Below are 57671 nucleotides of genomic sequence, written 5' to 3'. Positions count from 1 at the left end.
CGCTTATCGCGGGAAGGGCATTTTGAGATTATCTTTGAAAGAATTTTTTTTAACCTTTGTGGTGTTCTTTATCGTCGTTTTTACGATTTCGGCGGAAACCGTTCTTTTGCAAGAAGGCGGGAGTTATCGCGGTAAGGTAATCACTCAAAATCAAAAAACGATTACGATTCAAACCAGAGAAGGGAAGCGGGTTATTCCCAAAAGGGAAGTTTTAAAAGTCATTTATAAAGATGTCAACGAGGCGGAGGAAGAAAATATCCGTAATCTCGAAATCCAAAAGTTGGAAGAAGAAAAACTTTCAAAACAAAAGGATCACGAGTTGAAAAAACGGCAGATGGAAGAAGAGCGTCTTAGAAAGGAAAGAGAAGCGATGGAGAAAAATCTTCCGCCTCCGCCTCCCCTTCCTCCCAAAGAACCAGAGGTTTCCCGGGCTGGGGCGCTTGCAAGATCTGCGGTACTTCCAGGTTGGGGGCAATGGGCGAGTGGAAGAAAATTTGCGGCGATTTTCTACCCTACTCTCTTTTTAGCGGCAGGTTATGCGGTTTATGAGAACAATCGCAAGTATGTAGTCACCAAAAGAGAATATGAAAATTATGGAAACCCATATACGAAGAGTTCACTCGTAATGGCCGCGTTAGGAATATCAAATCCGGATTTACCTCCGGTGATTTCCGATCCGGTTACTCTTCATATTTACAATCAGAATTTTAGCCCTTATCAGGACAAAAGGGAAGCCGTAGATAAGGCCTATAAAAATCTTCAGACTAGTATTGGGTTGTTGGCCGGAGTTTATCTGATTAACTTGGTGGATGCTTTCCTTTTCGGAGGTCAAATTTCCTCCAAGGTCGGAATCTCGAACGGGGCGACCAAAGGGTTGATTTTCGATTACAATCCAATGGCGAATTCAGGAATCTCTACTTCCGCGGCGACTCTTGAGTCCAAATACACGTTTGGATACCGGTATCAATTCTAGAAGCCGGTGAATACGCAACCGCCGGACCATATTGTTGTCGGAACGGGTTTTACAGGGCTTCTTTATGCTACCCTTGCCGTCTTAAAGGGAGAGTCTGTTCTTCTTTATGAAAAACGGGACCGTTCCGGGGGATTAATCGGGTCCGTTCCGACTCCTTTCGGGCTCGTGGAAACTGCGGCAAACGGAATATTAAATTCCTATCAGCTTGAAGAACTCGCTTCCGCACTCAACTTGGATATTCTATCCACAAGAAAGAACTCGAAAAAAAGATTTATCTGGAAGGACGGAATTCCAAAAAGAATTCCATTGTCCTTTTTAGAACTCTTACGCCTATTATACGGAGTTTTGACGGTACCTGCCGGGATTCGACGGGAGGAATCCGTTTATCAATGGGGAGTTCGTGTTCTGGGAAAGGGTACCGTGGAAAGTTTACTGGAACCGGGCTTTGCAGGAGTATATGCAGGAAATTTAAAAGACATGTCAGCCGAGCTTGTGTTGGGGAGATGGATTTCTTCGGAGGAATCTCTGTTGAAAAATATTCGAGCGGCGATTCAAAAGAAAAAAACGGAACAGAAAATACCGAAACAGAGAAGAGGGACCGTAAGTTTTCGAGGCGGCTTGGGGGAATTCCTAAACGTAATGGAAGCGAAAATCACATCGTCTCCGAATTCCAGGATATTATACTCGGAAGAATCCCCCACCTTAAACTCGCTTAGAAAAAAATATCCGAAGGCAAAAATCGTCCTCGCCTGCGGTTTAGAATCTTCTCTAAGATTATTGTCCTCTAGTTTTCCCGTTTTCAAAAGATACGAAAAAATTTGCAAAACTCTTGGAATTGTGACGGTCACTCGATTCGGCAATCAGCCGTTACTTGGTAAAAAAACTGGATTTGGAATTCTTTTTCCTCCGGATTCAGGCATACGGGCCCTGGGAGTTTTGCTGAATTCCTCCATCTTTCCGGGAAGGGTTTCCAAAGGGCATTATTCCGAGACATTTATTTTCGGAGGGGCCTTCGACGTAGACGTTGTGAGACTTAAAGAAAACGAAATCGTATCCATCTTGGAAGAAGATCGGAAAAAGATTGCAGTCCAAAACGACGAGCCTATCAATCACTACGTTACGATCTGGAAATCCGCACTTCCCGTGTACGACGCCGCACTTCTTGAATTCAACAAAGAGCTGGATCGCGGTTTGCCGCAGGGGGTTTTTGTGGAAGGAAATTTTCGATACGGGATCGGTCTAAGTTCGATTTTAGAAAGGATTTGGAATATTATGCGAAATGGAAAGGAATTTTCGCTTAGAAATTGATCGGACATTCTCCCGATTTTAGATTCGGAAAGTGCCCTCCTAACTTTTTACAGATACATTCGTTCTTTGAGGATTGAATGGATTCCAATCCGATTTTTGCCATTGCTTCGATGAATTTCGGATAAATTCCGGGAGCCGGGATTCGATGATACTCTGCAATTCCGTTATTATAGGCGATTTTTTTGAGTTGTTCTCCAATCTCTTCTAAGGTTTCCAAGTGATCGCTTACGAAACTGATCGGATATACTGCGACTCTTTTGACTCCGTTCTTTCCTAATTGCTCGAGCATCGTAATCGTATTTGGCTCCGTCCATTTCGAAGGCCCTACCCTACTTTGAAAGGACGTATGACATTTTCCTCGAAATCCTTTTTCATAAAGAAGTCGTTTTAAATTTTCGACGTTGGAATTGATTTCTTCCCTGTATCGGTCTCCTTTTTCGATCAAACGGATCGGTATACCGTGAGCGCTGAAGATCAAGTCGATCGTTTCCCAATTCGACACACCTTGAAAAGAATCGGAGTGTAAAAAATCTTTCCGGTTCAGTCTGTTTTGAAAAAAGTCCAAAATAAGATCCCGAATCGATTCTAAATAGACTTGTGAAGAATGAAATGGTGCGACCCAACCTTCGTAACTTACGGGACAGAATTTTGTCGTTTGTTCCACGAGTTTAGCCGTGCTTAAAACGGTGGATCTGGAGAAGTGTGGATATAAAGGAAGTAGAATATTTTGTTTTGTAGGAACGAGAAAATCTCGGTTTAGTTTTCTAATATCGGGATAGCCGCAGGTCATCGTGATGTTGCCTTCCCATTTTTCTCCCGTAATTTTTTCGAGGGCTTTTGCGATTGCGTTCGCCTGTTTAGAAGTTTCTGAAACAAGAGGGGAACCACCTCCAAAGCCCATTGATTTGTAGGTTTGAGCGACTTTTGGGGCCCTTTTTTTTGCGACCCATTTTCCTAGAGGCTTTCTGATCCATTCAGGAAGAGGAAGATCGAAAACAAGAGGGTCTTCAAAAAGGTCGATCAGAAATTTTTCGATTTCCGATGTATCCCGCGGACCGCCTAGATTGATTAATAAGATTCTGTTTTTCAGAAGAATATACCTTTAATAGAATTTCATAGTTCAGATTAACAAAACTACTTCAATCAACCGTTTCTATGAAATAGAAACCGATAGAAAATTAATTTTTTGGACAACTCTAATATAAAAATCCCGTTAGGGATAACTCTACGTTCCATTCTTTTAGATTCATATAATTCTTATAATGACCTAAATATTGAGAGAGAATGTCGTTGTTATTTAATCCGCCTTTTGTCGAAAAATGACCGTCTCCAAAAAGTCTGTGTTCGTTGAGTTTTAGAAACGTTAGATAATTACCGAAAATTCTTCCCACTCCTAAGTTGAAATCGATTCCGAAACCGGAAAGATCTCCGATAAAGTTAAGAGATCTTTGATAATGGAAGTCTCGAAAGTGCCCCGTCCAGAAAATGCCGGACAATGAGGTTTCGAAAAGCCATTCTTTGTTTGAGTATCTATAACCGAGACCTAACGGAAATTCGTAGGTCGAATACGAAAGACTTAGACCCAAACCGATTCTGTTCAAAAAAACAGGGTTTGAGTCAAAAAATTGAAATACGTCGTAGAGAACATATTTCATAAACGTATACTGAAAGCCACCTGTGAGATACATTCCTTTGCCTTCTTTTCGAAAGTCCGAATCACTATCTCCAAAGTATCTTCTCAAAATGAGAGATTGCCTGTTTTGTATCATCGATAGCCGGCCTTTCCCGTCTGCAAAGTTGCGGGATCCGATAAACGTGTAAGGAGTATCATAGTATGAAAGTTCTCTGGTTGATATTTTGGTTCCTCTTTCGACCGTGGGATCGCCTAGGAAAAAATCCTCGTCTCTTCCCTCTCCCGCATTTACATAACGTCCGGTGGTTTTTAGGTTTAGATCGGCCTCCCATTTTTGCCAGCGAAGAGTGAATCCGAGTCCACCATAATTAAAATCCCTTGCGTATGTGATTCTTGACCCTCCTCGTAGGCCTGAAAGATTCGGGTATTTGGTGCCAGTTTCAAAAATATTATCCCCGCCGTTTCGTCCCGCGAGTATCGTAAAGGAGGACTGTTGGAGCAGTTTTTTAAAAAATGTCTCCTCTGTTGCAGCCTGTTTTTCTTTTTCCTGAAATGACTTCGGCGATTCTTCAGGGATTGGGAGAGAGGCCTGTGCGTAGATCGAACCGATCTGTAAAAGGGGAGTGATAAAAATTAAGGAAATCTTGAGTATATGTTTTTGTATTTTCATGAACTTACTTTTGTTTTTTAGTTGGGACCGAGGCTTTCGGGGTGCAATCGTTTCACCCCGAATAGTACTAAGAAATCAAGACAGATTAACCGCCCTACCCTCCCTACGCAATTCAGTTTTTAACGTTGCGAAATCGATGGGACATAGTATTGATTTGACAATGTGATTGTGTTTGTGCGATCCTGGCCCCGAGACTTTTTTTCATGAGTTCCAAAACTCTAACAACCCGGCAGATTTTAGAGGAGTTCGAAATTTTCTCCGAGGAAGAATTTTTGTCCAAGGTAAGGGAATGGAAGATTCCGGCTTCAGGGAAAGGAAAATTCGAACGTGAAGTAATAGAAAAATATTTTCAAAAAAACGATAAACACGTTTATGATTCCGCGATTATCGCCGTTTCCAATCAAAAGGGCGGAGAAGGTAAAACCACCGTTTCCGTTTGTTTGGCCGAAGCTCTTTCTAAATCGGCTCCTGTGCTTCTTGTGGATTGGGACGCACAAGCGAACATCACTCAGCTGTTTTTCGGCTCTGTGGAAAGATCGGTTTTTCATTCCCTGGGTTACAGGGGCGAAGAGCCTATACCTGCAAAAGACCTATTGGTTCAACTCGCGCCGGGTTTGGATCTTTTGCCTTCTTCCATTCATCTCGCAAACTTTACGACTCCGTATGAAAGGGACGACTTCGAACTTTTAAAAGATGCACTTAAGCCGATTCGCTCCACGTATAAATATATCATCATCGATTGTCCTCCGTCCCTTGGATTGATTTTAGAGAACGCATTGATTGCGGCCGATCACGTTCTGATTCCGATTCAGACTCGTGCTTTTAGCGTTCAAGGTTTGAAGGATCTGCACTCCACGATTCTAAAAATAAAAAAGAAAGCGAATCCGTCTCTCAATCTTTTGGGGGCCGTTCTCAATCAATACGAAGACGCCCGCGCACTCGCGGGATTGGCGGATGCAATCCGAAAATATTTCGAAGTTTTCGATACCGTTGTTTACAGGAGAGAATCGATTCCCCAGGCCCAAGCCAAGAAAAAACTCTTGGGGGAATACGATAGCAAGGTTATGCAGATGTTTTCTTCTTTGGCGGATGAATTGATGGAGAGGATTTCAAATGGCTAAACGTTCGGATTTTGCAGGTATGGACCTTCTTACTGCCTTCGGAGAAAAAGAATCCTCAAGCTCGGAAATACAAGTTTCGGATATAGTTCCAAATCCATCTCAACCACGCGTGTTTGGAAAAGAGGAAGTTTCCGATCTCGTAGAATCCATGAAACGTTTAGGTTTGATCGAACCTATCGTAGTAAGGAAACAGGGAAAAAAATATCAGATTGTGGCGGGAGAAAGAAGGTTTCAAGCGGCTAAGGTTCTCAAGTGGAATACGATTACGGCAATCGAAACTTCCGCATCGGAAGATAGATGTTTTGAAATGGCACTTGCCGAAAATGAGAAACGTAAAAGCCTGAATCCTTGGGAAGTCGGCCGTGCAATTCAGTTTTTAAGAAAAGAAAAAAGAAAAACCGCCGAAGAGGTTTCCAAGGTTTTAGGTTTTACCGAAAGATACGTGAAGCAGCTGAGTTCGATTGCGAGGCTTGATCAAAAGTCGGTGCAGGATTTGATTCGATCCGGGAAGGATCCTTCCGTAAAAAACCTGGAAGCACTTTTAAAACAAAAAGAAGGCAGGGGGGGTGAAATGATTTCATCCCGAAAATCGATTCCGACGAAAATGACCATTCAGTTAGTGGGACTTACTTTGCAGCAGAGAGAAAAATTCCTAAGGGAACTTTCTTCTCTGAAAAAAAAATATGGAATTAAAAACTGATACGGCTTTTAAACGGAAAAAATATATGAAATTCGTTGTTATAGCAGGTCCACATCGTAAGGTTTCTCAGTCAGCCAAGGTCGCAAATTGGATGGGAAATCGTCTTGAGATGTTTGGTCATCAGACTTGGATTCTCGATCTCGGTAAACATAGGCTTCCGATATGGGACGATACTTTTTGGGACGGGGGAGATGATTGGGATCGGATTTGGGGACCGATCGAATCCGAACTTAAAAGTGCCGACGCTTTTATTTTTGTAACGCCGGAATATTCCGGAATGGCTTCTCCTGGTTTGAAAAATTTTCTTCTTTATTGTAATTCGACTTTACTCGGCCATAAGCCGGTTTTAATAAGCGCCGTTTCCGCTAGCAGAGGTGGCGCGTATCCGATCGCCGAACTTAGAATGAGCAGTTATAAGAACACGAAACTTTGTTATATTCCGGAGCATATCATAGTTCGGGACGTAGAACACGTTCTAAACGCTCCTGAGTCCGTCAGTAAAGAAGATTCTTATATCCGAAATCGGATCGACTTCGCCCTTAAGATTCTCGTGAGTTACGGAGAGGCCTTGAAAACCGTTCGTGATTCCGGTGTGACGGTTAAAAAAGAATTCTTAAACGGGATGTGAGGCGGGTTGATAAGGGTACATTTGGTGTTTGTCCTTTGTAAACCGTTTCTTGTCAAATTAGAGGAATAGTCAGACAAAAATCAGAGTTGAATCCGCTACTTATCGTAACTAATCTGCAAGTTGAGTTGGAATCATAAGGATCAAAAACTGGTATTAGAGTTGCCCAAAAAATTAATTTTCTATCTGTTTTATGGAAACGGTTGATTGAAGTGGTTTTGTTAACCTGAATTATGGAATTTTTTAAGTGTTCCAGCAGACTGGAACTTATTACTTGCAAAAGGTATGATTTTCTGATAGAAAAACCACCGGAGTTTTTCCGCTCTTCGCTCTCGCTTTGTGATCTGTAGAGGGCAATGCGACTTTAGCTTTCCGCTCAAAATGCGGGTGGGTGTCTGTTTCACGGAATAGATCTAAGTCATTATAGGGTTGACTATAATAGAGAGCATTATACTTCAAGTTCAGAAGCGATCGATCTGCTACCGGCTTTCTTGACTCCGTCGATTCAAGAATATCATATTTGGAGCGGACTTATGTTCAAGAATTATACTAATCTGACGTGAATTCGACATGCCAAATGCAAAAACGATTGTAGTGGAAATTCCGAAGGAATTGGAACATTATACTGAGATCCTGAGTGGGCAGCATTTTAGTTGAGAAGCTCAGACGAAATGCTTTTACGAAAGCGTTTCAGGTTGTAAGCCATTTTAATTATGAAGTTTTTGGGCGATTCGCCAAGATTTTCTTATATCGAATGATCCGCCCTAAAACTGTCTTCTGTAGGAGCCGGCATTACCTGCGACGTTGTGATCAGTTCTCTGAATGTGGAAGCTCCGGCGGTTTATTACGAACTTATCGAATGTAAGTAAAACCGATTTTCATAATTTTTTGGGACAGGTTCTTAGTTTTTAAAATCGAATGTGTTGAAAAATATAACGTATCAATTTCGATAAAAATAACCAAATCAAAAGGGGGATCGCGATATTAATAAATCCGACAATTAAAATAAGAGGCCAGGCGAAATTTGTCCCCCAATAAAAAGGGTCCCAGGCGTGCATCCAATGGATGAGTATTGGATGGAGTAAAAAAATTCCCATGCTGTTTTCCCCAACAAAGGCAAAAACGGAAATAAATCGTTTATGTCTCTTTTGTTTCTGAGAACCTTCCGCCCAAAGAAAAAGAAAAACAAACATCGCGAGTGGATAAAAGATGAGGTGATTAGAAGAATCGAATTTCCAGAGATATCCTACGATGCCTAAGACGACTAAATACAGAAAAATTCCACATAAGAGGATTGTTTTGAAAGAGTAGGGGAACGAAGCGGATTTAATTTCTTCGGCAAGTCGTAAAAAACTTTTTGGTTCTTTAAACCATTGTTCAGCTAACAATCCGAAGGTGAAGAAAAAAAGAAAACCCGTCGGTAGGATGGGTTCGATCGATTTTAAGAAGGGAGTTTCAAAGTAACGGAAAATATGGTTCGATAAAAAATTCAGGATAAGAGCCGAGAAAAAAAAGATTAAGGTTACTTTTTTGGAGTCGGACTTAAGTAGGATTCGTTTGAGGAAAGGAAACATAAGATATAAGGAAACTAAGAGAGGAACGAAATAATAGGGAGCGCACCAGGATCCGAAAAGAATTCCGTTTAAATATTCAGTTATACTAGGAAGGCTCTGTAGTTTTATGCAGGCGGCCAAAAAACTGACACCCAGATATGGAATCAAAAGGGAAAAGATCTTAGGCTTCCAATAATCAGTCCAGTTCGTGAACTTTAAAAAAATTCCGGAAGAAAGAACGAAAGCCGGAACTCCGAATCGGAATAAATTCGAAAGAGCCAGTGTCAGTGCGGAAGCGTTTTCTCTCGGACCAAAATACTGGTAATACGAATTCACGTGGATGAAAACGATTCCGGTGATGGCGAGTCCTCGAATGAAATCCACAGATTTGCTTCTGATTCCCGAAGTTTCTTTTTTTGGGTAGGAAAGAAGGATTTGAGAAGGTGTGTCGGAAAGAGTACAGACCAGAATTAGTATACAAAGTCCGAATATATCTATTATTAATGAAAGGTTTGAAATCATAAAAAGAATATGCTTTTTCGGTAGTGGAATTAGTATTCATTTGTCTATAGATGATTTTTTGATAAAGAAAGAAATCTTTTTAGGTCGGTTTAATAAATGAATAAAATGGAGATCCCTGCCGGAGGAATCGTTTTTAAAGAAGGCGAGATGAATAACGCGATGTATGTGATTCTTTCCGGTTCTGTAGAAGTTTTTTTTACGCGAAAAAATATCGTCCAGCGTCTTGCCGTGATGAATAAAGGAGATTTTTTTGGAGAAATGGCGTTGTTTCGTGCAAGGCCGAGGACTGCGACCGCAAAAGCGATTTTGGATTGCCAGCTTGCAGTCATCGAGAGTAAACAACAGCTTGAGAAGTTCCTAATCAAAAATCCGGATTTTTCCGCCAAAATGGTTCGAATACTTGCCGATCGTTTGGCAAACACCGATGAGCTTTTCGGCTCGACACTGGAAGAATTTTGCGAGTAAGTGCGTAAGATTTTAAAGATGCCATCTTCGTTTATTGTTTCTTCTATTTCTGTAAAATGTAAAATGGAATGATCGCATAAAGTGATTGAAAAATCGGAAATATAAGCAAGAGGAGCGAAAATGAAAGGTGAAGGTGGGTTTGAAATAAATTGGATTTTTCTTGAAATTAATGTTTGAAGTAAGTTATAATTTGCATTCAATTGTTTCGTATGAAAAATGTACTTATCACCGGTGCAAGTTCGGGTATTGGAAAAGAATTAGCAAGGCTTTATGCGGAGGCGGGAGCCAACGTAGCGTTGACTGCAAGAAGAAAGGATTCTCTTAAAAAAATTGCCGACGAACTGAAATCTTCCGGTGCAAAAGGTAAAATTTTATTTGCTTCTTTGGACGTTTCCGACACGGATCAGAATTTTAAAGTCATTCCCAAGTTGGCAAAGGAGCTTGGAGGTTTGGATTTGATCGTTTTAAATGCCGGGATCTCAACCACTGCTTCGTTCGGAGGCAGAAGTTTTGAAGCCGATCGTGCGGTGATTGAAACTAATTTGATCGGAGCGATGGCAGGTGTAGAGGCGGCCTTGCCTATTTTTCAAAAACAAAAATCGGGACAAATCGCTGCGATTTCTTCGGTAGCTTCTTTTAGAGGTCTTCCCGGTTCTGCAAGTTATTCTTCCTCGAAAGCGGGACTTTCCACCTATATGGAAGCTCTTCGAGGAGAAGTGCGACGATATGGGGTTTCGGTAACGGTGATTCATCCCGGATTTATAGATACTCCAATCAACAATCAAATGAAATCTCGTCCGTTTGTAGTTCCGGTGGAAAAAGGCGCTCGGAAAATATATAAAAGAATTGAAAACAAAGTTTTATCAGCTACAGTTCCTTGGTTCCCATGGGTTTTCCTTGGTTATTTTATGAAACGAATTCCCGAGTTTTTATGGTCGAAGATCGGTCTGAAATAGAATTACCTTTTGAAAAACAAAACCGAAAAGGGAAACAGTCGATTCGGGTTTTGTTTGTTTGCCTCGGAAATATTTGTAGATCTCCTGCAGCGGAAGGAGCCTTTCTGGATTTGATCCAGAAAAGAAATTTGGAATCTTCCTTTTTCGTGGATTCGTGCGGAACGTCCAGGTATCATATCGGGGAACTTCCGGATCCCAGGACTAGGCAAGCCGCACGTAAAAGAGGGATCGAACTTACCCACAAGGCGAGGCAATTTCGAAAAGAAGATTTTAGGGATTTCGATTACATCCTTACGATGGATAAGTCGAATCAGAAAGATGTTTTGTATCTTGCTTCTTCGGACGAAGAAAGGAAAAAGGTGCAATTGTTTCGGTTTTTTCAAAAAGATTCCAAAAAAGACTTCGAAGTTCCCGACCCATATTATGGTACTTTAAAAGACTTTGACGAAGTGCAAAATATCGTCTCTGAGGCAGCGGAAGACTTTCTTGATTTTCTTCTCTCTAAAAAACTGGATTTAAAAACTTAATCTGGGAGGAAATTCCTCACAAATGAGTGAAACCAGGAAAAGAAAAATAGTCGTCGTCGGCGCAGGGTTTGGGGGTTTACAAGTCATTAAAAAACTTTCCCAAAATAACAATCTCGATATCACGGTGATCGATAAAAAGAATCATCATCTATTTCAACCCCTTCTTTATCAGGTCGCGACCGCGGTTTTAAGTCCTGCGGATATTGCGATTCCAATCCGTTCTTTAGTAGGGGAGAGGTTGAATGTGACTGTGGTTTTAGGAGAGGCAACCAAAGTCGATCTTGCGACAAAAACAGTTTATTATCAAAATACTTCAACAAATTATGATTATCTAATTTTGTCGGCTGGGGCTAAGTCTAGTTATTTCGGAAACGATCACTGGGAGAAATATACGATCGGTCTGAAAAATCTAAAGGACGCTTTGAGGATCCGTCATAAACTTTTAATTTCCTTCGAAAAAGCCGAACTTTCGGGAGACCCTGAGGTTGTTAAAGCTCTCTTGAATTACGTAATCATCGGTGGAGGACCGACCGGGGTAGAATTGGCAGGTTCCATCGCAGAACTTTCCCATCAGATCATTCGGGACGAATTTCATACGATCGATCCTGCCTTGTCCAAAATTACTTTAATCGAGGCCGCTCCTAGATTACTTACGACCTTCGACCCTTCTTTGGGGGAATTTACTAAAAAACGGTTGGAGAGTAGGGGAGTGGAAGTTTTGACCGGAACCCGAGTCATTGATATCAACGAGCGCGGGGTTCAGCTCGAAGAAAAGATGATTACAACCCAGACTGTGATCTGGGCTGCGGGAGTTCAGGCTAATACGATCGCATCCACGTTAGGCGTAACCTTGGATCGAGGCGGTAGGGTTATCGTGGATGAGTTCTGTAACATAGAAGGTCATCCGGAGGTTTTTGTGATTGGCGACATCGCCAATTATTCCAAAGGTCTGGAGCATCCTTTACCCGGGGTTTCTCCCGTTGCGATGCAACAAGGCCGTTATGTCGCTGCGCTTATTCAGGGGGACTTGAAGAACAAAAAGCGTAAATCTTTTCGTTACGTTGATAAAGGGTCTATGGCTACGATTGGTAGAACGGACGCGGTGGCGCAAATGGGAGTTCTGAGAATGAGAGGTCTATTCGGTTGGTTTGCCTGGCTTTTCGTTCATTTGTTCTATCAAGTTGGGTTTAAAAATAAGGTGACGATTCTCATCACATGGGTTTGGTCTTATATCGCTTTTCGCGCGGAGGCGAGGGTGATTCAGGACGAGATCAGCGCGGACAACGGTTGAATATGAGCCTTGCGGGCACCGTTTCAAATTTTACTACATCTCAATCGAAACGGAAAATGAAAGGTTGTCAATTTTCAGTTTCACGCCGACTAAAACTTTCGGACAATAGAATCAAATTTTCTAATATTCTTTGCACGGGAAAAAGATTGTTAACCGATCAATTTGAGTTCCGTTATTTTTGCGATCTTGGAGAATATTTTATCTTCGGTGATAAGATGGCCGTTCAATTCCAGAGCACATTGGCAGATGTGTGCGTCTGCGATCGAAACGGGCAGACCTTTGGAATAAAGTTTGGATCGTAGTAGTCCCGTTTTAAACCAGGATTCGATTTCATTTCCGCAGAGAGGTAAATCTTTGAAAAAATCCTTCATCAGAAATTGGTCCGATTTGGAACGAATTCCGCTTAGAAGTTCCGCGGCAACGATCGGAGAAAGATACGCTCTTCCTTCTTTGATGGCGTCGTCTATGGTTTCATTTCCGACTTTGAAGTAACTGATAAAACTGGAAGTATCAATGACGAGCGCGCTCACGGCTCGTATCCAGATCGATTTTGATTTTTCCTTTGAGTTTTTGGGCTTTGTCGTAAGCTCTGCTTCTTTTGAGTAGTTCAAGCCCCATCACGATCGTTTCGGTAATACCCTTTCCCGTGACGAGTCTGGCTTCTCTTAAGAGATTTTCGGGAAGATTTGCTGTGATCCGTTTGTCGTGCGTTTGAGCGATCATACTTAGATCTGTATCGGGATACAGACGAATGTCAATTAAAATCAAGTTTATAAAAATCGAAATGTTTGATAAACCAATCCTTTCCGTGATTTTTGTTTTTTTCGATACAGGAAAGGGGGAAGTGTGCTATGTGGAAGGATGCAACGGAATGTTTTCTTTCCCTTGAAAAAATTCTTGAATCCCTCTTTCTTATGTCGAGAATGCTCTGTAACATGAATCCTTCGTTCTGGACAGGCAAAACCGTCGTAGTGACCGGAGGTTCTTCCGGTATTGGAGAAGCCGTCCTCGGCGCTCTTTCTCGTATCCGTTGTAATCTTCTCAATCTTTCCAGAACCCAGCCTGAACTTTTAAAACGAAAAAGTAGCCTTCCTGCAAATCTGATTCATATTCCGACCGACTTGAGTTCGGAAAAGGAAATCGATAAGGCAGTCAAAAAAATTTCCAAGGACTATCGGGGTATAGACGTTCTTTTTGCAAATGCGGGAGTGACTACACATTCCCGTTTTGACGGAACGAGAATCGAAACCTTTCGCAGGACGTTCGATATCAATTTTTTCGGTCCTATCTATCTTATCCAAAGATTGCTTCCGCAGATTAAACTAGCCAGAGGTTCCGTGGTCGCGACCTCCACCGTGAGCGGTCTTTATGGAATTCCGGGAAGAAGCGCGTATTCTTCCTCTAAGTCCGCACTTCACGCAGCTTTGGAGGCGGCAAGAATAGAACTTTCGGAAGAAGGGTTGTCGTTTATCATTTTTTGCCCTCCTTATACAAAGACGAAACTTCGAACATCCGGTTTGGACGGAGACGGTAACGTTTTGAAAGAAGATCACTATTCCAGTAAGAGGATCAAATCTCCACAAGAGGTTGCGTCTAAGATGATCGATTCGGTGGAGGATCCAGAATCGAGACTGGTCATCATGGATAGTTCCGGATTCTTTTTGAAATGGTTGCGTAATATTGCTCCTGCTTTTTTGGAGCGAACTTTATTCAAAAAACTTTATAAAGATTTTCACTAAAAGGAAAGCATGGAAACTAGAAGCGTTGTAAAAGAATTTCAGTTCGACTATCCTCTGATGAGAGTTTGGAATGCGGTCACCGTAAACGAAGAACTGGTCCATTGGCTTGCGGATAAGGTCACTGGCCGTCCTAAGGAAGGCGCTAACTTTGCTTGGACGTGGAAGCTCGGTATGGAAGGGGATCTAACGACGAACGGAATTTATAAAAAGATAATTCCTTTGAAAGAGTTAGTATTGCTTTGGCAAGATCATCCTGCGGGTAATATTGAGTTGAAATTGGAATTTCATTCTTTGAGCGAGAATTCTTCCAAGTTGGTTGTAACGAATTCGGGCTATCCTGTAAGCGAGAAGTATGACGTGTGGGTCGAAGCCGCTTCGGAAGGATGGGACGAAGAAGGAAAACATTTGAAAGATTATCTTAAAAAATCTTGAACGTGTAAGGCCTCTAAAAAAAGATGGTAAAATGAACCTATAGGAAAAGGTGATTTTTACCTGTGCAACTACCTGAATTAGAGACTTACTTTCAAACCCTCACAGACCTCACCGATACGATAGCCGTCGTTAATTCTCCTTACGAATCGGACTTCGACCATGATATCGGACAGTTAGAACAATATTTCACAGACATCGCTTCCAGACCTTGGGAAGTTTCGAAGAGGGATTACTTCAATCTTTTTTCCAGTCACTTTACGTTTCATACGAAGATTGTGGAAGAAATCATTTTTGAAGCAAGGCGAGTTCTAATGCCTGAAAGAAGAGTCTATGTTAAACGTTTAGTCGCTTATCATAAACACGCGGAAGAATGGTTTGCGGAGTTACAAAGAAAGCGCAAACAGTTCTCTCAAAAAGACATGGTAATAGCCTGATTTCATTTGACAATCTTCTACTTCTCAAAGAACCTGAGTCGGTGTTTTTACCGACTCTTTCTTTTCTTATCACAAATTTCGAAAATCAAATTCTCTCTTATACGAACATCCAAAGTTTTCATGTCGTTTTTTGTCTCTGTAGGAATTCCCACAACGAATGACTTTTGATCTGCGGAAATACGGTTTTATAATGGAGAAAATTCTCCCGAGTCTTTTTTTCCGATCATTCTTTAGAAAACAAGATGCCGAGATATTGCGAACGGTTTTTCCCAAATGTAGATGGGATCGATTGTTTTTGAAGAAGATTTTCGTACGAGCGACGGCTCAAACGCTTGTGATGATTTAGATATGTTAAAAGTGTTGTATTCGGTGAGATGTTTTTGTGATGTGAGAATTTCTAGATGATTGCGTTTTTTTGTAAAACATATTCTTTTCTCTCGCTGAAATGTGGGAACTCCTCATTTTTGGAAAAGACTCGTTCGGTGCGGGAGTTCGCACAGTTCTTGTATATCGGAAGAAGTCGGAATTTATATTTAAACGATTCGTATAAGATCCCGTCGAGCGCCCATAGAAGCGAGATTTTAGTTTCCAGTTTGATCTTTCTGATAAAGCAGAAAACTAAAGTCGCGTTTGCTCCTTAAGGGTCGCTCTGCGGGTTTTGGGACGTGCCGTAAATTGAAATTTTAATTGAGTATTGGGAGAATTTCTTGAAGTCCAAACCATTTCTTTGGTATCCCGTCCTTCTCTTTTTGGCGATATTTCTATTCGATAAAATTTTCTTTTTGGATAAAGTCAGGGATTACGTAAAACAGGAATTTACTTATATCTACTATGATGTAAAAAAGGAACTTCTTCGGGAGATTGTTTCCAAATACGGTGGGGAATATTCCAAAAACCCCGAAAAAAAGAAAAAGCTTATGATCCTTATGGGATCTTCTCGGATGCTCTACTTTCAAAACTCGGATCTTCAGGCCTTTTATCCGGATTGGGATATTTATAATCTTTCTTCCGCGGTGACGACTCCCGCCTATTATCTTTATTTTTTAGAGGGACTTGCAAACGGCGGGGTGAATCCCGACTTGATCGTAATCGAGAGCGATCCGTTCCAATTCAATAAAAACAGTACTACATTCAAAAAATCAAATTTGGCGAACAGCTTCGATCCGATCTTTATTTTGAAATATGCTTGGACTTTGGGAAAAGAGAACGTGAATTATTACTTTGCGAATTTTCTTTTCGGTGTAAGTTACAACAAACCTTATATTGGAAATGTAATCAAACGTTTGAAGAACGAGAATTTCGAGATCGGCGAATTGCTTAAAACGATGACGATCGCCACTTTGAAAACCGACAAGGGGAATGCCATTTCTCCTGCGGGAGCTTATGTGGAGAAGGATTTCGGCAAAATTCAAGAATCCGCCCATAAAACGGTCGGTTGGATTTATCCTTCTTACGCTCCTTCGCCGATGCAGTATGAGTTTTATCAAAAAATTCTAAACTTACTTCTGGAAAAAAAATGGAGAGCCTTGTTCGTAAAACCAAGCGCTTCGGCTCCGATGGAAAAGGTTTTGAACGAGCTGAATGTTCTTGAGCCCTGGTTCCGAATCGTAAAACCGATGCACGAAAAATCGGGTATTCCTTTGTTGGATATGAGTAAGGATCCTTACTATGCTTGCAATACTTATGCGGATAGCGGTCATATTTCCTTGGATTGTTATCGTCCCTTCATTCGATTCATCCTACTTCACTACTATCTGGATCGAAAGTAAGTCAAAAGCACTTCTATAATGGATTTTTCATAGGACGATCGTTTCGAAAACGGTGATTTCGTCTAGAAATTCGATTTTAGAATCCGCATCTTAGATTTTATAGATGTGCCTTTGATGTAATTCATCTCAAAAAAAATCAAGCGTCTACCTGCTTGATGTCAAACTGCATTTTTTGCTTCGATCAATAAATTGATAAACTTTTTAAAAAATCTTCTAGGATTGATTCTGCGTTTTTGCGAATTATATCAAAACGTTATGATCGAACGTGTAAGCTCACATCTGGTTGTGATTTCGGAATTTCTTGACTTTTAAATTCGGCCTCTTAACGTTTGTGGGAAGTTTGTCAACTTTCAAGGAATAATTATGAAACAACTTTGTTTAGCTCTTATCACGACTGCGGCCGTTTCTTGTTCTACGATTCCAGGCGTGGAAAATAAAGGAAAGGATCAGGAAATTCAAATTTTACCTCCTAATATCCGTGTGGAAAAATATAAGGAAACCTTCAATATGAAAGCCGAAGGTCCCGTAGTTACGGATTGTAGTGGTAAACCCTGTACTCCGGAACAACTAGATGGATTGAAGCCGGATCAGATTAAAAAATTCAAAAAGAACGGGGTCTGGAAGGAATATCAGGAGAAAGAGGACTCTTCCACGAAAAAGAAAGTTAGCATTCTCATTAGAACGGGAGAATACAAGGACGATAAAAGGGAAGGTTCTTGGAAAACTCTTTACGAAACGGGAGAAGTTCTACGTGACACTCCTTATGTGGCTGGTGTGAAAGAAGGTGAAGAAAAGAAATTTAAAAGAGATGGAACTCAGACTGAAAGTACTAGTTACAAAGCGGATAAGAAAAATGGACCTTATTGGAAAAAAAACAATCAAGGTTTAATGGACGAGGAAGGTTCTTATAAGGACGATCAAAAGGACGGCCTTTGGACCGAGTACTACGCGGAGCCTGGACAAAACGGAGCTAAGAAAAAAATTTCCAATTATTCCAACGGGCAGAAACAGGGCGCTGAAACTTCCTATCACAAAGACGGGAGTACGGTTCAGAGCGAAGGCTCTTACAAGGATGATCTGAAAACCGGAACCTGGAAGACCTATTACGACAATGGCGCCATCCAAATGGAAGGCGGTTATAAACCGAAGTTGGAGCCGGGAACTGAAAAGGAAAAAGATCCAAAAGAGAAAAAAGCGCTCCGTTCCGGTTATTGGAAAGAATATTATAAAAATGGAAATATCTTTGCCGAAGGTCAGAGAGAACATACTCGCAAGGGAGTTTGGAAGTTCAACTGGAGCAACGGGAATCCCGCTTATAAGGGCGAGATGATGAACGAGTTCATGATGTCTTCCGCAGAAGCATATAACAAAGAAGGACAGTTGATCGGAAAAGGCAAACTTCAGTTTTCGATTATGAATATAGACGAGGCCACGAACGAACTTAAGGCGAGTTATAAACCTGATATTCCTTTCACGTTTTACAAAAACGGTAAAAAACATTTCGAAATTTTGAGCGAATCGAAAGCGATAGAATACGACGACAACGGTTCTAAAATCGGAGAAGGTGCGATCATGGTGGGTACGAATCGAAAGAACGGTTGTTGGACGACCGCTTCCGGTAAAATGTTTTACATAAATGGAAACGAAAACAAAAGAATGGGAGAAATGGAAAGTCCTCCTTGTAAGTAACGTGAGGTCAATGCAATGTAGATGCGAAAGGGATTATTATGTTACGATCCATAGCGAGCGGCGTTTTAGTTTCAGCGCCGTCCAGCCTTTGCAAGCGAAGGCTGGATTCGTCCAAACTTTCTTACAGCGTGTCCCCAAACCCCAGTTTACTTTGTTAGAAAGATCAAGCTGCAAGGTTCTGTCCCAGTTTTGGGACAGAACCTTATATTGAATTTACGTTAAATTGTTCAGGAAAAACAAACGTAGATTTTAGGAATTAGGGATCGAAGTTCAGGACTTTACACTGTAAGGATCTCGAAAATACTTTATTTTTGTTTAAAATGTCGATTCCGAACATTCTAGAATATTTTTGAGATAACTTATCATTCCTAAAATCTTGAATGTTATTTCCATTAGATGACCTCTATAAATATAAAATCCGAAAATCGAGGTCTTAAATCGAATTTTTATATAAGAACCCGTCGAGCGCCCATAGAAGCGAGACGTTGAGTTTCTTCGAGCGCCCATAGAAGCGAGACGCTTTTAGTTACCAGCTTAATCCTTCTAATAAAGCAGAAAACTAAAGTGCGTCACTCTTCTAAGGATTCCTCTTCCGCAGGTTTTGAGACGCGCTGTAAGTCGTCGTTTTAGAGGTAGTCAATTCGTTTTGTAAAGAAGTCTCTATCATTGAAAGCCGATCGATTTATGAGACAGGAATATATTCAAATTATTTGATATATTGGAAATTTTATTTTCGTCGGGAATGTTTCTGTGGTATTAGGTCTTCATTTTCCGGTTTTTATTTTCGAAGTAAGTCTTTTTTCAAATCCGCCGATAATATTGTATGAGCATTGAAAATTCTTCCCGATCTTTTTGGAGACGGGATCTGACGATTTTTATTCCCACGGCGATTTTGTTTTTTATTCTCGGTTTTTTTCTGAGAACGTGCGGCTCGAATATCCAAAGAACTGCAAAAGTGACTTATAGTGGATCTTTTACACAAGGTGTTCTTATTTCGATCGATTCAAAAGTTCTCAAGATCACGGATCAGGAAATTCCGACGGATCTGGTTGAAAAGATAGAATTTTTACCGGAAGAAAAATCTTCCGACTCCACCGAGCTTTCCGCAAACGATAAACTTTTCGTGGGAACATACCAGTTGAATGTAGGTCCTCACAAAGGTACTCTTCAATTTTTCGGCGGAAAAAATGGAAAGCTCTACGGAGTTTTAAGATTTTCGAATTGGGGAAAAGGAAAGCCGGAATTTCTCAGTGGAGTTTTCACGAAAGGGAACCAAATCCAATTCGTCCGGTCTTGCGCCGGCATAAAGTGTTCGGAGATCGGGAGTAACGTTCCGTTTTCTCAAAAATACACAGGCGTTTTAGAAGGTCGCTCCATCAGCGGAACATACCGAGGTAATAATAGTTCCGGAAATTGGGATGCAAAGCGGTGACTTTGTAGAAAGAGATAAAGTGTGTTCCGACAAATACACGAAAGGAATATCTTTTTAATTTGTAAGAATCCCCTTGGCTTCAAGAACGGTACTGCCTGTTTTTGTCCGTAAAAACCGGGAAGGTTTGCGTCCAACATAGAATTGCTAAAGTATAATAATTCAAGTCCGGGTAAGATGGGCAGTATTTTAGAAGCATACTGTAAGTGCCCGAGTATCGAGAAACTTCTCGTCGCCTTTTTTAGAAAGGTTTTGTTCCATTGTAGTTTACATTTTCTACAATCACAAATTTTTTTGGGTTTTGTTCTCCTATTTCCACAAACGATTGAGATCGTCTACTTTAACTACTCGGGATGCATGAACGTCGCGCTGTAATGGACTTATTTAGGGTTAAAATGTTTGATCTTCTTCAAAAAAATCAGTCATTCCGGACTAAGCGTAATTTTATGAGTACTTCTGCATCTTTACAAAATCCCCCGTTGATTTTGGATATCTTTTATGCGTAAATCGCTAGAGTTTATTTTAAATCCTGGTTGAGCAGCGCCAATAGAAGCGAGACGCTTTCGTTTCCTTCGTGGTCGACAGAGCGATTCGCAAGTTGGATTGAAATAGTAAGGATCAAAAAACGTACATTTTTTCAAGTGTTCCGACAATAACTAGTCTTTTTACTTGCAAAAAGTATGATTTTATGATAAAGAAAAATCTCCCGAGTCTTTCCACCACCTCGCTTTTCGACCCTTAGGGAGCAATACGGCTGAGTTTCCCCTCCACCCAAAGAAACTCAATGTGTCCTCTGAAGAACTCAATGCAGAGTTTTCCTATGGGTTGCTCTGCAGGGTGGGGCCGTGTCTGTTTCACGGAGGATTGTCGGGAGAGATCCAAACTCAGAACTATCTTACGTCCAAGAATCAGATCGGCGTGAACTCAGGCGTCTCGCTTTTATTGGCGCCCGACGGGATTTGGGACGCGCGGTAAACTACCTAAGGGACGCAATTTGTGGGAACTTATAGATTTTTGTGAAAGGTTCACGATGATATTTCTACAGAAGTTTTGGGACAAGTTCTAATGATTCCAAACTCTTTTAGAAATGAAGGTCAAATCCAATCAATAAGGTCTTCTTGTCCGATCGGTCTGAATTCGCTTGAAGCGGATCGTGGGTTGTCGAATTCTTACCCTATGGAAAAAGATCCACTTTCCGCAGAAGACGTCGAGTTTGCCAGAATCAAGTTGGAAACTCTTAAAAAAGAATTGGAAAAAGAAATTACCGGGCAAAACGAAGTTATCCGAAACGTTATAGTCTGTCTCATCTGTCAAGGTCATGTCCTTTTAGAGGGAATGCCCGGACTTGCAAAAACATTACTCGCAAGGTCACTTGCAAGGACATTGGATTTGGATTTTAAAAGAATTCAGTTTACTCCCGATCTTTTACCGGCGGATCTTGTCGGAACAGTCGTATTCAATCCAAAAACCACCGAGTTTGAAACCAGAAAGGGTCCGGTATTCACCGGAGTTCTTCTTGCAGACGAGATCAATAGGGCGCCCGCAAAGGTTCAATCCGCTCTTCTCGAAAGTATGGAGGAAAAGACGATCACGATCGGGGACAAAACGTACAAACTCGATAAGCCGTTTTTAGTAATCGCGACCCAGAATCCGATCGATCAGGACGGGACTTATCCCTTGCCGGAAGCGCAGATGGATCGATTTTTCATGAAGGTTAACGTCCATTATCCTACCCTGGAAGAGGAAGTTTCCATTTTGGATCAACACGGTAAACTGGGTACCACGAACGGAAAGATCAAAAAAGTGATCACTTCCGCGGAAATTCTACGGTTGTCCTCTATGCTCGACGAAGTGTTCATTGAGGAAAAAATCAAGTCCTACATCGTTCGATTGGTTCGGAATACGAGACCGGAAGAACGAACCATTCCGGAATTGATCCCGTATATCCGTCATGGGGCTTCTCCGAGAGCCTCCTTAAGTATATTAAAAAGTTCTAAAGCAAATGCGCTTCTAGACGGAAGAACATACGTGATTCCGGAGGATGTGAAGGTTTCGCTTTTGGAAATTTTAAGGCATAGGATCCTTCTCACGTTTGAGGCGATTTCGGAAGAATTGGATGTGGAATCTCTGATCCGGACTGTTGTGGAGGCGACTCCGGTTCCTTAATTTTTATGATCCGTAAAGAATTTTTATCGGTTCTTTCGAGTCTTGAATTGGGGCGTAAATCCCGATCATTTAAGGAAAAAGTCGGGAGTGCGGAAAGTGCCAAACGGGGAAGAGGGCTCGATTTTAAAGACGTCCGACTCTATAGTTTCGGAGACGACACTCGACTGATTGATTGGAACGTGACCTCTCGTTTCGGAGAATTGTATGTACGGGAGTTTTACGAAGAAAAAGAAAGACAGGCGATTTTATTCTATGATATATCTTCCTCGATGGAGTGGGGTACGGGGGAATGTTCCCGAGCTGAAAATGCATTCCAGGTTCTTGCTCTCATTTCCTTGCTTTATGTACAAAAAGGGAATCGGGTCAAAATCGTTCTTTATTGTGACAAGGTGGAATGGGAAACCGATTTTTTAAAATCTCGCGATGAATTGCTGCCGGTGTTGCGCAAAATTTCGGATAAAAAACTAGTCCCAAAAAGATCGAAACCGTTGTTCCCTTTTCAATATCTGAAAAATCGGGTCCATAGACATGTGGAGGTCTTTTTATTAAGCGACTTTATCGGAATTGATAACTTGAAGAAATACTCCGGTTTAAAAAAACATTATTCTTTACACGCGATTCGATTCAGAGATCCCCTAGAAATAAATCCACCTAAATCTTTATTATCCTTTTTTTATACACGCGATCCGGAGGAATCCAGCGGAGGACTGTTCGGTAGGAGTCTTTCTCCCGAATTCGAATTGAAATCCTTACGTTCCTTTTTTCAGTCTTCTTTGCTGGACCTGACCGAACACGAGTTGAAAACCAAGGATTTGATACGGTACTTTTCGAAATGAAAAAAAGTATTCAAATTATTATATATTCTTGGATTATAATATTGTGCGCGGATTTAAACGCGAAAACGGTTGAATTCCTTGCCCCGGAAAAAGCGCTGATCGCCGAAAAAATCCGGTACGAATTAAAATGGGATGCCGGAGAAATCAAAGACATCCAATTTCCGGAGACAAAACTTCATTTTTTGGAAGATTCTCCGGATATCCCTTGGTTCGAAATTTTGTATTCCGAAAGGAAAAAAAACTCTCTCACAGTGGACTTCGTTTTTTATGTTACGGGGGAATATCCGGTTCCGATTTCTTGGACGGATATAAATGGTAAAAAGGAATTTTCCGGAAAACGAGTTCTGATCGAATCCTCGATTCCCGATTCGGATACGGGGCCTGCTGATATTATTCCCCCCTTGACGTTTTCGGGCCCATATCTTGGAAATTTATTCACGTTTTTTATTCTTGTCGTGTTATTACTCGTTTTCGGAATTTATATTTATCGTATCTATACCCGCAAAAGTTCACCTATAGACGCGATCATTCAATCGGAGCCGATTCCGGAAAAAATGGAAGTCTATGAAATTCGATTGAACGAACTTTTGAAACAGTCGCCGGTCCCTGCGCGTGATTTTGCTCGGTTATTATCCGGTTATATCCGTGAAAAATCCGCGAGCCTTTCCGGAAAAAAAACTTCCGCTTTTACCGAGGCGGAACTCTTTCGTTTTTTGTACGATCAGTTTCCATTCGAAGAGCAAGAACTTCAGTTTTGGAGGTCGTATTTAACCGAAAAAAAATTTAGACCCGAAAATACGTTCTTATCTAAGGAAGAGGCGAAAAAAAAGTTTCTACACTGGCGAGGGGTTTGGGATAAGAAATGAGTTTTGAATATCCTTATGCGTTTCTCCTTTGGATTCCGGTTTGGGTTTGGGCGTTTGTATATTACAAAAACAAAATGTACTTAAGGAAAATGGAGGTTCGATTTCCCGGTAGAAGAGAAGGAGCACTTTCCAAGTTCGAGGATTTCGGAAAATTCTTGCCTCTACTTCGCCCGATCGCGATCAGTTTGGTGGTTGTTGCTCTTGCCGGACCCGGTAAAAAAACGACTTTTCTTCCCGATGAAAAGAAAGGAGTCGACGTCATGATCGCTTTGGATGTTTCGGGTTCCATGTCCCGAAGTCGAGATTTTCTTCCGGAGACAAGGCTCGGCGTTTCCAAAAAGTTACTTCGAAAATTTATCGATAAAAGAAAAAACGATCGTTTAGGACTGGTCGTTTTTGCGGGTGCGGCGTATTTACAAGCTCCTCTTACGGGCGATCGGGAATCCCTGAACGAAATTTTAGGAACGATCGAAGAGGAGACCGTAGCGGAGCAAGGGACTGCGATCGGAGACGCGATCATACTTTCCACATATCGATTGAGAGCTTCTCAGGCTCGCTCTAAAGTGATCGTGCTCATCACGGATGGAGTTTCCAATACTGGTAAAATCGATCCTGTAACTGCGACGGATCTTGCAGAACATATCGGCGTAAAAATCTATTCTGTTGGAATCGGAAAAGAAGACGGTTCTTACGAAATCAATTTTGAGATTCTGCGGGAGCTTTCTGCAAGTACGGGCGGTAAATTTTTTCGGGCGGAAGATCCGGAAGAAATGAAAGCGGTTCTTACTTCGATCGATTCTCTTGAAAAAGACCCATTGCAAGCTCCTCCTCGGGAAATCCGGGAAACCGAGTATGAGATTTGGCTTTACCGAGCCCTTTCCGTTTTACTTTTGGATCTGATGCTACGGGCTTTTTTTCTTAGGTATTACGTATGAATTACGAGTTTTCGGCTTATCTAAAAAGTTTATTTTTCACTCTCATATTCGTATGGATTATATATTCTATATTTAGAATATTCCTGATTTATAAAATAAAAGAATGGAGGGTTTCTTATCCCGGTTTGGAGAGGACTTCCTCTTTCCCCGATACTCGTTTTGTGTTTGTAAGAATTCTGTTGATTTTTGCGACCTTGGTATGTTTCTTTTTCAGCGGTCTGAAAACGGAAACCAGGGACGAAAAAAAGGAGGAATCTTTCAAAGGAGTCGATATACTCTTTCTCGTGGACGTAAGCCTTTCCATGCAAGCAATCGATAGTCCTCCTACCCGATTAGCAAGATTCAAAGAAGTTTTATTGCGTATGTTGCCTGCTCTTTCCGGAAACCGCTTCGGGATGATCGTCTTTGCCGGGAGTCCGTTTTTATACTGCCCGATGACTTCGGACGTTTCCGCCTTTTCGGACTACGTGCGCGGTTTGGATGTGGACATGGTCGGAGACCGGGGGACGGATTTGGATGGGGCGTTTTCGAAAGCGGATGCATTGCTTGGATCCGAAAAAGTTTTTCGGAATCGAATTTTGATTCTGGTGACGGACGGAGAGGATCAAAACGATCCCGATCCCGTTTCTTTTCCGGCCAGTTTTCAAGTGTGGGCGGCCGGGACGGAGGCGGGAGGTCCGATCGTTTATAACGACGAAAATTCCGGTTTAAAAGGTTTTCTTTTGAAGGATGGAACTTTGACGCCGGACTTAAGCTCTCCCGGAATCATACATTCTAAAATGAATCAAACCTTTTTACGTAAACTTGCCGATAAAAACGGAGGGATATTTTATTCCTTGGATTCGGATCCACCGGACGTAACGTCTTTTCAAAGGAAAATTCTTTCTTTGGAAGAGAATCTGTATTCTAGAAGCAAGAATTTGGAACGTGCAGAAGGTTCCGGTAAATTTTTGTTTATGGCGATTTTTTTTCTGTTATTGGATTGGATTTTTGTGGAATTTTTCCTGTTTTCTAAACGGAAATCGGAAGTTGGAATATGAAACGGATTCGTATATTAGAATATTTAATGATTCTGATTTGTTTTCTTTTTGTCGACTCTTTGCTCGCGATCGAATTGGATCCGGGAGGAAATCGGATTTCCGAAGGGCTGGAATACTACAATCAGGGGGAATATCTCGACTCTTTGAAGATGTATCAGGAAGCGGAGTCTTATTTCCCGGAGGATTCCAGGTTGGAATTCAATCGTGGTGCGGCGGAATTCAAATCGGGTAACATAGATAAGGCGATCCGTCATTTCGAAAAAGCCGCTAATTCTACCTCTTCTTCTCCCGAAGTTCAGTGGAAGTCCAGATTCAATTTAGGAAACGGTTATATGCATACGGGGGACCGTAAAAAGGCGGCGGAAGAATTCATCAAAGCCTTGAAGCTGAAGCCCGATTTAAAAGAGGCGAGAAAAAATTTAGAATACCTCCGTAAAATGCCGCCTCAGAATTCTCCGGATTCTAATTCCCAGAGCCGACCTAATAACTCGAAAGATTTTTCCTCTCAGAACCGATCTCAAAATCGTAAGGATAACTTGAAAGGTGGGAATTCACCGCTCGAAAAAGGTCAAAAGGAAGGATCTGCGGGTAGTCGTCTCACCGAAGAGGAAACGAAAAGGATTTTGGATTCTTTGGATCTGAATAAGGTCCGTAGAAAGAGCGGGAAAAACAAGGATAGAGAGGTTTTTTGGTGAAGAGATTCTGGGTTTTGCCTTTTTTGTTTTGGGTCGGATCTCTTGCGGCGGAAGAAACAAAATTCTACGTTACGCGAAACACATTTCATCTTGGAGAGGAATCCTATGCGGTTTTCGAAATGGACATGGACTCTAGGGCTTCGATTCCTCAGAATTCTTTTTCTAACGGAGATATTTCCGTCTTTTATGCGGGTTCGGAAGAGAACACTACGATCATCAACTTTCAAGTTTTTAGAAAAAGACTTTTAAAATTCAGGATCAAGGCTTCGAGACAAGGGGTTTTTACACTTCCCCCTGTGAGTATAGAGGTGAATGGTAAAAAGTTCGTTTCCGATCCTCTTCAGATTCAAGTGCTCGAAAGATCTAAAACTGTAAGGAGGGGAGGTTCTTTTTTCGATCGTTTCTTTCGGTTTGAAGAAGAGGATTTGTCTGAAAACGCGGATTTAAAAGTGATCTTTCAAACGAGTAAAAAAGAAGCCTGGATCGGAGAGCCGATCATCGGTTATTTTACATTGTATTATCGGGACGTACGTAAACCTTACTTTGATCGAAATCCAGCCGATTCGATTCAATTTCCGTATTTCCGGAGTGAGGTCCTTTCCGGTGTCGCCGTAAAAGTTCCCGATCAAGTTTTGTATGAAGGAAATATCTACGACATCGCAGTATATAACAAAGAAATCTATTCTTTGATTCCTCTCCGCGCCGGAGAATTTCATCTAGGTAAGACCACGTTTTCTTTGGAAGGTCAACTTCAATCTTACTTTGATATGAAAACCGTTACCACGACACCGAGTCGGATTCGTGTGAAGGAACTACCGAAATTTGAAGGGAATTTCAGCGGAGGTGTCGGAGAATTCAAAGCTCGCGTAAAAATTGAAAACGACCTGAATACGATCAAAACGGGAGATACACTGTATCTGAGTGTTGTCATCGAAGGAGAAGGTAATCTTTCCTCGGTCACGGAACCTCTTGCTGCTTGCAAAGAAGAAAAGAATTGCTCTTCTGAATTCACGTTGTATGACACGTCGAAGTCTTGGAAATTTACCGAATTGAAAACCGGCGGTTACGGTTTTTATTCCGTGGCTCGTTTTGAATACGGAATTCCGATGGAAACGGTCGGAGTCTGGAGACAAGAACCGATGGATTTCGTTTATTTCAATCCGGATTCCGGAAGTTACAAAACGATTTCTCTTCAGATTCCGTCGGTAAACGTCGCTCAGGCGAAAAAGGAATTTAAAGGTGCGGAATCTTCAAGTTCGAACTCCGAAGAGGGGAAAATCCGGATTTTGTTTTTTGCTTTCGGATTTTTATCGGTTGTGATTGTCGCAATTTGGTTTTATGTTCAAAAATTGGATTCAACTTTTTTCATATCGCTCCCGATTCTTTTCCCGGTCTTCGGGGTTCCCATTTTAAAAGAACTTGACTTACAAATGGGATCTAAAAGAGGCTTTGTATTAAGACAGTTTCTGCTTTCTAAGGGGATTTCCGAGACGGATGTTTCCTTTCTTATGGAAATCTTCGGAGTCGGGCCCGGTTGTTCGGAATTTGCACTTCGGTTGAATCTCAAGGACAAAAGGACACTGCTTCGTATTGCAAATCGTATTTTAAAACATATAAAGGAGAAAGATTTATGAGCGAAGAAATCAAAGGAAGAATTTCCGTGGAGACGGAAAATATTTTTCCGATTATTAAAAAATGGCTTTATTCCGAAAAAGATATTTTTATCCGAGAACTGGTATCCAACTCAAGCGACGCGATCACTAAGTTAAAAAAAATAGCGTTCTCCGAGGAATTCGAAGGAGGTACCGATTATAGAATCGATCTTGAATTTGATCAGGAAAAAAGGATTCTCACGATTGAAGACAACGGAATCGGAATGAGTTCCGAAGAGGTTCAAAAATATATCAATCAAATCGCGTTTTCCAGCGCGGAAGAGTTCGTAAAAAAGTTTCAAGGAGAAGGGGCTAAACCTGAAATCATCGGACATTTCGGGCTCGGTTTTTATTCCTGTTTTATGGTTTCTACAAAGGTAGTTGTAGAAACCAAGTCGTATAAAAAAGGTTCTACCGGAGTAATTTGGGAAAGCGAATCCGGGACCGAATTCTCTTTGCGTTCTTCGGATAAAACCGCAAGAGGCACTAAAATTACCCTTTATCTCGACGGAGATTCCGGAGAATACCTGGATCAATGGAAACTCAAGGAATTAGTTCGTAAATACTGCGATTTTTTACCCGTTCCGATTTACGTTAAAAACGAGCAAGCCAACAAACAGACTCCTCTGTGGTCCGAAGCACCCTCTTCTGTAACTAAGGAAAAATACGAGGAATTTTACAACTATCTCTTCCCTTTTTCGGGGGAACCTCTTTTTCACGTTCATTTAAACGTGGACTATCCGTTCCGTCTACAGGGAATATTATACTTTCCTAAATTAAAACACGAACTGGACGTCAATCAATCCGGAATCAAACTCTACTGTAATCACGTATTCGTAAGTGACGACGCCAACGACTTGGTTCCTAAGTTTTTGACCGTACTCAAAGGAACGATCGACATTCCTGATCTACCTTTGAACGTTTCCCGTTCGTATTTGCAAAGTGATCCTTTAGTGAAAAAAATCTCCGCCCATATTGTAAAAAAAATCGCAGATCGTTTAAACGAGGAGTTTAAAAAGAGCGAGGAGGAATTTAGAAAGAACTGGGACGAAATTTCAATTTTCGTAAAGTACGGAATGTTGACCGACGACAAGTTCTACGATGCCGCAAAGGATCTTGTATTCTTTAAGACTTCTAACGGGGAGATTGTTCGTCTTGAAGATTATTGGAATAAAAATAAGGAGAAGAACAATGGAAAGATATTTTACGCCTTGGAAACTTCCTCCGTATATATGGATTTGCTTAAATCTCAGGGACTCGAAGCGATTTTAATCGATTCGAGAATTGATTCTCACTTTATTCAATTTTTGGAATCTAAAAATCCGGACATGAAATTTCAAAGGGCGGATTCGGAACTTGCGGACGGGGTCGTGGATCGGGAACATTCTTCTTCTATTGTCGACTCGAATAATAAGACCGAGGCGGATCGGATCAAAGAATTTTTCGAGAAGATTTTGAAGCGGGACGGACTTGAAATCAAAGCGGAGCCTCTCAAAGCGGAAGGAGTTCCCGCGGTTGTTCTTCTTCCGGAACATCTCCGCAGACTGAGTGAGATGGGTATGACGGGCAGTCAAAACCCTCTCGATCTTTTGAAGAACCATACTCTCGTAATCAATACTCGTTCCGTTCTTGTGAAGAATATTTTAGGGATGTCCTCGACTAAGGCGGGTAAGTTGGCCCGAACCGTATACGATATGGCCCTTCTTTCTTCTAAAATATTCGGAGAAGCCGAATTCTCCGAATACTTAAAACGAACTACGGAAACTTTGGAAGAGTTAAGCGCTCCTTAAAAAACCCGGAAAAAAGACTTGGAATTTCGAAGTCGATCCGATACATATAGTGTGCGTTTTATGGATCGGCTTCGGATACAACTGCTTTTGGTTCTTTTTCTTTTCGGTAAGAATATACTATTTGCTCAAAGTGTGCAGGCTCCCGTCTCCGGATTGGAGGAAATTGAGGATGTTCATAAAAAGAACGCCGCCACTCTCGATAAGGAATACTATGAATATTACTTCCGAACCGTCCCGGATGTAGATGCCCTCGAAAAAGCGAAACTGGAATATAACTTAATCCGCTCCTTTAAGCTCGAACTTAGGAGAAGGGAACCTTCTCTGTCGCCTGATTATCTCAAGCAGATCAAAGCGACGAGCATCCGTTATGAGAGGGTTTTGGCTGATTCCATTTGGATGCGCGGTATTCGAAATCAGATGCAACATATTCGATTTCAGGAATATATGTATATCGTAATTTATGATAAGTATTTCTTATATATTTCGTACGAAATGAATCCTTCGCGGTACGTCATGGAACCGTATCAGGTACAGTTGATCTTTCAAAAAGAAAACCCTTTTTTTATCAAACTACCCGATCCTTGAAAATGCGATAATAAAGTCCGGTTGCGAGTAGAATTCCCGAAAAACAAAGTCCCATCATCGAGAACATTTCTAAAAAGTCGAAATCGTTTATGAAAAAAGAATTCTTTTTAATTCTCGCCAGAACTTGAATTTTTCCAAAAGTTTCGAAAGTTTGTCTACGTACTTCTATACTATCTCCGACCCGAAGTCTTTGATGTAGATTCTCGTCCACTTGCTCTGTAATTTCGTATAACTTTCCGAATTCGTCGGGAACTCTATAAGAAACGAGATACGCTCTTCTTCCCGGCTTCTCTATACGAATCGATTCCGTGAGGGTTCCAAAAACGGTCGGACCGGGTTCTCTCAGACTTTGGTAGACTTGATCCAGATGTTTGTTTTCGCTAGAGACGACGAGGTAGAATGGAAAAAAAAATGAGATCGAGCCGAATCCGATTGTGAAGAGTATTTTATAAAACGGAGTGGAATCAAAAGTGGAATTCATAGAAACAAAGAGTGGAGTTCTATCCGGATAGTTTCTAATTGTATCGGATTATTACAACCAGATAAAAGAATATGCATTCGATACAAAGTTTGAAAATTAAAAATTCTTAAAAATCATTTACAGCTTTATCCAGAAATCAAGCCTTCTTTTAGGAAAGGACCTACCTGACAAATCATAGCCGAAGGCTTAATATAGATCTTTGCGGATTAAAATCCCTGCAAAAAGACCAAAAAATCGCTTTGATTGCAATTGAAGTGAATGTGTTCACTCATGTAAAAGCTCCCTTTCTTACTCTACATTCCTAACCATTATTCACTCGCCGCTCGAAGTGTAGGGATTTTCGCAAATCTCGTTTAAAAATTCAATTCGAATATTTTTTTCCTAAAATCTGTCTCACTTTGTCTCACAAGTCCCAATATTTCCTATTGTAATTCATTGGAGGTTTTTACAATGAAACAGAACGAAAAAAAAATAATGCGAGGAATGCTTTCAATTGCGGTATTCTTCATTCTATTTTTACTTTTTCTTATGAGTTGCGGCTCTAAGGATAGTAATAAAGACTTAATAACCAATTTGACTATAGCTCAAATTTTAGCGGGTTCAGGAGAGCAGCCACTAGGGAAGGCAGAATTTAGACTTTCTAACACGAATTCTTTACTCTCCACTCGTTCCTCAAACGTTCAACAATTTAGAACGTTGTCTGCTACGTTTTACGGATTACTTACGGATTTATCGGGGAACAATCCTCAAAATTACGGCGATGGTGCCAGCGACGGCTTTACGGATCATTTTATAACACCGATTGCGGCGGCGTTGGATATTTGTCAGATTGTAGCTTACAAATCTAGAGAAAAAGGCGGTCCTGAACCGGGAAATGAAACTTTGGAAAATGCTTCCCTTATTTTGTATGATGCGGCAGTGATCTTCCAAAACGTCAATGAAAAAGAGCGGAAGTTTTGCGATTATGTAGACAAATTTTCCTTAGTTCCGGAAAAACAGACTGCACGGGTCGACATCAAGACCATCCCAATCGATCAAAGAGCTGATTATGATAGAATTGGAATTATAGCAAGTAGTTTGACTTATGCATTCTCTCCAAACGATGTGCCGGAAGACGCTTATCGATATATGTCTTTGGAATTGAATAATTCCTATCGAGGAGAGATAATAACCGACATTTTTTACGATGGTTGTCCGAATTCTTTTTTGAACTCTCCCAGATCTTATTTCAACGAGGGAACAACTAACGACTGGGTGGAAGGAAACACTTGCACTGTCAGACCGGGTATGATCGATTCAAATTCCGGAATTTTTTTATTGAATTCCGAGGAATATTTTACAAACCCGAACAGGTATAAGAATCCGCCGCTTGTTAACTCAGGCGTCGCCGATACGGAATCAAAAAGACTAAAATACAAAAAACCGTCGTCTATGGATACCCTAAGGTCGTCTGATCCGTACATAATGGTTTTAAATCTGGGAGAAGGGAGCATTTCGAATTTATTTTTGGATGTTTCCATGGATAATGTGTTGTTCTGGGATTCGAACGCACCGGATAATCAATTCTCTCCGCAGCTTGACGTACAGGATAGACCCAATGCGACGAGCGGAGCCGACAACTTGACGAACACATCAAGAAAAAACATGATTCTACATTTGCCGACGATATTGAGTTCCAAAAAATAAAATCGATCTAAAAATCATTCCATCTTCTGCAAAGAATAGAAGGTGGAATTTTTTTGAATCCAAGTAAAATCAATACAGGAAAATGAACTCAATTTCGTTTTTGTATTTTTGCTTTGTATTGATAGGGGACTCTTACTTTTAGAAAATTCTTTCTCATTTTCAACCGTCGAACTCACGTTAGTTTACCTGATTCTAAAAATTTACGGAAGGTGCAAGTTATTACTTTTTATCAACTTTGAAATACATTTCACTTTAAAGATATTAGAGTTGTTGAAAAATTAATTCTTCATCTGTTTTCGTTTCATGAAAACGGTCAATTAAAGCAGTTTTGTTAATCTGAATTATGGAATTTTTCAACAACTCTAATATTAGAAACTATCTCAAAAGTATAATGACCACGCGGGCCTGGAATTTGATTTTGAAGTGTTTGTTATGGGGGAAAAGTTCGGGGTTTGCCGCTCTCGACAATTCGGCGTTTGATAAAAAAGGGAATCTCTGGATCGTAACTTACAGAGCACTGGCCCACTCCGGATCAAAAGGAATTATTTTTTTCCGTTCAACATCCGGGAGAAACCACAAATGACTATCAAAACCTCAGGCCTCGCGGAGAGAAGGCCCGGAGTAGTTGCAATTTATTTAAAGTGATCGATTACTTAGCCGCTGCGATCGCTTCGGTTTCCGTGATAAAGTGAGTGAAAGGTTTCCAAAGTCCTAAAAGGTTGAAAATCTGAATTACTTTATCGGAAGCTTCCGTCAGAAATAATTTTTTACCATCGTTTAAAAGTTTGTACCTCAGTTCGAAGATGGAACGGATGCCCGAACTAGAGATGTATTTGAGTTCGCTTAGATTCAAAATTACTGCCTTCGGATGAGGAGGGTCGATGACCTTACTTTTAAAATCAGTAAAACTATTTTCATCTAATCTACCGTCGAGTATATAAACGAAAATTTCGGATGAGATCTCTTTCTTTTTGATGTTTAATTGACTCATAATTTACGAACCACTACGTGTAATTTTTTTTTAGAGAGACTAAATTCAGCTTTTGCACCCGGCGGAAAATCGTAAATCGTTTCCGCAAGAGAATCGATTGAAATTCCTCCTTTCATTTCCGAAATTAGACTGAAACTATCAGCGACCGTGAAATGGTCCAGAGTATACTGAGTATGTTCCTTTTTTCTAAGTTCTCTGCAGTAGACTTTGAAAAAAGGGGATTGTTTGTCGAAACTCGTGTCCGTGTTTTCACAGGACATAACCCAGCCGGTTGAACCTGCTCCTGTATAAACTAGAAGTCCCGAACATTTTTGTTCTTCCATTTTGTTGCCGTGGCAGATCAGAAATCGGCTGGTTAAATCGGGACTATTATTTCGAATCGAAATTTCGCTGATTCCTTGTAGGGTACTGACATTCCTTCCGTTCGGATAGTATATCTTGACTTCAATCAAGGGCCACTTTTCAATGATCGCATTTTCCCAGTTTGTCTCAAGGGCTTTTTGAAGATCCTCTACATGAAAGGAAAGAAGCGCTCCGACAGATGTAGGCGGATCGGAATTACATCCCAAAACGAGTGTGTCCACGGCATGGTGTGCGACGAATGTGAAATGATTGTCTCCGCCTAAAGCGACCACGAGATCATAATCGGAAGGAGGATTCCGATCCATGTCTTTCCGGAAGATAAAGGCGCCATTCGGAAAAAGACGTTTGAGAGTCTCTCGATTGGAAAGTTGTCTGAGATGGGATTCGTGGATTCTTGCAAAAGAATCGTTTTGAATCTTGTAAATTTTTTGGATCTTTTGGAGTGAGCCCCATTCTTCCAAGTCCAACTCGAACTTGGTTCGTTTACCTAAAATGAGGACTCGTTCGGCCGCCTTTAATTTTTCTAAGGACATCCAAATACAAGAAACGAATTCGGTTTCAAATGATCGAGATTTTTTCGAGGAAAACCGGAAATCGAAGATACTCGTTTTGTTTTTTTCACGCTAAAGGTGAATTGTCACTTGAGTCCGTAACATGGAAGATTCGTCTAGAAATCCGCGGTAGTTCGGCGATCGGAAGCGTAATAGTCACATTGTCGACTTACATCACGAAAAAATTTTATTGTCCCTGGAAAAAACAACGAATCTAACAATGGATGATGAGGCCGCGAAGTTCTGCGGCCCGCTTTCCCTACCAAAGAAAGAATGGGGAACGGTTCGGTTTATGTCCGAGTTTTTTAAAAAAGATCGTAGAGAAATGATGTTTCTAAAAAATGATCCGTTCTTTTTAATTTACAAAGGAAATCGTTTCTTCGAAATTCGGGAATTTTTTTGAAACTGTCCGCGAATATACGGAGATAAAAAGAAAATGAGTTTGAATGTAAGTTCCGGATTCCCTTTCGATCCTTTTCGGGATTTTTTATTGGGAGAAGTATTCTTAAAAACTCTTCTGGAAAACGGCGTTTCTTCTCAAGTTGCGGAGGAAGCGATTTTGTCGCATCTTCCTCCGGGGAGGAATCATTTCCTATTCACTCCCAACGCGAAAAAACAAACCTTGCTTAACCTTTATCCGGAAAAGATCCGAAATCTTTTGAAATCCAAAAAGAACGCGGAGATTCGAGAGGAATTTAGCGCGATGATCGCGACCGAAGGAAGAATGGATCTCGCGCTCGAACTTATAGAATGGTTGTTCGTCGGTTTTGACGAAAGAGAATTGTTAAACGACTTGTTCTCCCTTATCCTCAACGATAAGATTCCGTTGAGGGACGGGTTTCTGGATCGTCTGAAAAAAAATTACGAAGAAGAAATTCTCAAAGACCTGAAAGGTTTGGAATAAACTACTTTTGAAAGTATCCTTTTGAGTTTTCAAAGATTTCTGTTTTGGCTCTGGCTTTTGTATTGTAAATTCGATCTCGAGCCGTGGAAAATCGAAAGATTTTGGCACTTTTAAGACTGTACGATCGTTTACTAAGTAGATTGTATTCGGTCTGGTGTTTGTTATGAAGATAAGATTTGTTTTCTTTTTTTTGATTTTAATTTCATTAGTTGCTTGTAACGAGAAAAAGAATGAAATCGACTCCAATCTTTTACTCTCGATAGCGTTGCTGCAACCTTCCGATCGAGCGGAGAACTACGATTACAAATCATTACCCATACGCTACAGGGATTTCCGGTTGATTGTGATCTGAGTTATTCCGACGAAGACGTTAATTTTTTTGTGGAAAGATTAAAAAGAGAGATTGCCAGGTATCCGAGGGATATTGGATCAAAGCGTGCGGGATGGAATTGTATCCAATGCCAACCGATTGCGGGCGCGGAGAATACGGAGTGGAAGGTCAGAATGTCTCAAGCTGAACGGGATTGCAGCTGAGCAAAAAAAGCCCGCGCGCTTGGTTTGCCACGGGCTTTGTCTTAGGACTGTTCGTTTAGGCTGCTACGGATGCCGGTTCGATGGAAACATCGGACCCTCTCGGAGTATTTTTTTTCCTTTTGAAGTCCAAATCGCTCTTTGAATTTTGATGATTTTCAAGAAGTGAAGTATTTTCATCACTTGATACGTTAGATCCAATTCGAACCAGCGGAACGCAAAGTTCGGAGAATTGGGATGAGCATGGTGATTGTTTTGATACAATTCTCCCGCGATCATAAAATCCACAAACAGCGTGTTCTTTGAATTATCCGGATTTTTTTTATGATTTCTATAACCGTACATATGTCCACACCAGTTTACGATCGCACCGTGAAGCGGTCCCATCACCCAGTGGATTGGAAGTAGCAGATACCATCCGTACTGTCCTGCGGGAACGAAGTAAAGATAGAATAACGTGTAAAGGGTTCCGCAAAACAATCTGAAAGTCCAGGAATCGCTGAGTTTGTCGATTGCCGGCCACTCGGGGTAGTTGCCTCTAAATTCTTTTTCTACATTCGCTTTTTTATCTAAGATCGCTTCATAATTGAGTGCGGTTTTCCACATCATGTCCAGAAATCCTTTAGAGGCGACCGGAGAATGGGGATCTTTTCCGGTATCGCTGTACGCATGGTGTTGTCTATGCATGATCGCATAAGCACGCGGGTTTAAGAACGAGGAGCCTTGAGCCACGCAAGTGAAAATGTGAAAAAACTTTTCCCAAAACTTATTCATCTTAAACATTGCATGGGCTGCATATCTGTGTAAAAAGAACGATTGGACAAAAGCCGATAAGAACCAATGCCCGATAAAGAAAGATAGAATGACTATCATTTGGTATTCACTCCTGTTGAATACTAGGAGCGGTTTGTATTGTGCAGGTTGCAGGAAAGTTGCGGATTATTTCGAAAAAAGAGCAATTTTTTTGATTTTTTGGGTCTGTTTTTTGGGAAATGGGAAACTGAATTCCAAGTTTTTATTTGAGGAACTATTCTAAATGTTGTTCTATTCCGTTCGTCTTTTTGAGTTTTTTCTCTAAACATCAACGTATTTGAAATCGTTCGTTATTACTCGGACGTATGAAGAATACTGTAATAACGTGAGTTCAAACCGAAATGTCTTTGTATGAAGATAAGGTTCATTTTCTGTTTTTGATTTCATTGGTTATTTGTAACGGAAATGAAACCGACATTCGTGTAAGTCATGTTGCAATTTACCAGTGGTTGTGATCCGACAAAGGTATCGATTAATGTTATGTAAGAAAACTACGATCCCTACAGGAAGGAGTCCGTCAATTTTAACGCAAATCCCGTTTAAAGGCGGAATCTTGGAGCTCTATTGTATGGAGAAAATCAATAAGATTGGAAACGTCATATCCGAGGAGCATTTTTGTTTCCAATTTCAATATGAAAATCATAATATTCCACAAAATACAGGTCTTATATCGGTTTAGACTAGAGGAGAAATTACGGTTGAAGAGTCAGAAAATTTTGTCGATCCGATCATGTTTTGCTAAAGTTCGTAATTTACGGGAACTGTTCATAATGCTTAGCAAGTATAATATCTTTTTAGGTTTTGGAACAAATTCTTAATGATTTGTCTTTTTGAGAATGACTCTTCAGGAAAACTATCGTCTCAAAAAAGAGCTTGATGTTTTTTCGATATACAATTAGATCGACATTCTTTTATCACGATAATATATATATTTTCTTTTTATTGTATAGTTTTTTATGAGTTCGGTGTAACCAATGTGAAAGCGATTATTACGTTGCACCTATAGAGAGCAGCATTTTAAAACTTGGTAGAAATATAATAGTGAACTTTTTACAAAACTAAAGAATTCCCGCAGATCATGTTCCTTGGGTAATGTATCATTTTCAAATGGACCTATTGTTGGAACGTTCCCGTTGGAGTTCCTACATTTAGAGGACCGATGACAGTGTCGCGGTAATGCCGCTTTCACAGAAGACAGTTTTGAGGCAAGTTTTTAGTTCCTGCTGTTGGTTTTCTTATTTTATGGTCAATGCTCGTATCGAACTCTCGGTTTTCATGCATAGAAGGAGAAGGGTGCACCTTTGCTTGCAAAGGCTGTATTCTCCCAAACGTTCTTATATTAAATTTACGTTAGTTTAGAATCGCTTTTGAGTTTTAAGGTGTTTTGTTAAAAATCTGTTTGATTCTTATCAAGGAAATGGGATCGAAGAGAATGAAAAAGGGGAACTTATGAAAGGAAAAAAAATCGGAATTTTAGGTTCTGGTGTAGTAGGACAAACTCTCGCAAACGGATTTTTGAAATACGGGGCCGAAGTGAAAATTGGTACAAGGGATTCCGGAAAACTCAAAGATTGGTTATCCAAGGCGGGAACAAGTGCATCGATCGGGTCATTTGCAGACGCCGCAAATTTCGGAGAAATTCTTGTGTTAGCTGCAAAAGGAAATGCCGCCTCCGAAACTTTAAAGTTAGCAGGAATAGATTCTTTGAATGGTAAAACGATTATCGATACGACCAATCCGATCGGAGAAGAATCGCCGCAAAACGGAGTCTTGAAGTTTTTTACGACATACAATGAATCTCTAATGGAGCGATTCCAGAAGCAAGTTCCCAAGGCAAATTTCGTAAAATGTTTCAACTCGGTCGGTAACGGTTTGATGGTAAATCCTCACTTTAAAGACGGAAAGCCGAGCATGTTCATTTGTGGAAACGACGAGTCTGCCAAAAATCAAATAAAGGAAATTTTGAATCTTTTCGGTTGGGAAATCGAAGACATGGGAAAAGCGGAAGCTGCGAGAGCGATCGAACCCCTTTGTATTCTCTGGTGTATTCCAGGATTTCTATCTCAATCCTGGACACATGCATTTAAACTTCTGAAATGATTCGGAGTAAAAGATCGTCGTCCCTCGTTTTTTCAACGTTCGTAGATTTTATGGCGGGTTCATTATAAGTTGAAGATTGTTTTCGCATCTTTTTGAAGTAGTGTATATCAATTTTTGAATTCGTTTTCGTCCGGAAGAATCATTTTTGATTTTTGAGTTCAAAAACGCTTAATGGATTCTATTTGATGTTTCATTCTTATATTATTCTGGATTTTGAATTTACTTTCCAACATAATGATGTCTCAATAAAAATCAATACTACGATCTTTTCAAAATCTTATCTGTAGGAACTATTATACTTACGAATTTAACATACTGTGGGTGTATGATGTTTGTATTGCTTTAAACATTCAAAAATTCATATATATCTGAAATATTGTATTGAGTCTTTTTTAATGGATGATTCGTTTTATCTTAATCTTCGTATTAGATAGTCCTCCGGTCCGTAATGGTAGATATAGCGAGGATTAATTATTTTTGGGATTTTTGGTAGGTTAAATATGAAACGGCCGCAGCTTACAAGTTTATGTTTGATATTTTTCCGAAGATCAAACATCTGTTCGTTGGTTATAGATAGGTCTCGGTTTTAAGCAAAGCACTGCACCGATCTACTACTAATCCTTTTTTTAAAAGCTTTTGTTTGAAAGATAGAATTCGTTTTCGACTTATAATCTTTGCCTACATATTTCATTAAAAACTTGTCCCAAAACCTTAAAATAAATCAGCACAATCATTTCATAAGTTCGTAATAGAATGTAGAAATTCCCGCAAATTGGTAATTTATATATGTTCTAGCGAATTTTATCGTTAGAACACTCTCGTAAGAGTTCTTACATCTGAGATTTTTGGACAAGTTCTTAGTTTTTTCAATAGAATCTTTTATTTCTATAAAATTATTCCGCCGTGAAATTTAAAAGAACCGTATCTAATATGGATATTCTCTTGTTTGATTCCAATCAAAAAATTCAATCCACCCTGATAGAAAATACTGTAGAAACGGATTCTCTTTTGGTTCCTAATGTTTATTGGGATCGTTTGAATTTTAAGGAAAAAAAGGCTCTTCGGGGCAAACTTCCCTTTTTATTGAGAAAATATTCTAAGCAGATCGCGTCTATGAAGCGTCTGCATGATAGGGCGGGTAAGATCAAATACAATCGGGGGGTGGGTAAAATGAAAAAATTGAGTATTCGGGTTCATACTGGTGTTTGGGCGACTTTAGGTGTGTTGGCGGCGGCTCATGGTGTTTCGAGATGTTATCTTTTTAATTATATGCTTTGGTTGGAAGATCTTGGTGTGGGGGATTCTACTGTGGAAACTTTAAATAGGGGAGTTCCTAGCTTTCACTGGACTTACAAAATGACTTGGAAGATTAACAGGAGACAAAATCTTATTTCAAGAGAATTGGAGTTCGAACCAAATCCGATGACTGATATATTTCCATACTATCTGCGTTCCTAAAATTCCAAAAACGTCGACAAGTTTAAAATTTAAGAAAACATGAGTTCGGTTTAACAAATGCGAAAGCGATTGTAGTGGAAATTCCGAAGGAATTGGAACGAAAAGCGCGGTCCAGCCTTTGCTTGCAAAGGCTGGATTCGCCCAAACTTTCAACCGTCGAACTTACCTAAAAGTATGAATGAAGGGATCAATTAAGAATTCAGATTTTTTCGAATTTCCTGAAGCGCTCTGTCTTCTAAGGTTTCAAAACTCGAAGGATCGGAGTAGGGGAGATGTTCGATGATCTTCAGGCCGAAATTTCCGAACTCGTTCTTGATCCATTTCTTAAGCTGAAGATCCGTTTCTTTGGAACGATCGACGGTGGGTTTTGCCTTACGGATAAATTCCAGAAGATCGTCGATTCCATACTTGGTTTTCGCGGAGGTTTTAAAAACGGGGGGAAGATTTTTTCCTGGCATAACGTCTTTTAGAAATTCCAGGGTAGTGATTAACATATGATAACTGGAATTCGCAAGAACTTCTTCGTCGCATTTGTTGATAATGAAGGAATCCGGAACTTCCATGATTCCGCTTTTCATAAACTGAACCTGATCTCCGCCTAATGGTTGTAAAACGAGAAAGGAAAGGTCCGTAAGTTTGGAGACTTCGATTTCATTCTGGCCGATTCCGACGGTTTCGATAAACACGTAACGAAAAAAACGACGAAGCAATCGAATTACGTGGTACGTGTACGGATTGACTCCGCCTAGTTCTAACTGACTCGGTTGGGAACGGAAGTAAATCCTTTTCTCTCTTGCCGGAAGAGAAAGACGGGTTCTATCGCCGAGCAAAGAACCACCAGAGATATGGCTGGAGGGATCGATTGCGACGATCGCCATTGTTTCTCCGTTATCGGCTTTTAAAAATTGAGTCGCGAGTTCGCCGAGTAAGGAGGATTTTCCGGCCCCGGGGGTTCCGGTAAAACCCACGGTGAGAGAATTTTGACCTGAGAGGCCTTGGGAAGCAAGGGATTCAAAGAGGTTCTTTCTAAACTCGAAGGAATCCGGTTTTTCGACGCCGGAGATGAGCTTCGCGAGGGGAAATTTTTCCCCTTCGCGTGCTCCTTCGATGAGTTTCGCGAGATCTTCTTTGCGATGTTTCACGGCATGCCCGTCAAACCGCGTTATGCGGCTTTTATCGTCTGAGAAATGATATCGATGATTCTTTCCATCACGTCCATTAGATCGTAGTCCTTTGGAGTGAAGATTGCTTTGACTCCGAGTTTAGTCAGAGCGTCAAAGTCGTTCGAAGGGATGATTCCCCCAAAGACCACAGGGATATCCGCTTTGTAGTGTTTTAGTTCGTTGAAAATCTGTTCCGCAAGTTCTAAATGAGAACCGGAAAGAATCGAAACTCCGATCACGTCCGCATTTTCTTCCACCGCGGTTTGAACGATCTCCTCGGGTGTTAAACGAATTCCGGAATAAATCACATCAAACCCAGCGTGTTTTGCGGAAACGGCTATCATCTCCGCACCGTTAGAGTGACCGTCTAACCCCGGTTTGCCGACCACGATCTTAGGTCTGGAACCGTTCGCTTTGAAAAACGCTTCCACTTTTCCCCTTACTCGAATCACTTTGTCGGTTTCAAGATTAAGTTTTTGTCCTTCTACACCGGTGGCAGGTCTATATTCTCCGAAGACGGATCTGAGAACGTCCGCCCATTCGCCGGTTGAAATTCCTGTTTTTGCACATTCGATGGAAGCGTGCATTAGATTTTTACCGGCTTTCGCATCCGCTTCAAGTTGAGAGAGAGCCTCTTTGACTTTATTTGCGTCTCTTGTCGATTTTACTTTTGCAAGTACTTCTAAGGTTTCTTCTGCGGATTTAGGATCCACTTTAAAAATTCCTCCGTCTTGATCGGTCATGAGTGGGGAAGGAGTTCCCTCGGTCCATTTGTTTTTACCAACGATGATGAGTTCATTGTTGTTGATCTTAGCAAGACGTTCCGCTTGGGACTTGACGAGCTGAGATTTCATATAACCGTTTTCGATTGCTTTGACCGCTCCGCCCATATCAAGTATCTTTTGAATTTCTTTGTAAGCTTCTACTTTGAGTTCTTTTACTTTACTTTCGACGACTTTAGAACCTTCGAATAAGTCCGGATATTCGAGAAGATCGGTTTCATATGCGAGAACCTGCTGCAATCTCAAAGACCATTGTTGGTCCCAAGGTCTTGGAAGGGAAAGAGCTTCGTTCCAAGCGGGAAGCTGAAGCGCTCTGCAACGTGCATCGCGGCTCATGGTGACGCCTAACGCTTCTATGAGAATTCTCCATGCGTTGTTTTCTGGTTGTTCTTCGGTGAGACCGAGAGAATTCACCTGAACCCCGTAACGGAAACGGCGGTATTTCTCCTGTTTCACTTGATAACGATCTTTCGTAATCTCGTCCCACATTTCCGTAAAGGCGCGCATCTTGCACATCTCTTCTACAAAACGAATACCCGCGTTTACGAAGAATGAAATTCTTCCCACACACTGTTCGAACTCTTCGGCGGTGAAACAATTTCTTTCCTTGATCGCGTCGAGAATTGCCATTGCGGTCGCGAGTGCGAACGCAAGTTCCTGCACAGGTGTCGCTCCGGCTTCCTGCAGGTGATACGAACAAATGTTGGAAGGGTTCCACTTCGGAATGTTTTTCAGACAATATTCGTACATATCGACGATGACTCGGATCGATTGTGCGGGAGGAAAGATGTATGTCCCCCTTGCGAGGTATTCTTTAATGATGTCGTTCTGAGTGGTTCCTTGAAGAAGGGCAACGTCTACTCCGCGTTCCTGGGCGAGTGCGACGTAAAGGGACAAAAGATACATCGAGGTCCCGTTGATCGTCATCGAAGTGTTCATTTCTTCGATCGGAATTTGATTGAAAAGGATTCTAAAATCTTCCAGAGTGTTAATCGGAACGCCGACCTTCCCGATTTCCGGTTTTGCGATAGCATGATCGGAACTATAACCGCACTGGGTTGCCAAGTCGAAGGCGATGGAAAGCCCCGTTTGTCCTTTGGATAGATTTTTTCTAAAAAGTTCGTTAGATTCTCTCGCGTTTGTGTGCCCCGCATACGTTCTGAAAATCCAAGCAGGTTCTTTAGAGGGTTTGCCGGATTTGTCGTATAGGATATGATTTTTATTTTCCATGAATTTTGTCCCGATTCGAGGTTCTCATTGATACTTCAAAATGTGTTGGTAGAATTTCACCCAAATTTTTATCCTTGCTCTGATTTCCGCAAAAACCCTACGAGCTCCCATGGACTTAGAAAGAAGTAATAAAGCCAACCTAATCTTCCTTTTCCTATCTGTGATCGGCCTTGCAGTCGTTCTTTCTGTACTTTACAACTGGTTCGGAGAACCTTTGAATCCGGAGGCGATGGAAATGCTCGCCAATCTCCGTTCTTTAACTGAAGAAGGAAAGTTTTTCTCCGACCAACCCCCACTTCCATTTTTGGTTCTGAGTCTTTGGAAATCGGTCACAGGATTCAACTATACCACGGCTTTGTTTACGCTTTCCGCATTTATTTTTTCTTTGGGGATTCATCTCATCGGATTGATTCTTCAGAGGGAAAAATGGAAACCGAATCATTATGTTCTCTGTTATTTGTCCGCGATCACTCCTCTGACTTATTCCATACCTCTGGTTTTGTATCCGGAATGTCTGAGTTTATTTTTTCTTTTGATTCTATTTCTTGCATTCAGGATGGAGACTTTGGGCGACATATTCATTCTCATCGTCTGTATTCTTGGAAGTGTTTTCTCTCACTTTACGATCTTTTTAGTCGGTTTTACGATTTTCGTAGTCAAGGCAGGAACATTAGGAATCCGCGAAAGAAAGAAACATCAATCCGTTTTTTTTAAAAAAAGAAATATTCCTCAATTGGTCTTGTTGGTGTATGTAGGAACCTTCCTTACGTTGTTGACTGTTTTGATCGTCACAGATTTCTACGGCGTAAATTCTTTCGAAATGTTCTACAAATTGCTCTGGAGTTATCTCTGCAACTTCGGACCTTTGTTTTTAATTTTATATATCGGGAACTTCCTTTTAAAATCCGAAAAAGAGCTCAACACCGTGGCGGCGAGTGCGGTCTTAATCGTAATCCTTCTTGTGTCCGTTTATTTTTCCGTTAAACCGACATCCGGACTTAACGCTGCCAAACTCGGAGCATTCACAAAGGACCTTGTGGGCTTAAAAAATAGGGGAGTGATTCAGACGGACGAAAGAGTTTATACGAGTCCTTCCGTTTCGTCTTACGTGTATTTTCATTCCAAACAAAGATTACAAACGATTCGACCGAAAGAATGGAAAAATCGGGATTATCTGTTTCTTGAGGAAATCTGGCTCGCGGATAAAAGGGAGATGCTCAAACGTTATAAGTTTAAAAATCCTCAATTCGTATTTTTGTCGGGAGAACAGATATTAATCACAGGATTTCTGACAAAAGTTATCTCCGGTGAAAAGGAGAATACACAAATTAAGATTCAAGTTGAAAAAGCAAAAACTCAACTTTCTTTAAAAACCGGGGAGAAGAGATTTAACCGTTTTCTAACGGGGATATTTTCCACCTCTGCGTTAAGTCCGGAACTGAATCCTTGAAGTCGATCTGGAAAAAAAAATCGACCATAAAAAATAAGAACTCCGTCTCTAAAGAAAAAAATACGGTGATATCTCTGCCATTCTACAAAGAAAAATTAAACTTCAAGTCGAATGAGAAACGGGAAGAGCCTTTAGAAAACGAGGACTTGGCCTTAGGAGCCAATGGTCTACCGTTTGAGACTGCATATTGGAGAGATATTTACGGTTCGGGAACGGACGTAGATGCCACGTTCAATGCAAAAGAACATGCACGTTATGCGAAATCTATTTTGAATTTGATGGAAATAAACGTAAATTCGGTGGCGGACTTCGGGTTCGGTAAGGGGATACTTTTAAAAGAAATGGTAAAGATCTTCAAACCCGGAAGAATCCTTGCCATCGATCCTTCCGAACGGATGCTCGACGAACTTCTCGCTCAGAAATGGATTCGTGCATGGAATATTTCCGTATTGAACACGACTGTCCAGGAGTTGGATCTTACGTATTTTATTCATCTTCCATTTGATCTCGGTATTTGCAACTCCGTGGTTCAATACATCAAAGGTGATCTGCGGCCTGTATTTGAAAAACTTCATAAAATAGTTAAGTATCTTTATTTCTCTGTTCCTACAAAGGAAGATTATATTCGAATGAAAAAGGATATCTACTTTGAAGATCCTTACGCTTATGTGAGAACCAAAAAACAATATCTCAAGGCTATCGAACCGTATTTTCGAAGAGTCGGTTTTAATTTTCTGGAAAGCAGATTGGTCGGAGATTCAAGATTTACGGATGAATTGTTTAAGGACGAGTGAGGTGTCATATCCTTTCTCACTTTTTCTCACAGGGGTAGAGGAACTTAAATAGAGTTGTTGAAAAATTCCATGATTCAGATTAACAAAATCGCTTTAAACGTCCATTTCAATGCAGCAGAAGGATAAAGAATTAATTTTTCAACAACTCTAATTTTTAAGACTCTCTCCAGATTGTCTACTCCCTAAAGAATCGAGTCCCAAAACGTTCGCATTCTTCAAGAAACTGAACTCATCCAAGTACAACTGACTGAATTCAGGTCGAATGTAACCGGTAAGCAGAGAAAGCGGTCTTTACTAATCGATGATTCCCTTCAGCGACTTGATTGTGAACTCCATCCTTGCACCAACGATTCTTCGCTAATCTGTATCGAACATCTTTCGACTTCGCACTGTGATTCACGGACCTGTGGTTCTTAAATACTCCAAAGAGCCATGGATATCCTTCGTCAGTGAATAAGGGAGTAGAGTAAGGAAGTTGTTCAACGAGTAAAGGTCCGATCGCGTCAGCTTTCGTGTTTGGAACTGGTTTTGATTTAAGGCGAGGTTGGTTTGGGATACTTATATGAGGAAAAATGCCAAGTAAGAATTATGAAATAAAAACGATCAAGTACGGATGATGTCTTTTTGTGAGATTGATGTTTTGAAAAATAATATTGAAAACAGTGAGCAATTTAAAGAATCGTAAAAAAGTGATATTAGTAGGTTTAGTAATTTAGCAAAAAAAATACATAAGAAGTTATTGGGGGTAAAATATCCCACACTTAAGAATTGATATGAAAGTTGGTTTTAGCGTTTTTCAATGATGTCTGCCCACACCCGCTAACAATTTTTTCCTTTGTTTGAGATTATAATTTAATTTTTAAAATTTCATAGAGTGTTTTTCCGAGAAAAGGTGTGTGGTTATGGTATTAACACACGAATTTGAGAAACGTTATTTCTCACAAGTTTTTTCATTGGTAAAAAGCTTCTCTTGATATTCTAAAATGTTTACTTGTTTTCAAGACATGATACTATTGTCTAGCATGATTTAGAACCTTCATTGTTTGTGATATACGAATCGATATTTTATAAAAAATCATTGTTTTTAAAAAGCTCACAGAATTCGCGCTGAAAAGTTAAAAACTATTCTTGCCGTACTTTGCCATTAAAATTATATGGAAATCCGAATTTGAACTTCAGCGAACGATTGAGTTTTGGAATAAAACGTCGATCAAAAAAACAAAATTAGGACAATAGAATATGAATCCAATCATTCAAAATATAATAGCGGTTATTGCAGGTGCGGTTTTCGGTAGTATCATAAATATGGGAATTATCATGAATAGCGGCCACATAATACCTCCGCCCGATGGGGCTGATGTGACTACAATGGAAGGACTGCAAGTATCCATACATTTATTCCAGCCTAAACATTTTATTTTGCCCTTTTTAGCTCATGCTCTTGGAACATTTGCAGGAGCGTTTCTAACTGCAATGGTCAGTACAAGTCATAAAATTAAATTTGCTTTAGTAGTAGGTATCCTTTTCTTAGCAGGAGGTATCGCAAATATTATAATGCTACCATCGCCGGTATGGTTTACCGTAATAGATTTGTTAGGAGCATATATACCAACAAGTTACCTTGCAGGTAAGCTGTCGCATAGATGAACGATCATTATAAAAGATAGTATGTATTTTGAATTTAAAAAATATACCTAAAATATTTCGTTTGCCTTTTTGGAATCCGAAAACATCCATGGATTCGTTTTGAATTAGAATTACTTGGATTGGAGAATTTATGAAAAAGATATCGATGATATTGATCGTCGTCTGTGTAAGTGGGTTAGGTTTTCATTGTGGTAAAAATCAACCGAGTCGGACAAAAGGAGTGATTGCATTTATAAAAGGGGACGTTTCCATTCAAAGGGGAGAGCAAAGCTTAAAGGCGACCGTTTCTCAGGAGATCTTAAATGGAGATATCGTCGTTACGGGATCTAAGTCGGTGGCTTCGCTTGATTTCGGCGGAAATTCTTACTTGATTGAAGTTCAATCGGATTCCCGATTTCAAATAAAGGAAGAGGCCGATGAAAAAACCTTCTTCCAAGACAAAGGAAGTACTTGGATCCTAACGAACAAGTTAGTGAAAGGGGAGAGGATGAGTCTTCATACTCCGACGACAACTGCGGGAGTGAGAGGAACAAAATTTTATACTTCGGTCTACGGAAATATGACGTTTATTTGCCATTGTGCAGGTCACATAGAATTGGAAAACAGGCAAAATCATACTAAAAAAATCAACGATTCCGATTATTTATCCGTAACAAAAGGGGATAAAACGATTTATATCACTCCGAGTGATTTACAAAAATTGAATGTTCCTTATGTGCACAATCACAGTGAAATCGAAGATTCCCCGCTGGGCGGTCAAAACCAAATGACTTTCGAGCAGTTGCAGATCATAAACGAGTTGGCAAAAAAGAAACTAGAATCCCTCTAATACTTCACCTGAAAAACGCGACCTAAAGTTTAGGCCTTTCGGGTCGGTTTGTAAAGCAGCGGTTTGATTCTAGATTTGAAGAATCTTTCCGCTCAATAAATTACTTCGTATATTTGTCCCTATAAAAGAAACACTCTTATCAAGTTTTATTTTATTTTGAGCATAATCTCTTCTTATTATAAAGTGAAAAGTCCTATTGGTGTGATTCGATGACTTTTAAGATGTTATAAATACCAAATGAGATTACTTTTGTTACGAAATAGCCTTTTAAACTATGTGTACACTCATATAAGCAGTAAGTTCTTCTACTAAATTATATTTTTTGAATAGCAAAAGAAACTGCTTTTGTCAAATGTTCGTATTTTTTTCATTCTGTATTTAGAAACTGGATTAAAAAGTTCAAATCGACTACGTTTTACAATATGGATTTTCAAGTTTGCTTTTGATAAGTAATGAAAAAGAATTTGGATTTCTTTTTCGATAGAACTTGTATCATCGATCATTAAAGCGCTATTATCCATTTATGATATTGAGGTGATCAAGTTGCAATTCAAAACTTACACGAATGCACAAGTTGAAAACGTAAAAATTAAGAAAAGGATACTCTTTTCGCTCTTGGCAATTATTTTTGTATTGCTGTTATTTTTTCTGATTTATGAAAATCTGAGAATGAAAAAAGAAATTGACCGAGTTGTTGGTATGAGAACCCGCGTGATGAAGGATTACATCCGTAGGGTCGGTTCGCAAACGAGGGCACTTGGGTTATCGATTTCGGATTATTTAACCTTTTATGAAGATACATTGGCAAATCCAAGTCTTGTTAAAAAATTCAAAAATTATCCGAATATAAACAGGTTTGGAATCCCCCATATCAGTCGGGAAAATAAGGAAGGAGCCGATTCGGGAACTCTTACCGCAATAGGTTCGGTTTATAAATTGAATCCTTCTCTTCTCAAAGAAATTGAGGCCGCTCTGAACTTAAGAGGACAATTCGAGTCTTTGACTGAAAAACAAAGCGAAGTTGTTTGGGCTTACTATTTATCTAAACAAAAATTCCTTTATATTACTCCGAAGTTTAAGGATGAAAATTATTATTTTACCGATGACCTTTATTTGGGTCCGTATTGGACTCAGGCGACTCCTCAAATCAATCCGACCGGACGTCAAATTATAACCGATCTTTACGATGACCTTGCAGGAAAGGGGCTGATGATAACAATTTCCGAACCCGTTTATGTGAATGAGAAATTCATCGGCGTCGCTTCGATCGATATAGGTTTGGACGCTATGCAAAGAATTTTGGAAAGCGGGGATTGTATCGGAGAAAGTATGCTCATCGATGAAAATGGAAAAATCATAGCGAAATCCGGAACTTTTAAATTGGATACCAGGCTTCCTCTTCCGGTGATTACCATGATTATGGAACCGCAGGACTTGTTTTTCCTCGAAAAAGGAAGTTTTTGGATTAGGAACAAAATTAAGGATGAGGAAATTTGGCTCGTTCATGAAATTAAAATATTTGAATATATTATTTATATAATAAAAAATCTTCTTCCTTTTTGGGTGCTCGTATTTACGTTTTTTATTGTGCTCATATTATATGTCAAGTTGCGCTCTTCGATGAATCAGGTGGCCAAGTTGATTCATACGGATCCATTGACCGGGATCTGGAATCGTAGGGGCTTCTTAAAATTGACCCAGAGATCTCTTACCATTGGAAATCGGCACGGAAAGGATTGGACGATTTTGCTGGTGGATATCGATCATTTCAAACAGGTGAACGATAAGTTCGGACATGATACCGGAGATAAAACTTTGATAAAAGTCGCTCAAGTGCTTAGTCGTTCGATTCGCCAAACGGATGCGGTTTGTCGTTGGGGCGGAGAGGAGTTTGCGATCTTTTTATTCGGAGTCGGTCAGAAGGCTTCTACCGACATCGCCGAAGATCTGCGTAAAGAAGTGGAAAATCAAGTTCGTTTGGACGATGGAAACCCGGTGACGTTGAGTATTGGAGTTTCACAAGGAACGTTGGATTTAGAGGAAGCCTTCGTAAATGCAGATCAGGCGTTATATCGAGCAAAATCTTCGGGGAGAAACCGGGTTTGTGCTTTTGATCCGAAAGTATTTTCCCATTCGGATTTGAAGAATTAAATTGTATCGGAATTTAAATTCGTTTTGGATTTTCTGTAAATCAATAATCTCAATTCAGATTATAACTCTACAAAAATTAAGACATCGAATTTCCTTTTAATTTCAGATCCAAAATAAAAAATAACCAAAGTTTTTAACGCACAATTGATAGAAAAAGAATTTTTAAATTCAATGTTAGTTGATAGAAACTTCTGTATCATAATAATTGCGCAATTGGGTCTGGTAACGACAAGAGATAAATTGATTCTTCTTAAGGGAAGTATCTGTTTTGAAGTTAGCATTGTTGGATTTTTTTTAAGAACTAGAGAGAATGAAAATAAAAATAAAGATGAAGTACGATGGGAAATAACGAATTCATTCAAAATACAAATTTGAATATCAAGCCGGTTATATTGATAATAGACGATGAAGTTGTTGTATTGAAGAGTATCAAGTGTGCAATTCAACTCAGTTTTGGAAGTCGGTTCGAAATAGAAATCGCGGAAGATGCAGATTCTGCCATGGAAATTTTGGAGAGATGTAAATTCGAACAAATCGACGTTCCTTTAGTCATTTGTGATCAGGTGCTGCGTGAAAAAAGCGGAGATGAACTGCTGATTCAAATTCATCAGGAATATCCCCAGATCTATAAAGTAATGCTTACAGGTTATGCTTCTGCAAAAACTCTTGGAAATGCTTTGAATAAAGCAAATCTTTATCGATATCTTTCAAAACCCTGGGATTCCGAGGATTTGATTCTGACTATTTCCGAAGCGGTAAAGGCTTACTTTCAAAATCAAAAGGTGGCCGAACTTAGTTCTAAATTGGAAGAAACGTATCTGTTCAATCGTGAAACCTTGTTTCCGAATTTTGAAAATTTAAAACGAAGAATCGATCAAAGACTGATTGAAAACGAAAGTTCTAGTCTTTCTCTCATTCGAATAGAGTCTTTTAGTTCCATCGCTGAAAATTTCGGAATCGAAACATATCGTAAGGTGTTATCCGAATTCTTATCCGTCCTCAATTGTTTTGTAAGAGGTTACAACGGAGAAATTTTTCATATTTACGACAACATGATTGCGATTCTGGCGAAGATCGAAGAGGATCGATTTTATTCTTTACTTAGCGCCGTTCGTATCTTTCTTAGATCCGAATGCATCGAAGTGGATGGGATTTCTTTTCAGGTTAAAATTTCGATCGGAGTCTCATCGGATCAATCGGACGTATATGATAAGGCAAGACTTGCAATGATGACTGCGAGCAATGATTCTTCCGTTGAATATGTTTCTTATTCGGAGGCGACCAACAAGGTGGACCGAATTTATGCAAATCTTAAGTTGGGTAGGAAGTTCAATGAGGCTTTGAATGCGGGAAATGTTATTCCTTACTTTCAGGGAATTTACGATAACAAGCTCAAAAAAATTACGAAATACGAATGTTTAGCGAGAATTATGGAAGGAGGGCAGATTTATAATCCCGCGATGTTTATTCCAATTGCAAAATCCACGGGATTGATTCGATTGCTCACTCCTTTAATGGTTGAAAAGACGTTTAAATATTTTTCGAAACATTCCGAATATTCTTTTTCCATCAATATTTCCGAATCCGATTTGGATAAGAAAGGGTTTCCACTTTGGGTGATGAATCGCCTTTTGCATTACAGAATATCTCCGGATCGGGTGATTTTTGAAATTCTAGAAAACGATCGTTGGAACGGATCCTCCAATTCTACTCGCTCTCTTCAAGAATTGAAAGAAATCGGTTGTAAAATTGCGATTGATGATTTCGGAGTGGAACGTTCCAACTTTGAGAGACTGATGGAAATTCAACCGGATTTTATCAAAATAGACGGCAAATTTATACAGGGAATTCATGAAAATCAAACTTCATATCGATTGGCAGCCGCGATAACGGAAATGGCTCATACAATTGGTGCTAAGGTAGTTGCCGAGTTCGTATCCAAAGAAGAGGAGTTGGAAGCGGTGAAATCTTTGGATATAGACTATTCACAAGGGTATTATTTAATGGAGCCTGCGGAAGAAATCGTTTATGCGGAAACGGTTTTAAACTTAGTTTGAGTTTCTAATTGATTTTCACGAAATAGTTTCTCGGTGTTTCCTCATGTCTGGGTAAAATTAAAATTCAGTGAATTTGCAATTTTAATTTTACCCCCTCATACTATAAGCTGAAAAGCATTTTGTAATCGATTCAAATATACTCCTTATAAACACAAAGAGGCTTTTAAAAAATCTCTTTTGTTTTGGGGGTCAAGAATGAGTCAGGCTGTAACAATCGAGCACGAATTAAAAGAACTACAGGTCAATACAGTTCGTTATAAACTTTTAGTAATCGAATTTGCAGGTATGGTCAATCATGAAACTTTAAGGGGAATTCCGGCTAAACTAAGTTCGATCTTTTATGAGATGGAGGGAATGTTGGTATTGGACATCAGAAAAGTGACTAATCTCAATTCGGAATTTGTGCGGGCTTTTACTGGAATTTTACATATCATTTCCGAAAGATTTACTCGATATTTTATCATAACAGCAGATCAAAAAATCTATAACTGGATTATGAATTATAATAAACTGAGAGAGGTCAAACCGGTGACAGATTTTGACGAACTCAAAGAGGCTTTGGAATTAGATTCTTTAATTCAGGAGTTTGAATTCTAAAATCCGAAAGTTATTTCATTTCAAGATAATTTTATTCATCTTATATTCTGAAGAGAACACTTTTAGAGAATAAGTTATGATGTTTCTTGTAGAAGGGAACTCACTCTATTACACTCGTCTATCTGGTTTCGTTCGTAATAACGAGCCAGATAGATAATTTTAAAATCTTTTCCATTTTCAAAAATAAGTTTCTTCTTTGTATATTTATTTAAATACCCATTAAAGTCTTTTCTTTGTGTTTGATTGATTTAAAAAGTTTCCTATTTGTTTGAAGCATACTACTTCATAGATTGTTTTAAAATTTGGAAAATTGAAATCAAAAGCTTACTGAATGATACTAAGGGAAAATGATTTGTTGCTCGAATCTATTTTAATAGCCTTAAAGTTTAATTTCAAATGATTTCTTAATAAAACCACTTGTCTGAAAAATTAAGAATCAACCTTTCTACGCACAAACTCGTCATCGCTTTCGGATAAACTCTTCAGAAAGATAAAGAGTCTGAACACAAAGCATCTTTGGATTCTTGAATTCAGATTATAACTAGGGGAGATTCAGATCTGAAATTTTGCTACAGTAGACGCAATAAAAATTTCGCAGACGTATAACAACTGCTCGGTTAGTTGATTAGCTCCTATATCTCCATAAACAAAGCACTGAGTCTATTTGGTTAATTTGTATTTGTTGACCAAATAGATTTTTTTTTGCCTCTTATGTTTTGAAGATCGATGGCCCCGTTAGATGATATTTCTTGCTCTGTGTCGAAATCCATGATTTGAAAAAAAAGGATGTGAGCATCCGTGTCCAGATGAGAATGTAAAATTGGGTTCTTAAGTTGTGAGTTGTTTTTTTCGTTTTCAATCCCGTGTATAAAAATATTAAAAACCGTATCAAAAGCACTCGAAATGGAAAAGGTGGTTTCTGATAAATACTTTGGATTGACAATTCCGTCTAAAGCAGCGATGAGCGTGTCGATCGTTAGTTCTCGATTGAGTTCTTTTCGAAAAATTCCGCTGTCTTGTCCTTCTTTTATTATGTCTGCTAGTCTTCTGAGCCTTTCTTTGCGAAATTCCTTCATCATCATAAAAAGATCGGGGCGAAAGTTTTGTATGTCATTTACAAATGGTTTCCCCATTTTGGAGCCGAGTTCGGTGATGATGAGTAGAATCTCGTTAAGTTTTTCTCTGGGATTTTTGGATTTGTCTTTGATGATTGCTTCGTGTTGAGTTGTAATTCTTTCTTTCAAAAAATTGAATACGGCGTTGATCAATTTCTCCTTCGCATCGTAATAACGATAGAGTGTTCGTTTACTAATTCCTATATGTTTTGCGATTTCATCGGTGTTTGTTTTGGCAAAACCTGCAGAAAGAAATAAACGCATCGTTTTTTCTAGAATTTTTTCAATCATGTTAAAAAATTATTTTGTATCCTAGCCATTCGACTTGAAATTATTACTCAATGCTTCGACTTTTTGAGAATTTATAGGTATGTTCAGATGTTCGTTCTTAGATCCGTTTGTTAGAAAAGTATTTATTCTGAGTCCTTTTGGAGAGTAGCCGGTCCATTTTTTACAAGCTCTGTGAAAAGACGTATAAGAATTGAATCCGCATTCGAAAGCGATATCCAATAAATTCATATTCCGTTTTTCCACGAGAAGTCGAATTGCGTCGTTTATTCTATTTTGATTGATGAAATCCGAAAAACCTATGTTCTTATAGTTGTTTAAGTAAAAGGAAGCTTGGTGTAAACTAATTCCTAAATAAGCTGAAAGGTCAATTAGGCGAATGCTATCATCTGCATAAAGTTTTTCTTGAATAAAACCTTTGATTCTATCTTCTGCACGTTTTAGATCGTCTTCTTTAAGAAGATTTTTTTCTTCCACTGCATATTCGTTAGATTCGAAAACTTCCATTTCCAATTTTGGGTTTGTTTGTTCTATGATCTCTTGAATTTCCGGGTTTAGAATCGGTTTTTGCACGTCCGTCTCATTTTGGATTTTTATTTTTCTTTTTAAAAGATAGAGAATAAAAATGGAAAACATATAAGTATAATATGAAATGTTATTCCAATAGACGTTATAAAACAAGGTTCCAATTAGATTTAACAAAGCTCCAAACCCAATTCCCCCAAGGATTGGTAGCAAGGAATAATATTCTTTTTTGAAGTTTCGGAAATGGATCAGGTAACCCGATTCTAATACGGTGAAAGCGCAAACTCCGAAACAAAAAAGTTCCCCTGTAATTACCATAGAAAAGGATTTTTCAAAGTACATTAGAAATAAAAAGGAGAGAACGATCGCAAATGCCGCGTTTCTAAGGATGATTTGGCAGGATACTTGGATTCCAAGAATCGTCAGTATGACAAGCCGAAGTAGTAGAAAAGAATAAACCGAAATTCCACAGATTAGAGAGATCAATTTAAATTTAGATAGATCTTCGGAAGTCGCTATTTCTGGAATTGTTTGATTCCAGATCGCTAAATAAACGACGAAAAAAAATACAAACGTGAAGAAAATATTTTTTTCGATCAATCTTTGTAGAGTGAATTTTTTTAAAAAGATTCGTACTTCAAAATCCGATAAGATTTTCAAATTATACATGTAGTTTAGGAAATTCTGGATGAGTGTATTCATGAACAATGAGCTCTTTAGTGTTGTAGGATTTGAATTTTCAAATCGAGAACCTCTGGCTTGGTCTCGTCTTTTTTACTTTGATTTTTATTTATCTTTTTTATTAATGCAGAGATAAGTTTTCGTTTTATTTTGCTAATTTGCAAACAGTGAAATATATAATTTAAGAATCGATTTAGAATTAAAAAATTTCGATATAACAATTCGATTGTTTGTAAAATGCAAATTTTTCTAAAGTGCAATGAAATCATATTAATATGAACAGTTCTTCTATAACTTGAATCATTTAAATCAAAGAATAATGTGTCTTGAGCGTTCCTTAAGAAATGATTCTATTAGCCATGTCTTGGAAGGCGTAGTATTAGTAAACTAAAAAATTGACAATCAGTTTCCCCTATGTCAGATAGGCATTCAATTTATGTTATAAATGTGTTTTAATCTCGACATTGCGGCTTTGTCGTTTCTTTAGAATTTTTTTTTCTAAAGAAATAAACTTTTATGATAATTCTAGTTCCGTTTAAAACTTTTCTAAATTGAAAAATTCTTATAAAAACAAGTTCGTCTTGAAGATAAAAAGTTAGAACCTTATCTTACCTTAAAAATCAGATTAAAGATTTATCTTTTTATTGCGGCTATTCTGGAAGTTACTAACTAAAATAACGTGAGTTCGGTATAACAAATGCGAAAGCGATTATTATGTTGTGATTTGTAGAGGCGGTACTTTAGTTTGAAAAATTCAGCTATGAAATTTGCGAATGATTCGCCTGAACTTTTTTATATCGAATTCACGTTAAATAATGGATCTTGTAGTACGATTTGGTACTTGATTCATGTTCACGGTAATTTCCCAAACAAAGGTCGCATGGCATAAAAAAGATAAATGGGATTACAGATTATCACAAAATTCGATACCATGAGTAGCTTTGTATTTGTTGTGATTGAAAACTTAATTCTCTTACTTTGCCGGGATTGAAAAAAATTTCATTCTTCTTATATTATAATCTGTCCTAAAACCTGAGAAAAAATCAATTATAATCGTCTAGAAATTCGCAATAAAACGTAGGAACTCCCACATTAGACAATTTTGGGATAGATTCTTAGATAAAACGGGATTTTAATTCTGAGAATTGATGAGTTCTTTTCTAAATTCTCTCGGAGATTTTCCTGTGAATTTAACACAAGCTCTATGAAATGAAGAGGCGGAGTTAAAGCCGCATTCTAAGGCAACTTGTAATAAATTCATGTGTGACTTATCGCGAAGGTTCCGTTTTACATCTTCGATCCGGTTCATATTCAAGAAATCCGCGAATTTCATAGACATGTGTTTGTTGAGATAATAGGAGGCTTGGTGTGTAGAAAGTCCGAGATAAGAAGCAAAATCAGGCAAACGAAGTTCTTCATCCGCATAACCTCTCACTTGGAGAAAAGAATTGATTCTTTCTTCGATCTTGTCCAATTCCACACCTTCCAAGATATTTCTAGTAAATTCGGTTTGGTTTTCTTCGGATTCAATTAAATTATTCACCGGAAAATCCGAAAGGGCTTGGTTGTCTGCGAGTGTTTTATTAGATTCAACGTAAGTTTTATTGAAAAGAACAGGAAAGAAACGTTCAATTAAGGTAATATAGGCGATCATAAACCCGGGAATGAGCTCTGAGAACATAAGCATTTTTGTAGAACTCGTCAAGGTTCCGGCCAAATCCAAAATCAATGAAGAAGTGATAATGAGTGTGATAAATGGAAAGTTGAAAAATACATTTGCTTTTTTGGAAGAATGAATTTTGAAGATGGCCCATCCGGACGCGTAAAGGGTGATTAGAACTGTAGCCGAATCACAAAAACAAATGTAAATCGTGCCCGGTAAAAAAAATGCACCTACCATTGTAATTGGGATGGCGACGGTCAGTCTTTTACAGTAATACCAAGGATTCTCCAAACCGTCAAGGATGAACATTATACAGATTAAAACCGCAATTGAGGCATAAAGAACTAAACCGAAGTAAATTCCTAAAAACATGGGGTCTTTCATCAATCTTGGATCGGTTTCTTGCGGAAAAATTACTTT

General features: G+C 39.6%; 49 protein-coding genes and 4 pseudogenes (1 of these 53 running past the window's edge). 38 read left to right on the top strand and 15 right to left on the bottom strand.

The window, feature by feature from the left end; genetic code table 11:
• Positions 1–22: 22 nt before the first annotated feature.
• Both CLV95_RS10675 and hemG read left to right on the top strand, forming a co-directional pair.
• Positions 23–973, top strand: coding sequence for an LA_0442/LA_0875 N-terminal domain-containing protein (locus tag CLV95_RS10675; RefSeq protein ID WP_002733464.1), 951 nt, complete (start codon positions 23–25; stop codon positions 971–973).
• 6 nt (positions 974–979) lie between these two features.
• Positions 980–2281, top strand: a complete 1302-nt coding sequence (gene hemG, locus CLV95_RS10670; protein ID WP_002727716.1) for a protoporphyrinogen oxidase — start codon at positions 980–982, stop codon at positions 2279–2281.
• Here the strand turns inward: hemG and hemH are convergent.
• On the bottom strand, positions 2271–3377 hold the full coding sequence (hemH, locus tag CLV95_RS10665; RefSeq protein WP_170317460.1) for a ferrochelatase: 1107 nt from the start codon (positions 3375–3377) through the stop codon (positions 2271–2273). The genes hemG and hemH overlap by 11 nt on opposite strands.
• A gap of 100 nt (positions 3378–3477) precedes the next feature.
• The gene (locus tag CLV95_RS10660; RefSeq protein WP_002727706.1) at positions 3478–4584 is read right to left on the bottom strand and encodes a putative porin; all 1107 of its coding nucleotides are present in this window, start codon (positions 4582–4584) and stop codon (positions 3478–3480) included.
• Positions 4585–4787: 203 nt separating this feature from the next.
• On the opposite strand from CLV95_RS10660, the gene CLV95_RS10655 reads away from it, so the two are divergent.
• The 3 genes from CLV95_RS10655 to CLV95_RS10645 are packed head-to-tail and all read left to right on the top strand — an operon-like array spanning position 4788 to position 7033.
• The gene (locus CLV95_RS10655) at positions 4788–5705 is read left to right on the top strand and encodes a ParA family protein (RefSeq protein WP_002733434.1); all 918 of its coding nucleotides are present in this window, start codon (positions 4788–4790) and stop codon (positions 5703–5705) included.
• The gene (locus tag CLV95_RS10650) at positions 5698–6405 is read left to right on the top strand and encodes a ParB/RepB/Spo0J family partition protein (protein ID WP_002727656.1); all 708 of its coding nucleotides are present in this window, start codon (positions 5698–5700) and stop codon (positions 6403–6405) included. The genes CLV95_RS10655 and CLV95_RS10650 overlap by 8 nt, the downstream gene beginning before the upstream one ends.
• 25 nt (positions 6406–6430) lie before the next feature.
• Positions 6431–7033: an NADPH-dependent FMN reductase gene (locus CLV95_RS10645; RefSeq protein WP_002739589.1), complete on the top strand. Its 603-nt coding sequence runs from the start codon at positions 6431–6433 to the stop codon at positions 7031–7033.
• Positions 7034–7938: 905 nt separating this feature from the next.
• Here the strand turns inward: CLV95_RS10645 and CLV95_RS10630 are convergent.
• Entirely contained in the window at positions 7939–9105 is a 1167-nt protein-coding gene (locus CLV95_RS10630) for an acyltransferase (protein ID WP_002733370.1), read from the bottom strand.
• 96 nt (positions 9106–9201) lie between these two features.
• Here CLV95_RS10630 and CLV95_RS10625 point away from each other — a divergent pair, with 96 nt between their 5' ends.
• From CLV95_RS10625 to CLV95_RS10610, 4 genes are all read left to right on the top strand, one after another.
• Positions 9202–9570 (top strand): Crp/Fnr family transcriptional regulator, encoded by a 369-nt coding sequence (locus tag CLV95_RS10625; protein ID WP_002733481.1) that lies wholly within the window; start codon positions 9202–9204, stop codon positions 9568–9570.
• A gap of 209 nt (positions 9571–9779) precedes the next feature.
• Entirely contained in the window at positions 9780–10526 is a 747-nt protein-coding gene (locus CLV95_RS10620; RefSeq protein ID WP_002728891.1) for an SDR family oxidoreductase, read from the top strand.
• Positions 10502–11053 carry a low molecular weight protein-tyrosine-phosphatase gene (locus tag CLV95_RS10615; protein WP_002728954.1) on the top strand — a complete coding sequence of 184 codons (552 nt, stop codon included), beginning with the start codon at positions 10502–10504 and terminating at the stop codon, positions 11051–11053. The genes CLV95_RS10620 and CLV95_RS10615 overlap by 25 nt, the downstream gene beginning before the upstream one ends.
• A gap of 22 nt (positions 11054–11075) precedes the next feature.
• Positions 11076–12344 carry an NAD(P)/FAD-dependent oxidoreductase gene (locus CLV95_RS10610; RefSeq protein ID WP_002733380.1) on the top strand — a complete coding sequence of 423 codons (1269 nt, stop codon included), beginning with the start codon at positions 11076–11078 and terminating at the stop codon, positions 12342–12344.
• A 149-nt stretch (positions 12345–12493) separates the two neighbouring features.
• Here CLV95_RS10610 and CLV95_RS10605 read toward each other — a convergent pair whose 3' ends face one another.
• The gene (locus CLV95_RS10605; protein WP_002733443.1) at positions 12494–12874 is read right to left on the bottom strand and encodes a PIN domain-containing protein; all 381 of its coding nucleotides are present in this window, start codon (positions 12872–12874) and stop codon (positions 12494–12496) included.
• Complete coding sequence (locus CLV95_RS10600) at positions 12855–13067, bottom strand: hypothetical protein (protein WP_002733328.1); 213 nt, start codon at positions 13065–13067, stop codon at positions 12855–12857. The genes CLV95_RS10605 and CLV95_RS10600 overlap by 20 nt, the downstream gene beginning before the upstream one ends.
• Positions 13068–13279: 212 nt before the next feature.
• Between CLV95_RS10600 and CLV95_RS10595 the strand changes: the two genes are divergently transcribed.
• The 15 genes from CLV95_RS10595 to CLV95_RS10510 all read left to right on the top strand — a co-directional run bounded on the left by CLV95_RS10595 (position 13280) and on the right by CLV95_RS10510 (position 30401).
• Complete coding sequence (locus CLV95_RS10595; RefSeq protein ID WP_016749229.1) at positions 13280–14083, top strand: SDR family NAD(P)-dependent oxidoreductase; 804 nt, start codon at positions 13280–13282, stop codon at positions 14081–14083.
• A gap of 9 nt (positions 14084–14092) precedes the next feature.
• On the top strand, positions 14093–14515 hold the full coding sequence (locus CLV95_RS10590) for an SRPBCC family protein (RefSeq protein WP_002728944.1): 423 nt from the start codon (positions 14093–14095) through the stop codon (positions 14513–14515).
• A 62-nt stretch (positions 14516–14577) separates the two neighbouring features.
• On the top strand, positions 14578–14949 hold the full coding sequence (locus tag CLV95_RS10585) for a PIN domain-containing protein (RefSeq protein ID WP_002728958.1): 372 nt from the start codon (positions 14578–14580) through the stop codon (positions 14947–14949).
• Positions 14950–15656: 707 nt separating this feature from the next.
• Positions 15657–16718 (top strand): DUF1574 domain-containing protein, encoded by a 1062-nt coding sequence (locus CLV95_RS10570; RefSeq protein WP_002728883.1) that lies wholly within the window; start codon positions 15657–15659, stop codon positions 16716–16718.
• 363 nt (positions 16719–17081) lie between these two features.
• Positions 17082–18407 (top strand): LIC20035 family adhesin, encoded by a 1326-nt coding sequence (locus CLV95_RS10565; protein ID WP_002733488.1) that lies wholly within the window; start codon positions 17082–17084, stop codon positions 18405–18407.
• 823 nt (positions 18408–19230) lie between these two features.
• A complete protein-coding gene (locus CLV95_RS10560; protein ID WP_002733441.1) occupies positions 19231–19839 on the top strand; it encodes an LIC20036 family protein in 609 nt (202 codons plus the stop codon).
• Between the two features lie 1173 nt (positions 19840–21012).
• Positions 21013–22002 (top strand): AAA family ATPase, encoded by a 990-nt coding sequence (locus tag CLV95_RS10550; protein ID WP_026054823.1) that lies wholly within the window; start codon positions 21013–21015, stop codon positions 22000–22002.
• 5 nt (positions 22003–22007) lie between these two features.
• Complete coding sequence (locus CLV95_RS10545) at positions 22008–22838, top strand: DUF58 domain-containing protein (protein ID WP_002733408.1); 831 nt, start codon at positions 22008–22010, stop codon at positions 22836–22838.
• Complete coding sequence (locus tag CLV95_RS10540) at positions 22835–23704, top strand: LB_053 family protein (RefSeq protein WP_016762548.1); 870 nt, start codon at positions 22835–22837, stop codon at positions 23702–23704. The genes CLV95_RS10545 and CLV95_RS10540 overlap by 4 nt, the downstream gene beginning before the upstream one ends.
• A complete protein-coding gene (gene batA, locus CLV95_RS10535; RefSeq protein WP_002728926.1) occupies positions 23701–24639 on the top strand; it encodes a VWA domain-containing protein BatA in 939 nt (312 codons plus the stop codon). Before CLV95_RS10540 ends, batA begins: the two co-directional genes overlap by 4 nt.
• On the top strand, positions 24636–25679 hold the full coding sequence (gene batB / locus CLV95_RS10530; RefSeq protein ID WP_002733368.1) for a VWA domain-containing protein BatB: 1044 nt from the start codon (positions 24636–24638) through the stop codon (positions 25677–25679). The genes batA and batB overlap by 4 nt, the downstream gene beginning before the upstream one ends.
• Entirely contained in the window at positions 25676–26374 is a 699-nt protein-coding gene (batC, locus tag CLV95_RS10525) for a TPR repeat-containing protein BatC (RefSeq protein WP_002728897.1), read from the top strand. The genes batB and batC overlap by 4 nt, the downstream gene beginning before the upstream one ends.
• The gene (locus CLV95_RS10520) at positions 26371–28008 is read left to right on the top strand and encodes a BatD family protein (RefSeq protein WP_170317459.1); all 1638 of its coding nucleotides are present in this window, start codon (positions 26371–26373) and stop codon (positions 28006–28008) included. Before batC ends, CLV95_RS10520 begins: the two co-directional genes overlap by 4 nt.
• Entirely contained in the window at positions 28005–29816 is a 1812-nt protein-coding gene (htpG, locus tag CLV95_RS10515; protein ID WP_002728901.1) for a molecular chaperone HtpG, read from the top strand. Before CLV95_RS10520 ends, htpG begins: the two co-directional genes overlap by 4 nt.
• Positions 29817–29834: 18 nt before the next feature.
• A complete protein-coding gene (locus CLV95_RS10510) occupies positions 29835–30401 on the top strand; it encodes a hypothetical protein (protein ID WP_002728911.1) in 567 nt (188 codons plus the stop codon).
• On the opposite strand, the gene CLV95_RS10505 is transcribed toward CLV95_RS10510, so the two are convergent.
• The gene (locus tag CLV95_RS10505) at positions 30382–30882 is read right to left on the bottom strand and encodes a hypothetical protein (protein WP_002728928.1); all 501 of its coding nucleotides are present in this window, start codon (positions 30880–30882) and stop codon (positions 30382–30384) included. The two genes, CLV95_RS10510 and CLV95_RS10505, sit on opposite strands and share 20 nt — an antisense overlap.
• A gap of 450 nt (positions 30883–31332) precedes the next feature.
• Between CLV95_RS10505 and srpA the strand changes: the two genes are divergently transcribed.
• Both srpA and CLV95_RS19380 read left to right on the top strand, forming a co-directional pair.
• Positions 31333–32568: a sigma factor sigX-regulated lipoprotein SrpA gene (gene srpA, locus CLV95_RS10500; protein WP_107694948.1), complete on the top strand. Its 1236-nt coding sequence runs from the start codon at positions 31333–31335 to the stop codon at positions 32566–32568.
• A gap of 372 nt (positions 32569–32940) precedes the next feature.
• A pseudogene (locus tag CLV95_RS19380) lies at positions 32941–33213 on the top strand (PhoX family protein); the annotation flags it as partial.
• 4 nt (positions 33214–33217) lie between these two features.
• On the opposite strand, the gene CLV95_RS10490 reads toward CLV95_RS19380, so the two are convergent.
• Positions 33218–33559: an STAS domain-containing protein gene (locus CLV95_RS10490; RefSeq protein ID WP_002729609.1), complete on the bottom strand. Its 342-nt coding sequence runs from the start codon at positions 33557–33559 to the stop codon at positions 33218–33220.
• Positions 33556–34455 (bottom strand): NAD(+)/NADH kinase, encoded by a 900-nt coding sequence (locus tag CLV95_RS10485; RefSeq protein WP_002728937.1) that lies wholly within the window; start codon positions 34453–34455, stop codon positions 33556–33558. Before CLV95_RS10485 ends, CLV95_RS10490 begins: the two co-directional genes overlap by 4 nt.
• A 238-nt stretch (positions 34456–34693) precedes the next feature.
• Between CLV95_RS10485 and CLV95_RS10475 the strand changes: the two genes are divergently transcribed.
• The 3 genes and pseudogenes from CLV95_RS10475 to CLV95_RS19375 form a co-directional block, all read left to right on the top strand.
• Complete coding sequence (locus CLV95_RS10475) at positions 34694–34876, top strand: hypothetical protein (protein WP_002733485.1); 183 nt, start codon at positions 34694–34696, stop codon at positions 34874–34876.
• Positions 34877–34909: 33 nt separating this feature from the next.
• Positions 34910–35377, top strand: a complete 468-nt coding sequence (locus tag CLV95_RS10470) for a hypothetical protein (RefSeq protein WP_002728942.1) — start codon at positions 34910–34912, stop codon at positions 35375–35377.
• Between the two features lie 163 nt (positions 35378–35540).
• Positions 35541–35842 (top strand): annotated as a pseudogene (locus CLV95_RS19375) (LIC13305 family lipoprotein); the annotation flags it as partial.
• Positions 35843–35966: 124 nt separating this feature from the next.
• Here the strand turns inward: CLV95_RS19375 and CLV95_RS10460 are convergent.
• Positions 35967–36781 (bottom strand): annotated as a pseudogene (locus CLV95_RS10460) (acyl-CoA desaturase).
• Positions 36782–38170: 1389 nt separating this feature from the next.
• On the opposite strand from CLV95_RS10460, the gene CLV95_RS10445 reads away from it, so the two are divergent.
• On the top strand, positions 38171–38821 hold the full coding sequence (locus tag CLV95_RS10445) for an NADPH-dependent F420 reductase (protein WP_002733326.1): 651 nt from the start codon (positions 38171–38173) through the stop codon (positions 38819–38821).
• A 930-nt stretch (positions 38822–39751) separates the two neighbouring features.
• Positions 39752–40279 carry a DUF1564 domain-containing protein gene (locus CLV95_RS10440; protein ID WP_002739565.1) on the top strand — a complete coding sequence of 176 codons (528 nt, stop codon included), beginning with the start codon at positions 39752–39754 and terminating at the stop codon, positions 40277–40279.
• Positions 40280–40470: 191 nt separating this feature from the next.
• Here CLV95_RS10440 and CLV95_RS10435 read toward each other — a convergent pair whose 3' ends face one another.
• Together CLV95_RS10435 and CLV95_RS10430 are read right to left on the bottom strand one after the other, a co-directional pair.
• Positions 40471–41421 carry a P-loop NTPase family protein gene (locus CLV95_RS10435; protein ID WP_002734986.1) on the bottom strand — a complete coding sequence of 317 codons (951 nt, stop codon included), beginning with the start codon at positions 41419–41421 and terminating at the stop codon, positions 40471–40473.
• 20 nt (positions 41422–41441) lie between these two features.
• On the bottom strand, positions 41442–43454 hold the full coding sequence (locus tag CLV95_RS10430; RefSeq protein WP_002728924.1) for a protein meaA: 2013 nt from the start codon (positions 43452–43454) through the stop codon (positions 41442–41444).
• Positions 43455–43563: 109 nt separating this feature from the next.
• Between CLV95_RS10430 and CLV95_RS10425 the strand changes: the two genes are divergently transcribed.
• Both CLV95_RS10425 and CLV95_RS10420 read left to right on the top strand, forming a co-directional pair.
• Entirely contained in the window at positions 43564–44904 is a 1341-nt protein-coding gene (locus CLV95_RS10425; protein WP_107694945.1) for a hypothetical protein, read from the top strand.
• A 146-nt stretch (positions 44905–45050) separates the two neighbouring features.
• Entirely contained in the window at positions 45051–45698 is a 648-nt protein-coding gene (locus CLV95_RS10420) for a class I SAM-dependent methyltransferase (protein WP_369747205.1), read from the top strand.
• Between the two features lie 147 nt (positions 45699–45845).
• On the opposite strand, the pseudogene CLV95_RS19370 reads toward CLV95_RS10420, so the two are convergent.
• A pseudogene (locus tag CLV95_RS19370) lies at positions 45846–46221 on the bottom strand (transposase); the annotation flags it as partial.
• A 716-nt stretch (positions 46222–46937) separates the two neighbouring features.
• Here CLV95_RS19370 and CLV95_RS10410 point away from each other — a divergent pair.
• From CLV95_RS10410 to CLV95_RS10380, 5 genes are all read left to right on the top strand, one after another.
• Positions 46938–47345, top strand: coding sequence for a hypothetical protein (locus CLV95_RS10410; RefSeq protein ID WP_016749222.1), 408 nt, complete (start codon positions 46938–46940; stop codon positions 47343–47345).
• A 130-nt stretch (positions 47346–47475) separates the two neighbouring features.
• Complete coding sequence (locus CLV95_RS10405; protein ID WP_002734872.1) at positions 47476–48174, top strand: FecR family protein; 699 nt, start codon at positions 47476–47478, stop codon at positions 48172–48174.
• Between the two features lie 543 nt (positions 48175–48717).
• Positions 48718–50325, top strand: coding sequence for a sensor domain-containing diguanylate cyclase (locus CLV95_RS10395; RefSeq protein ID WP_002739682.1), 1608 nt, complete (start codon positions 48718–48720; stop codon positions 50323–50325).
• A gap of 338 nt (positions 50326–50663) precedes the next feature.
• Entirely contained in the window at positions 50664–52382 is a 1719-nt protein-coding gene (locus tag CLV95_RS10385; RefSeq protein ID WP_002735050.1) for an EAL domain-containing response regulator, read from the top strand.
• A gap of 195 nt (positions 52383–52577) precedes the next feature.
• A complete protein-coding gene (locus tag CLV95_RS10380) occupies positions 52578–52979 on the top strand; it encodes a hypothetical protein (protein ID WP_002768222.1) in 402 nt (133 codons plus the stop codon).
• Positions 52980–53647: 668 nt separating this feature from the next.
• Here CLV95_RS10380 and CLV95_RS10375 read toward each other — a convergent pair.
• The 3 genes from CLV95_RS10375 to CLV95_RS10365 all read right to left on the bottom strand — a co-directional run.
• Complete coding sequence (locus CLV95_RS10375) at positions 53648–54385, bottom strand: TetR/AcrR family transcriptional regulator (RefSeq protein ID WP_002734901.1); 738 nt, start codon at positions 54383–54385, stop codon at positions 53648–53650.
• A 21-nt stretch (positions 54386–54406) separates the two neighbouring features.
• Complete coding sequence (locus CLV95_RS10370) at positions 54407–55576, bottom strand: helix-turn-helix domain-containing protein (RefSeq protein ID WP_002734969.1); 1170 nt, start codon at positions 55574–55576, stop codon at positions 54407–54409.
• A gap of 1144 nt (positions 55577–56720) precedes the next feature.
• Positions 56721–57671 carry the 3' portion of a helix-turn-helix domain-containing protein gene (locus tag CLV95_RS10365; RefSeq protein ID WP_002735105.1) on the bottom strand. Its footprint extends 189 nt past the window's final position, so 951 of the gene's 1140 nt are visible here — the last part of the coding sequence; the start codon falls outside the window, past its right edge; the stop codon is at positions 56721–56723.

The sequence above is a fragment of the Leptospira borgpetersenii serovar Javanica genome, assembly GCF_003046425.1.
GTDB classification, from domain to species: domain Bacteria; phylum Spirochaetota; class Leptospiria; order Leptospirales; family Leptospiraceae; genus Leptospira; species Leptospira borgpetersenii.
The sequence above is the reverse complement of the archived record's forward strand: the minus strand, read 5'-3'. Positions and strand labels throughout refer to the sequence as shown.

Bases quoted from the DNA above. Each gene is read 5' to 3' on its own strand.
- CLV95_RS10475 (WP_002733485.1), top strand. From the start codon at position 34,694: ATGGATGATGAGGCCGCGAAGTTCTGCGGCCCGCTTTCCCTACCAAAG.
- CLV95_RS10655 (WP_002733434.1), top strand. From the start codon at position 4,788: ATGAGTTCCAAAACTCTAACAACCCGGCAGATTTTAGAGGAGTTCGAA.
- CLV95_RS10560 (WP_002733441.1), top strand. From the start codon at position 19,231: ATGAGCATTGAAAATTCTTCCCGATCTTTTTGGAGACGGGATCTGACG.
- CLV95_RS10505 (WP_002728928.1), bottom strand. From the start codon at position 30,882: ATGAATTCCACTTTTGATTCCACTCCGTTTTATAAAATACTCTTCACA.
- CLV95_RS10565 (WP_002733488.1), top strand. From the start codon at position 17,082: ATGAAACAACTTTGTTTAGCTCTTATCACGACTGCGGCCGTTTCTTGT.
- CLV95_RS10595 (WP_016749229.1), top strand. From the start codon at position 13,280: ATGAATCCTTCGTTCTGGACAGGCAAAACCGTCGTAGTGACCGGAGGT.
- CLV95_RS10485 (WP_002728937.1), bottom strand. From the start codon at position 34,455: ATGTCCTTAGAAAAATTAAAGGCGGCCGAACGAGTCCTCATTTTAGGT.
- CLV95_RS10380 (WP_002768222.1), top strand. From the start codon at position 52,578: ATGAGTCAGGCTGTAACAATCGAGCACGAATTAAAAGAACTACAGGTC.
- CLV95_RS10590 (WP_002728944.1), top strand. From the start codon at position 14,093: ATGGAAACTAGAAGCGTTGTAAAAGAATTTCAGTTCGACTATCCTCTG.
- CLV95_RS10470 (WP_002728942.1), top strand. From the start codon at position 34,910: ATGAGTTTGAATGTAAGTTCCGGATTCCCTTTCGATCCTTTTCGGGAT.
- CLV95_RS10490 (WP_002729609.1), bottom strand. From the start codon at position 33,559: ATGAGTCAATTAAACATCAAAAAGAAAGAGATCTCATCCGAAATTTTC.
- CLV95_RS10370 (WP_002734969.1), bottom strand. From the start codon at position 55,576: ATGTATAATTTGAAAATCTTATCGGATTTTGAAGTACGAATCTTTTTA.
- CLV95_RS10630 (WP_002733370.1), bottom strand. From the start codon at position 9,105: ATGATTTCAAACCTTTCATTAATAATAGATATATTCGGACTTTGTATA.
- CLV95_RS10430 (WP_002728924.1), bottom strand. From the start codon at position 43,454: ATGGAAAATAAAAATCATATCCTATACGACAAATCCGGCAAACCCTCT.
- CLV95_RS10410 (WP_016749222.1), top strand. From the start codon at position 46,938: ATGAATCCAATCATTCAAAATATAATAGCGGTTATTGCAGGTGCGGTT.
- htpG (WP_002728901.1), top strand. From the start codon at position 28,005: ATGAGCGAAGAAATCAAAGGAAGAATTTCCGTGGAGACGGAAAATATT.
- batA (WP_002728926.1), top strand. From the start codon at position 23,701: ATGAGTTTTGAATATCCTTATGCGTTTCTCCTTTGGATTCCGGTTTGG.
- CLV95_RS10385 (WP_002735050.1), top strand. From the start codon at position 50,664: ATGGGAAATAACGAATTCATTCAAAATACAAATTTGAATATCAAGCCG.
- CLV95_RS10650 (WP_002727656.1), top strand. From the start codon at position 5,698: ATGGCTAAACGTTCGGATTTTGCAGGTATGGACCTTCTTACTGCCTTC.
- CLV95_RS10545 (WP_002733408.1), top strand. From the start codon at position 22,008: ATGATCCGTAAAGAATTTTTATCGGTTCTTTCGAGTCTTGAATTGGGG.
- batC (WP_002728897.1), top strand. From the start codon at position 25,676: ATGAAACGGATTCGTATATTAGAATATTTAATGATTCTGATTTGTTTT.
- CLV95_RS10620 (WP_002728891.1), top strand. From the start codon at position 9,780: ATGAAAAATGTACTTATCACCGGTGCAAGTTCGGGTATTGGAAAAGAA.
- CLV95_RS10440 (WP_002739565.1), top strand. From the start codon at position 39,752: ATGGATATTCTCTTGTTTGATTCCAATCAAAAAATTCAATCCACCCTG.
- CLV95_RS10615 (WP_002728954.1), top strand. From the start codon at position 10,502: ATGGTCGAAGATCGGTCTGAAATAGAATTACCTTTTGAAAAACAAAAC.
- CLV95_RS10660 (WP_002727706.1), bottom strand. From the start codon at position 4,584: ATGAAAATACAAAAACATATACTCAAGATTTCCTTAATTTTTATCACT.
- CLV95_RS10625 (WP_002733481.1), top strand. From the start codon at position 9,202: ATGAATAAAATGGAGATCCCTGCCGGAGGAATCGTTTTTAAAGAAGGC.
- CLV95_RS10375 (WP_002734901.1), bottom strand. From the start codon at position 54,385: ATGATTGAAAAAATTCTAGAAAAAACGATGCGTTTATTTCTTTCTGCA.
- CLV95_RS10600 (WP_002733328.1), bottom strand. From the start codon at position 13,067: ATGATCGCTCAAACGCACGACAAACGGATCACAGCAAATCTTCCCGAA.
- CLV95_RS10540 (WP_016762548.1), top strand. From the start codon at position 22,835: ATGAAAAAAAGTATTCAAATTATTATATATTCTTGGATTATAATATTG.
- CLV95_RS10550 (WP_026054823.1), top strand. From the start codon at position 21,013: ATGGAAAAAGATCCACTTTCCGCAGAAGACGTCGAGTTTGCCAGAATC.
- srpA (WP_107694948.1), top strand. From the start codon at position 31,333: ATGAAACAGAACGAAAAAAAAATAATGCGAGGAATGCTTTCAATTGCG.
- CLV95_RS10405 (WP_002734872.1), top strand. From the start codon at position 47,476: ATGAAAAAGATATCGATGATATTGATCGTCGTCTGTGTAAGTGGGTTA.
- CLV95_RS10610 (WP_002733380.1), top strand. From the start codon at position 11,076: ATGAGTGAAACCAGGAAAAGAAAAATAGTCGTCGTCGGCGCAGGGTTT.
- CLV95_RS10645 (WP_002739589.1), top strand. From the start codon at position 6,431: ATGAAATTCGTTGTTATAGCAGGTCCACATCGTAAGGTTTCTCAGTCA.
- batB (WP_002733368.1), top strand. From the start codon at position 24,636: ATGAATTACGAGTTTTCGGCTTATCTAAAAAGTTTATTTTTCACTCTC.
- CLV95_RS10425 (WP_107694945.1), top strand. From the start codon at position 43,564: ATGGACTTAGAAAGAAGTAATAAAGCCAACCTAATCTTCCTTTTCCTA.
- CLV95_RS10445 (WP_002733326.1), top strand. From the start codon at position 38,171: ATGAAAGGAAAAAAAATCGGAATTTTAGGTTCTGGTGTAGTAGGACAA.